Origin of the sequence: Curtobacterium sp. MCBD17_034 (assembly GCF_003234515.1) — a bacterium.
GTDB lineage: Bacteria > Actinomycetota > Actinomycetes > Actinomycetales > Microbacteriaceae > Curtobacterium.
Genome location: NZ_QKTN01000001.1, coordinates 344686 through 399974 on the forward strand (window position 1 = coordinate 344686; position 55289 = coordinate 399974).

Sequence of the window (55289 nt, forward strand, 5' to 3'; positions counted from 1 at the left end):
GTCGAGGTCTACAACCCGATGACGTGCTGGAACTACCAGTCGGTCTACTACCAGGGCTACGGCAACTACGTCACGTGCCGCAACGTCCAGCTCGTCCGATCCGCTGGCGCCAACCTGACGATCGACGCGGCCATCGCCAGCAACAACGGCACGTTCTACGTGCAGAACTACGACCAGGGGAGCGCGCTCGGCACCCTGACGGTGAAGGGCTCGATCGCCCAGAAGTACCGCGGCACGGTCGCGACCTCGAACAGCGGCAACGGCAAGGTGAGCACCGGCTTCACGAAGAACTACATCTACGACAACCGGCTGCTCACGACCGCGCCGCCGAAGTTCCTGCAGCCCGTGTCGACGTCCTACGGCGTTACCACGCAGGTCGAGGTCCAGCCGGCCTACAACCCGGACGGCTCGTGCGCGACGACTGGGGGGAAGTGCCGATGACGACCGCGCTCGACCTCGGCCCGCTCGTCGCGACCCTCGGCGGGGTGTTCGGGCTGCTCATCGGCTCGTTCCTCAACGTCGTCGTGTACCGGGTGCCGGCGCACGTGTCGATCGTGTCGCCGCCGAGCGCGTGCCCGCGGTGCGACCATCCGATCCGCGGGTACGACAACGTCCCGGTGCTCTCGTGGCTCGTGTTGCGCGGCAGGTGTCGCGACTGCGGCGCGCCCATCTCGTCGCGGTACCCACTCGTCGAGCTCGCCACGGGCCTCCTGTTCGTCGTGGTGGCGCTCCGGTTCTGGCCGGCGACCACCGCGGGGGACCGGGTGCTCGCCGCGCACGTCGTCCTGCTGCTGGCGTTCCTCTACCTCATGGCGATCAGCGTGGCCCTGGCTCTGATCGACGTCGACACGCACACGTTGCCGAACGCCATCACCTACCCGTCGTCCGTCGTGCTCGCGGTGCTCCTGGCCGGTGCATCGGCACTGTCGGGCGACTGGGCAGCGTTCGTGCGGGGCGTCATCGGTGCCGCTGCGCTCGGGGTCCTGTACCTCGTGCTCGCCATCGCGGTGCCCGGCGGCATGGGGCTCGGCGACGTCAAACTCGCCGGGATCCTGGGCCTCGCGCTCGCGTACCTCGGATGGGGACCCCTCGCAGTGGGTGCTTTCGGCGCCTTCCTCGTCGGGGGTATCTTCGCGCTCGTCCTCGTCGCCGCGCGCCGAGCGAAGTGGCGCGGAGGGATCCCCTTCGGCCCGTCCATGCTCACCGGAGCCTGGATCGGCGTCCTCGTCGGCGCGCCCGCGTCGCACGCCTACCTGCACCTCATCGGTCTGGCCTGAGCGCCGCCCCCTACGGAGAACACACCCATGGCGAAGAGCATCGTCGGCCTGGACATCGCGGCCGCCTCGATCCGCGCGGTCGAGGTCGCCTCGGCCGACCGCGGCCGTCCGACCGTCGTCCGGTTCGCCGAGGTCCCCACGCCGGAAGGATCGGTGAGCCGGGGTGAGGTCCTCGAGGCGAACACGGTGGCCGGCGCGTTGAAGCAGTTGTGGTCCCTCGGCAAGTTCCGCTCCCGGGACGTCGTGCTCGGCATGGGGAACCAGCGTGTGCTGTCGCGTGACCTGACCGTGCCGCTCGCGCCCATCGAGCAGATCCGCGAGTCGTTGCCGTTCCAGGTCCAGGACATGCTTCCCGTGCCGGTCATCGACGCGATCCTCGACTTCTACCCGACGTCCGAGGGGATGGGGGAGAACGGACCGGTCGTCCGGGGTCTGCTCATCGCCGCGATCAAGGACGCCGTGCTGGCGAACGTCAAAGCGGTGCAACTCGCGGGCCTGAACCCGGCGGGCGTCGACCTGATCCCGTTCGCCTTGACCCGCGCACTCGTCTCACGACCGGGTCTGGTCGGGACGGTGGCGCTCATCGAGATCGGGGCCGACACGACGAGCGTCGTCATCGCGACGGACGGCGTGCCGCAGTTCGTGCGCATCATCCCAGCGGGCGGTGCCGACGTCACACGCGCCCTCAGCGGACAGCTCGACATCGCGGCGGACGATGCCGAGGCCGTCAAGCGCCATCTCGGGATCGCGGCCGTCGCCCAGACCGCGGACGACCGTCGCGCGATCGCGGTCACGCACGAGACGATCACCGAGGTCCTCGCGAGCCTCCGCAACACGATCAACTACTTCGTCAACACCCACCCGGACCAACCCGTCGGCCACATCCTCATCGCAGGCGGAGGCGCGCGGATGCGCGGCTTCCGGGAGGCACTCGCCGACTACACCCGGATCCCCGTGTCGTACGGGCAGGCGTTCGGCGGAGTGGCGCTCGCCGGATCGATCTCGGAGCAGGACGTCGCAGAGCGCGGCGACGCGATCACGGTGGCCTTCGGGCTCGCCGTCGGAAGCAGGGCAGCATGAGCAAGGTCGAGGCGGACATCCGCAAGGAGCAGAAGCAGCGCACCTCGGTGATCGGCGGCGCCAAGGCGCCGCGCACCGGCAAGCAGTCCCGGGTCAAGGGCGGTACCGCGACGACGGGAGGCTCGGCGGCGCCGGCGACGCGGGCGGCGGTCGCGTCCTCCCTCGTCGGCCGAGAGCCCCGTGTCGACCTCCTGCCCACCGAGGTGCACCTCGACCGACGCGAGCGCGCGGTCGCGCGACGCGCGTGGCTCGGTGTCGTCGTGCTCGCCGTCGTGGTGCTGCTCGTCGCGGGCGGAGCGACGGTCGATGCCATCCGGTCGCGAACCGATCTCGCGACCGCTCAGAACGAGACGACCTCACTCCTCCTCGAGCAGCAGAAGTACGCCGAGGTCCGCACGCTCGAGGGGCAGATCGCACTGCTCGAAGCGGGTCAGACCGTCGGCGGATCGACCGAGATCGACTGGTCCTCGATGCTCGGGAACCTCGCGTCGTACCTCCCGAGCGGCGTCACGATCACGAGCATGACGATCACGTCGGCCAACGCGACGGTGCCGTTCGCACAGAGCACGTCGCCGCTCGACGCGTCGCGGGTCGCGGCCATCCAGGTCTCGGTGTCGAGCACGTCCGTGCCGTCGGTACCGGACTGGACCGACCGACTCTCGAAGCTCAAGGGCTACGTCGACTCGTCGATCGCGTCCATCGACCGCGCGTCCGACGGCGACGCGTACACGGCGTCCATCTCGGTCGACCTGGACGAGAAGGCCTACGACGGCAAGTACACGGGGAGCAACCGATGAACAAGCACAAGCTCTCACTCGTCCTCGCGGGCGTCGCCGCGCTCGTGATCATCGTCGGTGGCTGGTTCCTCGGGGTGCAGCCGCAGCTCGCGACCGCGTCCGCGAACGACCTCCAGCGCGAGAGCATCGACGAGACGAACGCCTCGAACCGTGCGGAGCTGACGCGCCTCGAGGAGCAGTACCAGAAGCTCGGCACGATGAAGACGACGTTCGCCGATCTCCAGGAATCGGTCCCTGCGAAGGCCGACACCACGGGCTTCACGCGTGAGATCAACACCGCCGCGACCACGAGCGGCGTCGGGATCTCCTCGGTGCAGTTCGACACCCCGGTCGCGTACGCGCCATCGGCCGCCGCCGGGGCCGGTGCCACCACGACGGGCACGAGCACCGGTTCGCCGACGGCCAGCGCGTCGGCCACCCCGTCACCGAGCGCGACGGCGACGGCGGCCCCCGCGGCCGCACCAGCGGCGACGCCCGCCCCTGGCGGCCCCACGACCGACTCGTCGATCACGAGTGCGGACTTCACGGTCGTCCCCGTGACGGTCGCGGTGACGGGTTCGTACCAGCAGGCGCTCGCTTTCACCAAGGCCCTGCAGAACGGGTCCCGCCTGTTCCTCGTCGACACCGTCTCACAGTCCCTCTCGGACTCCTCGAGCGGCGGGTCCGGCGGGCAGAACTGGTCGCTCGGTGGAGAGATCTACGTCCTCAAGGCGTCGTCCGCGTCCTCGTCGTCGACCGATGCCACCTCGACACAGGCGGCTGGGTGAACCGAGCGGCGGCCTGACCTCCCCTCGCCCCCGGCACTACGCTCGTCCCATGTCCCGGTGGCTCCTCGCGACGATGACGACGGTGCTGTTCTTCGCGCTCGTCATCGCGGTCACGGGGTTCGAGAGCCTGTTCTCCGGCCTCGAGGTCATCCGCCAACCCGACGCCACCCCGTACCTCGGCCCGGCGATGGTGACGGGCGTCGCGATCGTGGTGTTCGCAGGCACGGCGGTGGGCGCGCGGAGCGGCAGTCCGGCGATGTCCGGGCTGGTGTGTGCGGCCACGGCGTACCTCGTCATGCTCGGCGTCGGGTCGGTCGGCTACGCGTTGGTCCACGGTGACGCCGCGCAGCTCGTGGTGTTCCCCGCCGGCTACGCGCTCGGCCCCTTCGTCGTGGGCACGGTCGTCATCGCGCTCGTGGTCGTGATCGCGGCGGTGCTCCTGGCCCGCCACGAGGACCGCCGCCGGCAGGAGGGCGGGCCCGGCCTCGGTACCGGGCGGTCGTGACGACCGAGGAGGCCGACGACGCCGCCCACACCGTCCCTCCCGTCCCGGTTCCCGGTGCCATGACGGCCGCTCCGGTCGGCCTCGCCCGGGAGCGCTCGTTCTCGGCAACGTTCGCGAGTCCGGCCGGACCGGGCATCGCGAGTGCGTGTCCGGTCGCGTTCCCCGCGGACGGTGTCGTCACGGGCTGCACGAACGCGGGAGCGGTGTGCCGACCGACGGTGACGAACGGCACCGACGCGGGCACGGCCTCCTGAGCGGGATTGACCGCCTCTGTCACGCCGAGTAATCTTGTTCCGGTGTGCGCCGACAGCGGCGTGCCCGGAAGTCCGAACGCTCACGGAGCGGTACAGGACATGTCCGTCCCAGGCGGTACCGCGAGAGCGGTCGCCCGCCGTGGTCCGACGTTGGAATCGTCGGCCCGGTGTCGGGGTTGTACGGGAAGCGACACGGATCACCGTGTCGGGCGCCGTCCGGCCGCGGGACGAGGAAGCCGACGGATCACGTCGGCCAGGGAATCGAGCAGGAACCAGGAGCAGCAGTTGCCTACGATTCAGCAGCTGGTTCGCAAGGGCCGCGCGCCGAAGGTCGTCAAGACCAAGGCGCCCGCCCTCAAGGCGAACCCCCAGCAGCGTGGTGTGTGCACCCGCGTCTACACCACCACCCCGAAGAAGCCGAACTCGGCACTGCGCAAGGTCGCTCGTGTCAAGCTCTCGAACGGCACCGAGGTCACCGCGTACATCCCCGGTGAGGGCCACAACCTCCAGGAGCACTCGATGGTGCTCGTCCGTGGTGGTCGTGTGAAGGACCTCCCCGGTGTCCGCTACAAGATCGTCCGTGGTGCGCTCGACACCCAGGCCGTCAAGAACCGTAAGCAGGCCCGCAGCCGCTACGGCGCGAAGAAGGGTTGAGATAGATGCCTCGTAAGGGACCCGCCCCCAAGCGCCCCGTCGTCGCCGATCCGGTCTACGGCGCTCCGGTCGTCAGCCAGCTCGTCAACAAGATCCTGCTCGACGGCAAGAAGGGCCTCGCCGAGCGCATCGTCTACGGTGCACTCGAAGGCGTGGCCGCCAAGAACCAGCAGGACGCCGTCGCGACGCTCAAGAAGGCCCTCGACAACGTCCGCCCGACCCTCGAGGTCCGCAGCCGCCGCGTCGGTGGTTCCACCTACCAGGTGCCGGTCGAGGTCAAGCCGCACCGTGCGAACACGCTCGCGCTCCGCTGGCTCACCTCGTACGCCAAGGCCCGTCGCGAGAAGACGATGACCGAGCGTCTCATGAACGAGATCCTCGACGCGTCGAACGGTCTGGGTGCCGCGGTCAAGCGCCGCGAGGACACCCACAAGATGGCCGAGTCGAACAAGGCCTTCGCGCACTACCGCTGGTAACACTCCCGGCCCCATCGGGGGTGCCGGCGACATGATCCCGGCGCCCCCATGGGCGCTGTCGACTCCCACAACTACTCGGAGGAACCCTGTGGCACAGGACGTGCTCACCGACCTGAACAAGGTCCGCAACATCGGCATCATGGCGCACATCGATGCCGGCAAGACCACCACCACCGAGCGCATCCTGTTCTACACGGGCATCACCCACAAGATCGGGGAGGTCCACGACGGGGCCGCCACGATGGACTGGATGGCGCAGGAGCAGGAGCGCGGCATCACGATCACGTCGGCCGCGACGACGTGCTTCTGGAACAAGAACCAGATCAACATCATCGACACGCCTGGTCACGTCGACTTCACCGTCGAGGTGGAGCGTTCGCTCCGCGTCCTCGACGGCGCCGTCGCCGTGTTCGACGGCAAGGAGGGCGTCGAGCCCCAGTCGGAGACCGTCTGGCGTCAGGCCGACAAGTACGACGTGCCCCGCATCTGCTTCGTCAACAAGATGGACAAGCTCGGCGCGGACTTCTACTTCACGGTGGACACGATCATCAACCGCCTCGGCGCGGAGCCGCTCGTGATCCAGCTCCCGATCGGTGCCGAGAGCACCTTCGAGGGTGTCGTGGACCTCGTTGAGATGCGGGCGCTCACCTGGCGCGGTGACGCCAAGGGTGACGTCCAGATGGGCGCGCACTACGAGATCGAGGAGATCCCGGCCGACCTCAAGGACAAGGCCGACGAGTACCGCGCGAAGCTCATCGAGCGCGTCGCCGAGACCGACGACGCCCTGCTCGAGAAGTACTTCGGTGGCGAGGACCTCTCCGTCGACGAGATCAAGGGCGCCATCCGCAAGCTCACGGTCAACAGCGAGGTCTACCCGGTCCTCTGTGGTTCGGCGTTCAAGAACCGCGGTGTGCAGCCGATGCTCGACGCGGTCATCGACTACCTGCCGAGCCCGCTCGACGTCCCGGCGGTCGAGGGCCACGACGTGAAGAACGAGGAGACCATCCTCACCCGTCACGCCGACTCGACCGAGCCCTTCTCCGCCCTCGCGTTCAAGGTCGCGGTGCACCCGTTCTTCGGTCGCCTCACCTACGTCCGCGTGTACTCGGGCTCCATCGAGTCCGGGTCGCAGGTCATCAACTCGACCAAGGGCAAGAAGGAGCGCATCGGCAAGATCTTCCAGATGCACTCCAACAAGGAGAACCCGGTCGACAGCGTGACCGCGGGCCACATCTACGCGGTGATCGGCCTCAAGGACACGACGACCGGTGACACCCTGTGCGACCCGGACAACCAGATCGTCCTCGAGTCGATGACGTTCCCGGAGCCGGTCATCGAGGTCGCGATCGAGCCGAAGACCAAGCAGGACCAGGAGAAGCTCTCCACCGCCATCCAGAAGCTGGCGGAGGAGGACCCGACGTTCCGGGTCGAGCTCAACGCGGAGACCGGTCAGACGGTCATCAAGGGCATGGGCGAGCTCCACCTCGACATCCTCGTCGACCGCATGAAGCGCGAGTTCAAGGTCGAGGCGAACGTCGGCAAGCCGCAGGTCGCGTACCGCGAGACCTTGCGCAAGCCGGTCGAGCGGTACGACTACACCCACAAGAAGCAGACCGGTGGTTCCGGCCAGTTCGCGAAGGTGCAGATCGCGCTCGAGCCGATGGAGGTCACGGCCGAGAAGATCTACGAGTTCGAGAACAAGGTCACGGGTGGCCGCGTTCCGCGCGAGTACATCCCCTCGGTCGACGCCGGCATCCAGGACGCCATGCAGGTCGGTATCCTCGCGGGCTTCCCGACGGTCGGCGTCAAGGCGACCCTCCTCGACGGTGCGGCGCACGACGTCGACTCGTCCGAGATGGCGTTCAAGATCGCCGGTTCGATGGCCTACAAGGAGGCTGCGCGCAAGGCGAACCCCGTCCTGCTCGAGCCGCTCATGGCCGTCGAGGTCCGCACCCCCGAGGAGTACATGGGCGACGTCATCGGCGACCTGAACTCCCGTCGTGGGCAGATCTCGTCGATGGAGGACGCTTCGGGCGTCAAGGTGGTCCGCGCGAGCGTGCCGCTGTCCGAGATGTTCGGCTACGTCGGCGACCTCCGGTCGAAGACGTCGGGCCGCGCCGTCTACTCGATGGTGTTCGACTCCTACGCCGAGGTCCCCCGGGCCGTGGCGGACGAGATCGTGCAGAAGAGCAAGGGGGAGTGACGCCCTCGGCGTGACTCCCCAGGCGAGGGGGTCGGCAGCGGCCCCCTCGCCACCAAGTACAGTAGTTCCACACCAACACGCAGCGCCGCCGGACGTGAACCGGGGGTCCTGCATCCGAGTCCTGAGGAGGACCCACAGTGGCTAAGGCCAAGTTCGAGCGGACCAAGCCGCACGTCAACATCGGAACCATCGGGCACGTCGACCACGGCAAGACGACGCTCACCGCGGCGATCACCAAGGTCCTGCACGACAAGTACCCGGAGCTGAACACGGCCTCGGCGTTCGACCAGATCGACAACGCGCCTGAGGAGAAGCAGCGCGGTATCACGATCAACATCTCGCACGTCGAGTACCAGACCGAGAAGCGCCACTACGCGCACGTCGACGCCCCGGGCCACGCGGACTACGTGAAGAACATGATCACGGGTGCGGCGCAGATGGATGGCGCGATCCTCGTGGTCGCCGCCACCGACGGCCCGATGCCGCAGACGCGTGAGCACGTGCTGCTCGCCCGTCAGGTCGGTGTCCCCTACATCGTCGTGGCCCTCAACAAGGCCGACATGGTGGACGACGAGGAGATCCTGGAGCTCGTCGAGCTCGAGGTCCGCGAGCTCCTCTCGAGCCAGGAGTTCGACGGCGACAACGCCCCGATCGTCCGCGTCTCGGCGCTCCAGGCGCTCGAGGGTGACGAGAAGTGGGCCGCGACGGTCGCCGACCTCATGGACGCCGTCGACGAGAACGTGCCGGACCCGGTGCGCGCCACCGACCAGCCGTTCCTGATGCCGATCGAGGACGTCTTCACGATCACCGGTCGTGGCACCGTCGTCACCGGTCGTGTCGAGCGTGGCACGCTCAAGGTGAACGAGGAGGTCGAGATCGTCGGCATCCGCGCGACGCAGAAGACCACCGTCACGGGCATCGAGATGTTCCGCAAGCTGCTGGACTCCGCCGAGGCCGGTGACAACACGGGTCTGCTCCTCCGCGGCACCAAGCGCGAGGACGTCGAGCGCGGCCAGGTCGTCGTGAAGCCGGGTTCGGTCACGCCGCACACCGAGTTCTCCGCGAACGTCTACATCCTGTCGAAGGACGAGGGTGGTCGTCACAACCCGTTCTACGGGAACTACCGCCCGCAGTTCTACTTCCGCACCACGGACGTCACCGGCGTCATCACGCTGCCCGAGGGCACCGAGATGGTCATGCCCGGCGACACCACCTCCATCACGGTCGAGCTGATCCAGCCGATCGCCATGGAGGAGGGCCTCCGCTTCGCCATCCGTGAGGGTGGTCGTACGGTCGGCGCCGGTACGGTCGAGAAGATCATCAAGTAACTCCGGTTGCTGCGACAAGGGGTCGGACCTTCGGGTCCGGCCCCTTTCGTCGTTCCCGGACGGGACGTGGCGTCCCTGGGCGGGACCCGGCGTCCCTGGGCATGACGTGGCGTCCCTGGGCGGGACCCGGCGTCCCTGGGCATGACGTGGCGTCCCCGGGCGTGACGTGGCGTCCCTGGGCATGACGGGGCGGGACGAGGCAGAGCGCGACGTGCGCGAGCCCACCGCGAGCCGGGAGGACTGTGGGCACCTCGGTGGGTCATCGGCGGGGATGCCGGTGTTGACTGGTCGCATGACACGTCTGCGCCGTTCGAGGACGACGGGACGCGGATTCCACCGGGTCCGATCCGGCAAGGGGTTCTCCTACCGCGATCCCGACGGCGGTACCGTCCACGACGCCGACCTCCGCCATCGGTTCGACGAGCTGGTGATCCCGCCCGCGTGGAACGACGTGTGGATCTCGCCGTACGAGAACGGACACATCCTCGCGACGGGCATCGACGGCGCCGGTCGGCGCCAGTACATGTACCACCCGGGTTGGCGCGAGCGGATGGACAAGATCAAGTACGACCGGGCGCTCGCCCTCGCCGAGTCGCTCCCGTCCGCTCGACGGATGGTGACCATGGACCTCCGCCGACCGGACCCGGACCTCCGACGTGCGCAGGCCGCGGCCTTCCGGATGCTCGACCAGGGGTCGCTCCGGGTCGGCTCGGAGCGGTACGCGCTCGAGCACGGGAGCCACGGCCTGTCGACGCTGCTGTGTTCCCACGCGCACATCTCGGGCGACGACATCGAGCTCGGGTTCCCGGGCAAGAGCGGGCAGGAGTGGTCGTCCACCATCCACGACCACGACCTCGCGCGGGTGCTCGTGGGCATGAAGCGTCGGGGCGGGAACGCGCGACTGCTCTCGTTCCGCGACGAGCCCGGTGCCGAGTGGCGTCCGCTGTCGGCCGAGCTCATCAACGAGTACGTCAAGGAGCGCGCTGGCGACGACTTCACGGCGAAGGACTTCCGGACGCTGCACGGTACGGTCGCCGCGGCCGTGGACCTGGCGAAGACGGGCCCCCAGTCGTCCGACGCCAAGCGCAAGAAGGCGATCTCGCATGCGGTGAAGGCCGCGTCCGACGTGCTCGGCAACACCCCGACCGTGGCGCGGCAGAGCTACATCGACCCGCGCGTGATCGACGCGTACAACCACGGCGAGACGATCGATCCCGCCCGGTTGGCCTCTGCGGAGTCCGAGGTCCGCGCGCTGCTCTACCGCGACTGAATGACGTACCGTTGATGCACGTGCCGACCGTTCGGGCGTCGGCACGGAGAGGCCAGCGTGACCGACGAGTGCATCCACGGTTTCCCCGTCGAGCTCTGTGACATCTGCACCCCACGGCAGCGGGCGGAACCGGTCGTCGCACCGACCCGCGCTCCGCGGCGTGCCCGTCCGGTCTCGCTCCGGTCGGACGGTCCGTCGGACGCGCCCCGGGCCTCCCGGAGTGCGACCCGGACCGCGGTCCCGGTGGCGGTGGAGCCCCAGGTCCGCCCGTTCGCGTCGATGCGCGCGCACCACTGGACCCATCGCGACAACCTCGCGGCCATCGTCGCCGAGGGTGCGCTGCTGGCCGCGTCGTCGGTGGTCCCCGAGTTCGACGTCAGCGCGGCGGAGGTCCGCGCGGCCCGAGCGGCCGCGGCCACCCCGGACGGCGGGTCCGTCGCGGACCACGTCCCCTTCGTGCTCACCCCGGAGGCCCTGACCTGGCAGTCGCTGCGCACCGGCGCGGAGGACGACCGGTGGTCCGACGCGGCACGTCGCAGTCGTCCGGTCGACTACGTCATGCTGGTCGTGCCGACCGTCGCGTTCGGGGCGTCGGTCATCGTGACGGATCTCGACGCGGAGGACCCCGCGGCGCGCTCGGCCGTCGGCCCGGAGGCCGCGGGCACCCTGCTCCGACGCGCTTCGCTCCAGGACCCCGAGTTGCAGCGCGTTGAGCTGCTGGCGGGTCCGCGTGTGCCGTTCTCGGCCGTCGCGGTCGTCGGCGTGCCGAACGACCGCGTCCGCGACGACGTCCGCTCGGTCCTGGCGGAGGCCGGCGGTCACGCCCCGCGCGTCGCGGTGTTCCCGCCCTGGTTCCGTCCGGCCGTCTGACGTCCGGCGGGCGGTCGCCGGACTCCCGACGGGAGGCCCGTCACCAGGTCGCCCCGGACCGCCCGTCCGCCGCTCCTCGAGCCCCGCAACGGCGTGGATCGCACGCGACACGCCCGGGTTGCACGAGTGCGGAGGACATGCGAGACTTGTCCGGTTCCAAATTCCGCGGACACACGTGTCCGCCGGGTCACTGCCCAGGCAGTGCACAGGCCCCGCCCTCCGGGTGGCTGCGCCTGGGCCGCAGGCAGCAAGAACACCACATCGACTCCACACCTGGAACGCACGGGGACACCCGTGTGCTCCGCGGAGGCGATACGGGTCCGACCGGAACGGTCGAAATCCCCCTCCTGCGGAGTGGGTTCTCGATCGGCCCGGGAGGGCAGTTGACAGGAGAACAGCGGTCATGGCCGGCGGGAGTGATCCCGACGGTGACGTGCCGGTGATCTAGGCAAACAGCCTGCCCGACGAGGCCGGCGGCGTCAGGCGGCCCACGCGGTGCGCGGCGCAGAGAGGAACGAGAGAGACATGGCGGGACAGAAGATCCGCATCCGGCTCAAGTCGTACGACCACGAGGTCATCGACACGTCGGCCCGGAAGATCGTCGACACGGTGACCCGTGCCGGTGCGACCGTGGTCGGCCCGGTGCCGCTCCCCACCGAGAAGAACGTGGTCGTCGTGATCCGTTCTCCCCACAAGTACAAGGACTCGCGCGAGCACTTCGAGAAGCGCACGCACAAGCGGGTCATCGACATCATCGACCCGACGCCGAAGGCCGTCGACTCGCTCATGCGTCTCGACCTGCCCGCCGACGTCAACATCGAGATCAAGCTGTAAGGGGGCGACAACGATGGCCATCGCAACCAAGACCGTCAAGGGCCTGCTCGGCAAGAAGCTCGGCATGACCCAGGTGTGGGACGAGAACAACAAGCTCATCCCCGTCACCGTCGTCGAGATCACCCCGAACGTCGTGACCCAGATCCGCACCGCCGAGAAGGACGGCTACCAGGCCGTCCAGATCGCCGCCGGCGCGATCGACCCCCGCAAGGTCAACAAGCCCTCCGCCGGGCACTTCGAGGCCGCCGGTGTCACGCCGCGCCGCCACCTCACCGAGATCCGCACCGCTGACGCCGGCGAGTACGCGCTCGGCCAGGAGCTCGCCGTCGACATGTTCGAGGCCGGCCAGAAGGTCGACGTCGTCGGCACCAGCAAGGGCAAGGGCTTCGCCGGTGTCATGAAGCGCCACAACTTCAAGGGTGTCTCCGCCTCGCACGGTGCGCACCGCAACCACCGCAAGCCCGGTTCAATCGGTGCTTCGTCGACCCCGTCGCGCGTCTTCAAGGGCATGCGCATGGCCGGTCGCATGGGTGGGGAGCGCGTCACCGTCCTCAACCTCACGGTGCACGCCGTGGACGCCGAGAAGAACCTGCTGCTCGTCAAGGGCGCGGTCCCCGGTGCTCGCGGTCGCATCGTCTTCGTCCGCACCGCCGTGAAGGGTAAGTGAGCATGGCCACCACGACTGCAACCACGATCGACGTGCTCGACGCGTCGGGCGCCCAGGCCGGCACGGTCGAGCTCCCCGCCGAGATCTTCGACGTCGAGACCAACGTCCCGCTGATCCACCAGGTCGTCGTCGCGCAGCTCGCCGCCGCGCGTCAGGGCACCCACAAGACCAAGCGCCGCGGCGAGGTCTCCGGTGCCGGCCGCAAGCCCTTCAAGCAGAAGGGCACCGGCCGCGCGCGTCAGGGCTCGATCCGCGCCCCGCAGATGACCGGCGGTGGCATCGTCCACGGACCCGTGCCGCGCGACTACGCGCAGCGCACCCCCAAGAAGATGATCGCCAAGGCGCTGCTCGGTTCGCTCTCGGACCGCGCTCGCGGTGGGCGGATCCACGCGGTCGAGGCCTTCCTCGACGCCGAGGTCCCCTCGACCAAGAGCGTCCGCACGCTCCTCGAGAAGATCGCCCCGTCGAAGCACGTCCTCGTCGTGCTCGAGTCGACGGACGAGGTCGCGCTCAAGAGCGTCCGGAACCTGCCCAACGTCCACGCGCTCACGTACGGCCAGCTGAACGCCTACGACGTCCTCGTGAGCGACGACGTGGTCTTCAGCAAGAGCGCCCTCGACGCCTTCGTCGCGTCGAAGACCGCGAAGGAGAACAACGCATGAGCGGCTTCAACAAGGACCCGCGCGACATCATCATCGCGCCGGTCGTGTCGGAGAAGAGCTACGGCCTCATCGACCAGGGCAAGTACACGTTCCTCGTGGACCCGCGCGCGAACAAGACCGAGATCAAGCTCGCCATCGAGAAGATCTTCGACGTCAAGGTCGCGGGCATCAACACCCTGAACCGTCCGGGCAAGACCCGTCGTACGCGGTTCGGCATCGGCAAGCGCAAGGACACCAAGCGCGCCATCGTCACGCTCAAGTCCGGTTCGATCGACATCTTCACGGCTGTCGGCTGAGGACCGGAAGGGATACATCATGGCTATTCGTAACTACAAGCCCACGACCCCGGGTCGTCGCGGCTCCTCCGTCGCCGACTTCGCCGAGATCACGCGTTCGACCCCGGAGAAGTCGCTCCTGCGTCCGCTCCCGAAGACCGGTGGCCGCAACAGCTCCGGCCGGATCACGACGCGTCACATCGGTGGTGGCCACAAGCGCCAGTACCGGGTCATCGACTTCCGTCGGAACGACAAGGACGGCGTCGACGCCAAGGTCGCGCACATCGAGTACGACCCGAACCGCACCGCGCGCATCGCGCTGCTGCACTTCGTGGACGGCACCAAGCGCTACATCCTCGCGCCGAACCGCCTGAAGCAGGGCGACGTCGTCGAGTCGGGTGCCGGCGCCGACATCAAGCCGGGCAACAACCTGCCGCTCCGCAACATCCCCGTCGGTACGGTCGTGCACGCGATCGAGCTCCGTCCGGGTGGCGGCGCCAAGCTCGCCCGTTCCGCGGGTGCCTCGGTGCGCCTCGTGGCGAAGGACGGCCCCTACGCGCAGCTCCGCCTGCCGTCGGGCGAGGTCCGCAACGTCGACGCGCGCTGCCGCGCGACGATCGGCGAGGTCGGCAACGCCGAGCAGTCGAACATCAACTGGGGCAAGGCCGGCCGCATGCGCTGGAAGGGCGTCCGCCCGACCGTGCGTGGTGTCGCGATGAACCCGATCGACCACCCGCACGGTGGTGGTGAGGGCAAGACCTCCGGTGGTCGCCACCCGGTCAGCCCGTGGGGCCAGCCGGAGGGCCGGACGCGCAAGCCGAACAAGCCGAGCGACCAGCTCATCGTCCGTCGCCGCACCGCCGGTAAGAAGCGCAAGTAGGAGTTGTAGAAGATGCCACGCAGTCTGAAGAAGGGCCCCTTCGTCGACGAGCACCTGCTTCGCAAGGTGGTCGTCCAGAACGAGGCCAACACGAAGAACGTGATCCGCACGTGGTCGCGTCGCTCGATGATCGTTCCGAACATGCTCGGGCACACGATCGCCGTGCACGACGGCCGCAAGCACATCCCGGTGTTCGTCACCGAGTCGATGGTCGGTCACAAGCTCGGCGAGTTCGCGCCGACCCGCACCTTCCGTGGTCACGTGAAGGACGACAAGAAGGGCCGTCGCCGCTAACGCGGGGACGCTGAAGGAGGAACGAAATGGTGGAGTCGATCGCACGCGTGCGACACATCCGCGTCACGCCTCAGAAGGCCCGTCGCGTCATCGAGCTGATCCGCGGCAAGCAGGCCCACGAGGCCCTCGCCATCCTGAAGTTCGCCCCGCAGGGTGCTTCCGAGCCGGTCTACAAGCTGGTCGCCTCGGCGATCGCGAACGCCCGGGTCAAGGCGGACCAGACGAACAGCTTCCTCGACGAGCGCGACCTCTACGTGAGCCGCGTCTTCGTCGACGAGGGCACGACCCTGAAGCGGTTCCAGCCGCGTGCCCAGGGGCGAGCCTTCCGCATCAACAAGCGCACCAGCCACATCACGGTCGTCCTCGCGACGCCGGACGAGGTCGAGGCGGCCGCTACCAGCAAGAAGGCGAGCAAGTAATGGGCCAGAAGGTCAACCCGTACGGCTTCCGTCTCGGGATCACGACGGACCACGTGTCGCACTGGTTCTCGGACAGCACCAAGAAGGGCCAGCGGTACAGCGACTACGTCGCCGAGGACGTCCGCATCCGTCAGATGCTGACCAAGTCCCTCGACCGCGCCGGCGTCGCCCGCATCGAGCTCGAGCGCACCCGTGACCGCGTCCGCGTGGACATCCACACGGCCCGTCCTGGCATCGTCATCGGCCGCCGTGGCGCCGAGGCCGAGCGCATCCGCGGCGACCTCGAGAAGCTCACGGGCAAGCAGATCCAGCTGAACATCCTCGAGGTCAAGAACCCCGAGACCGAGGCGCAGCTCGTCGCCCAGGGCATCGCGGAGCAGCTCAGCGCTCGTGTCGCGTTCCGTCGCGCCATGCGCAAGGGCCTCCAGGGCGCCCAGCGCGCTGGCGCCAAGGGCGTCCGGATCCAGGTGTCGGGTCGTCTCGGCGGCGCCGAGATGAGCCGTTCGGAGTTCTACCGCGAGGGCCGCGTGCCCCTGCACACGCTCCGCGCCAACATCGACTACGGCTTCTACGAGGCCCGCACGACCTTCGGTCGGATCGGTGTGAAGGTCTGGATCTACAAGGGCGACATCACCAACAAGGAGCTCGCTCGCGAGCAGGCGAACCAGCGTTCGTCGCGCCCCGAGCGTCGTGACGGCGGCCGTGGCGGTCGTGGCGGCCGTGACGGCGCCCCCCGCGGCGACCGTCGCGAGCAGCAGGCTCCGCAGGAGGCGCCGGCCGGCGCAGGAGTTGAGGCGTAACCATGCTTATCCCCCGTCGAGTCAAGCACCGCAAGCAGCACCACCCCACGCGTCGCGGCCAGGCGACCGGCGGCACCAAGGTGTCGTTCGGTGACTTCGGTATCCAGGCCCTGACCCCCGCCTACGTGACGAACCGCCAGATCGAGTCCGCTCGTATCGCCATGACGCGTCACATCAAGCGTGGCGGCAAGGTGTGGATCAACATCTACCCGGACCGTCCGCTCACGAAGAAGCCCGCCGAGACCCGCATGGGTTCCGGTAAGGGTTCGCCCGAGTGGTGGGTCGCGAACGTCAAGCCGGGACGCGTGCTCTTCGAGCTCTCCGGCGTGAGCGAGGACATCGCCCGCGAGGCGATGACCCGTGCAATCCACAAGCTGCCCCTCAAGGCACGCATCATCAAGCGCGAGGAGGGCGACGCATAATGGCGATCGGTTCCAAGGAGCTCCGTCCGTCGGAGCTCGACACCTTCGAGGACGAGCGTCTCGCTGACGAGCTGAAGAAGGCCAAGGAAGAGCTGTTCAACCTGCGCTTCCAGTCGGCCACCGGCCAGCTCGAGAGCCACGGCCGCCTCCGTGCCGTCAAGCGCGACATCGCCCGCATCTACACGGTGCTGCGCGAGCGCGAGCTCGGCATCCGTGCCACCCCGACCCCGGTCGAGGCGAGCACCACCACGACCAAGAAGTCGTCCCGCAAGAAGGCCGACGCGGCCGAGGCCACGACGACCGACACCGCTGCATCGACCAGCACCGAGGAGAAGTGATGGCCACCGAGAAGCAGGCCACCGAGGTCGACGCCGCGACCACCGCGCGCGGCTACCGCAAGACGCGTCGTGGCTACGTCACGAGCGACAAGATGGACAAGACGATCGTCGTCGAGGTCGAGGACCGCGTGAAGCACCCCCTCTACGGCAAGGTCATCCGTCGCACCTCCAAGGTGAAGGCCCACGACGAGCAGGGCACCGCCGGCATCGGCGACCTGGTCCTCATCAGCGAGACCCGTCCCCTCAGCGCCACCAAGCGCTGGCGCCTGGTCGAGATCCTCGAGAAGGCCAAGTAAGCCCCCGGGCCTACTTGCGGAATAGGAGACAGCAGTGATTCAGCAGGAATCCCGCCTGAAGGTCGCCGACAACACCGGAGCCAAGGAGATCCTGGCCATCCGCGTGCTCGGTGGCTCGGGTCGTCGCTATGCCGGCCTCGGTGACGTGATCGTCGCGACCGTGAAGGACGCGATCCCGGGCGGCAACGTCAAGAAGGGTGACGTCGTCAAGGCCGTCATCGTTCGCACCAAGAAGGAGACCCGTCGTCAGGACGGCTCCTACATCAAGTTCGACGAGAACGCCGCGGTGATCCTCAAGGCGGACGGCGACCCCCGGGGCACCCGCATCTTCGGGCCGGTCGGTCGCGAGCTCCGCGACAAGAAGTTCATGAAGATCATCTCGCTGGCACCGGAGGTCATCTAGTCATGGCGAACATCAAGAAGGGCGACCTGGTCCAGGTGATTTCGGGCCCGTCGCAGGCGCGCGGTGGCGACCGCGGCAAGCAGGGCAAGGTCATCGAGGTGCTCCCCGACGAGCAGCGTGTCGTCGTCGAGGGCGTGAACTTCGTCAAGAAGCACGTCCGCGTCGGTCAGACCCAGCGCGGCTCGAAGACCGGTGGCATCGAGATCCACGAGGCCCCGATCCACGTGTCCAACGTGGCCGTGGTCGACCCGAAGACCAAGAAGCCGACCCGTGTCGGTCACCGCACCGAGACGGTCGAGAAGGACGGCGTCACCAAGACCGTCCGCGTCCGTTACGCCAAGAAGTCGGGGGAGGACCTCTGATGAGCGACACCACTACGGCGCCGGCCGAGTCCGCGTCCAGCGAGAAGGTCCAGCCGCGGCTGAAGCAGAAGTACAAGAACGAGATCGCCGCGGCGCTCACCGAGCAGTTCGGCTACACGAACGTCCACCAGGTCCCCGGCCTGGTCAAGGTCGTCGTGAACACCGGTGTCGGCGAGGCCGCTCGTGACTCGAAGGTCATCGACGGTGCGGTGCGCGACCTCACGGCCATCACCGGCCAGAAGCCGCAGGTCACGAAGGCCCGCAAGTCCATCGCGCAGTTCAAGCTGCGCGAGGGCCAGCCCATCGGCGCGCACGTCACCCTCCGCGGTGACCGCGCGTGGGAGTTCCTCGACCGCCTGCTGTCGCTGGCACTGCCCCGCATCCGCGACTTCCGCGGTCTGAGCGACCGCCAGTTCGACGGAAACGGCAACTACACCTTCGGTCTCACGGAGCAGAGCGTGTTCCACGAGATCGACCAGGACCGCATCGACCGCGTCCGTGGCTTCGACATCACCGTAGTCACCACGGCCAAGACGGACGACGAGGGCCGCGCGCTGCTCCGCCAGCTCGGCTTCCCGTTCCGTTCCAGCGAGCAAACGGTCTAAGATCGTTCGGACGGCCGGGCCGGAGGGGCGCTCCCTCCGGCCCGCCGCACGAGCACCGAGACGTCGGGGAATCGCCCTGACGTCGCCCGATCACACAGGTCGGCATCCGTGGAACGGGTGTCGAAACCGGGTGAGAACAGGATGAATCAACCATGACGATGACCGATCCGGTCGCAGACATGCTGACGAGATTGCGCAACGCGAACTCGGCGCACCACGACGCCGTCTCGCTGCCCAGCTCGAAGCTGAAGACCCACATCGCCGAGATCCTCAAGCGCGAGGGTTACATCAGCGAGTGGCGTGTGGAGGATGCCCGCGTGGGGCAGACCCTCACCATCGACCTCAAGTACGGCCCCGAGCGCGAGCGCTCCATCGCCGGCATCAAGCGCGTCTCCAAGCCCGGTCTCCGGGTCTACGCCAAGTCGACGGAGATCCCCCAGGTCCTCGGTGGCCTCGGCGTGGCGATCCTGTCGACTTCCTCGGGTCTCCTCACGGACCGCGAGGCCGAGCAGAAGGGCGTGGGTGGGGAAGTCCTCGCCTACGTGTGGTGATCGACCATGTCTCGTATCGGACGTCTTCCCATCGACATCCCCGCTGGCGTCACCGTGACGGTCGACGGCGCGAACGTCGCCGTCAAGGGGCCGAAGGGTGAGCTCGCGCTCACCGTCGCCAGCCCCATCGCGGTCGCGATCGAGGACAACCAGATCCTCGTCACCCGCCCGGACGACGAGCGCACCTCGCGCTCGCTGCACGGCCTGACCCGGACGCTGATCGCCAACCAGATCACCGGCGTGACCCAGGGCTACTCCAAGGGTCTCGAGGTCGTCGGGACCGGCTACCGCGTCCAGGCACGCGGCACGAGCGTCGAGTTCGCGCTCGGCTACTCGCACCCCATCACGGTCGAGCCGCCCGCGGGCATCAGCTTCACCGTCGAGGGCAACAACCGACTCACCGTGAACGGCATCGACAAGCAGGCCGTCGGTGAGGTCGCCGCAAACATCCGCAAGCTTCGCAAGCCCGAGCCGTACAAGGGCAAGGGCGTTCGCTACGCCGGCGAGGTCGTCCGCCGCAAGGCCGGAAAGTCAGGTAAGTGATCATGGCTCTCGGAACTCGAGGAGCGAGCAAGTCGGCCGCCAAGGCGCGCCGTCACACCCGCCTCCGCAAGAAGATCACCGGCACCGAGACGCGTCCGCGTCTGGTCGTCACCCGCTCGTCGCGTCACGTGTTCGTGCAGGTCATCGACGACACCAAGGGCCACACCGTCGCCAGCGCGTCGACCATGGAGGCGGACCTCCGCAGCCTGGACGGCGACAAGACCGCGAAGTCGCGTCGCGTCGGCGAGCTCGTCGCCGAGCGCGCGAAGGCCGCGGGTGTCGAGGCGGTCGTGTTCGACCGCGGTGGCAGCAAGTACGCCGGTCGCGTCGCCGCGATCGCCGAAGGCGCCCGTGAAGGAGGGCTGAACCTGTGAGCGACACCGCGAGCAGCACCAATCAGGAAGCACCGGTCGAGAAGCCGGTCGAGACCGCAGCCGGCTCCGCGTCGGCGAACCGCGAGAACACGGGCCCCGAGCGCGGACGCCGTGGTGGGGGTCGTGACCGCCAGCAGGGTGGTCGCGGCGACCGCAACAACCGCGCTGCCGAGAGCCAGTTCCTCGAGCGCGTCGTGACGATCAACCGTGTGTCGAAGGTCGTCAAGGGCGGTCGTCGCTTCAGCTTCACCGCGCTCGTCGTGGTGGGTGACGGCAACGGACTCGTCGGCGTCGGCTACGGCAAGGCCCGCGAGGTCCCGACCGCGATCTCCAAGGGCGTCGAGGAGGCGAAGAAGAACTTCTTCCGCGTCCCGCGCGTCGGCAACACGATCCCGCACCCCGTGCAGGGTGAGGCCGCCGCTGGCGTCGTGCTCCTCCGCCCGGCCGCTGCCGGTACCGGCGTCATCGCCGGTGGTCCGGTGCGCGCCGTCCTGGAGTGCGCCGGCATCCACGACGTCCTGAGCAAGTCGCTCGGGTCGTCCAACACCATCAACATCGTGCACGCCACCGTCACGGCGCTGCAGCAGCTCGAGGAGCCCCGTGCGGTCGCCAGCCGCCGTGGCCTCGACGTCGACCGGGTCGTCCCGGGTCGTCTGCTGCGTGCCGAGGCCGCGGCCCGCACGGCTGCGACCGAGAAGGCAGGTGCCTGATGGCCGGCAAGATCAAGGTCACCCAGATCAAGTCCGTTATCAGCGAGAAGCAGTACCAGCGCGAGACCCTGCGCAGCCTGGGCCTCAAGCGCATCGGCCAGTCGGTCGAGCGTGAGGACAACGCCCAGAACCGCGGGTACGTCGCGACGGTCGCGCACCTCGTGAAGGTCGAGGAGATCAACGCATGAGCGACGAAACCCCCAAGGCCGGACAGGCCGGCAACACCGAGGGCCGCGTGCAGGTCCTCAAGGTCCACCACCTCCGTCCCGCTGCTGGCTCGAAGAAGGACCGGACCCGCGTCGGACGCGGTGAGGGCTCGAAGGGCAAGACGGCCGGACGTGGCACCAAGGGCACGAAGGCCCGCTACTCGGTCAAGGCCGGGTTCGAGGGTGGGCAGATGCCGCTGCACATGCGCACCCCGAAGCTCCGCGGGTTCAAGAACCCGTTCCGCGTGGAGTACCAGGTCGTGAACCTCGACAAGCTCGGCGAGCTCTACCCGCAGGGCGGTGACGTCACCGTGAGTGACCTCGTCGCCAAGGGTGCGGTCCGTAAGAACGAGAAGGTCAAGGTCCTCGGCCAGGGCGACATCAGCGTGGCGCTCAACATCACGGTCGACAAGGTCTCCGGCTCCGCCGAGGAGAAGATCGTGGCGGCGGGCGGCACCGTCTCCAAGTAGTACCTGACCGGCGGTCCGAGCACAGCTCGGGCCGCCGGTTCGGCATCGCTTGACGCGATCCGAGATGCTCGGGTCGCACTGAACGAAGTACGGAGAACTCGTGTTCAGAGCGGTCGCGCGGATCTTGCGCACCCCCGACCTTCGCAAGAAGATCGGCTTCACCCTCGCGATCATCGCGCTGTTCCGCCTGGGGTCCTACATCCCCGCGCCGTTCGTCGACTACGCCAGCGTGCAGTCGTGCCTCGCGAGCGCTTCATCCCAGGGGAGCCTGTACGGGCTCGTGAACCTGTTCTCCGGCGGCGCGCTGCTGAAGCTCTCGGTCTTCGCGCTCGGCATCATGCCGTACATCACGTCGTCGATCATCGTGCAGCTGCTGCGCGTCGTGATCCCGCACTTCGACGCCCTCTACAAGGAGGGCCAGGCGGGTCAGGCCAAGCTGACGCAGTACACGCGGTACCTCACGATCGCGCTCGGGGTCCTGCAGTCGACGACGCTCATCACGGTCGCGCGCTCGGGTGCGCTCTTCGGCACCTCGGCGTCGACCTCCTGCACGTCGATCATCTCGAACGACAGCTGGTACGCGATCCTCCTCATGGTGGTCACGCTGACGGCTGGCACCGGACTCATCATGTGGATGGGCGAGCTCGTCACCGAGCGCGGCGTCGGCAACGGTATGTCGCTCCTCATCTTCACGTCCATCGCGGCCCAGTTCCCGACCGCGCTCTGGGCCATCGAGCAGTCGCAGTCCTTCGAGCTCTTCCTCTTCGTGATCCTCGTCGGACTCGTGATCATGATGGCGGTCGTGTTCGTCGAGCAGTCGCAGCGCCGGATCCCGGTGCAGTACGCCAAGCGCATGGTCGGGCGTCGCACCTACGGTGGCAACAACACGTACATCCCGATCAAGGTGAACATGGCCGGTGTCGTGCCCGTCATCTTCGCGTCGTCGCTGCTCTACCTGCCGGCGCTGGTCGCACAGTTCAACCAGAAGTCCGACGGGACCGAGCCCGCGGCATGGGTCACCTGGATCCAGAACAACCTGACCTCGGGCGACAACGCCTTCTACATGGTCCTCTACTTCCTCCTCATCGTCGGGTTCACGTACTTCTACGTCGCGATCACGTTCAACCCGGAAGAAGTCGCCGACAACATGAAGAAGTACGGCGGGTTCATCCCGGGGATCCGTGCCGGACGTCCGACGGCGGAGTACCTCGACTACGTGCTCACACGGGTCACGCTCCCCGGCGCTCTCTACCTCGGCATCATCGCGCTCATCCCGCTCGCCGCACTCGCTTGGTTCGGCGCCAACCAGAACTTCCCGTTCGGTGGTGCCAGCCTGCTGATCATCGTCGGTGTGGGCCTCGAGACCGTGAAGCAGATCGACTCGCAGCTGCAGCAGCGCCACTACGAGGGACTCCTCCGATGAGCGCGCGGCTGATCATCGTGGGCCCGCCTGGTGCGGGCAAGGGCACCCAGGCAGGGCGGATCGCCGAGACCTTCGGGATCCCGGCGATCTCGACGGGCGACATCTTCCGGCAGAACGTCCGTGACGAGACGCCGCTGGGCATCCGGGTCAAGGCGATCCTGGACGCCGGCGACTACGTGCCCGACAGCCTCACGAACGAGCTCATCGCCGATCGGCTCCGTCAGCCGGACGCCGAGCCGGGGTTCCTGCTCGATGGCTACCCCCGGACGACGGCGCAGGTGGAGTTCCTCGACGGGTTCCTCGCCGAGCAGGGGCAGGCCCTGGACGCGGTGGTGCAGCTCGTCGCCGACCGGGACGCCTTGGTCGACCGGCTCCGCAGGCGTGCGCTCGAGCAGGGTCGCAGCGACGACACCGAGGACGCCATCCGGCACCGGCAGGACGTCTACCTCGAGCAGACGGAGCCCATCGTGGCGGTGTACGCACAGCGGGGGCTCGTCATCGACGTCGACGGTCTGGGCGGTGTCGACGAGGTCGGTGACCGCATCGCCGACGCGCTCGCGACCCGCGGCCTCGGCCGCGCCGTCGCCTGACCGTGGCGCGGTTCCGCCGCCCGTCGCTCTACAAGTCGTCGGAGGAACTCCGGGCGATGGTCCGGCCGGGGCTCCTGACCGCCCAGGCACTGGACGCCGTCCGGTCGGCGCTGCGCGTCGGCATCACCACCGGTGAACTCGACGCGATCGCGGAGCGTGTCATCCTCGAGGGCGGTGGCGTCCCGAACTTCCAGCTGGTCCCCGGTTACCAGCACACCCTGTGCGTCTCCGTCAATGACGAGATCGTGCACGGCATCCCCGGCGAACGGGTGATCGAAGCCGGCGACATCGTGTCCATCGATGCGGGCGCCGAGGTTGACGGCTGGAACGGCGACAGCGCCGTGACGGTCGTCGTGCCCGGGGGAGACCCGGAGCGGGCCGCGGCACGGACGATGCTCGCCGACGTCACCGAGCGGTCGATGTGGCGGGGGATCGCGGCTCTCGCGACGGCACGGAACCTCAACGAGATCGGCGCGAGCATCGAGGACGCGATCGACGAGACCGGCGCCTGGGGCATCGTGGAGGACTTCACGGGTCACGGCATCGGTCGTTCGATGCACGAAGATCCGCCGGTGTTCAACTACCGGGTGCGGGGCGGGGGTCCCGCGGTCCGTCCGGGGCTCGCGGTGGCCATCGAGCCGATGGTGACCGCCGGCACGATCGACAGCAGCACCGATGCGGACGGCTGGACCGTCCGCACGCTCGACGGCTCGGACGCCGCGCACTGGGAGCACAGCGTGGCGGTGCACGAAAACGGCATCTGGGTGCTCACCGCAGCGGACGGCGGCGCCGCCGCCCTGGCACCGCTCGGCGTGCAGCCGCAGCCCATCGCGTGATCCAGCGCAGCGCGTGAACCAGCGGAGCGCGTGAACCAGCCGCAGTGCGGGAACCAGCGGCGCGGGTGAACCAGCCGCAGTGCGGGAACCAGCGGCGCGGGTGAACCAGCCGCAGTGCAGGAACCAGCGGGCGACGCGACGTCACAGGCCACTCGACGCCCCGGTTCGTCTCATCCGAGGCGGGAGCACGTCACGCCTCCCGAGCCGGGCGGGCGGGCTGCGCCGCGCCTCCCGATCGTGGGGAAGTCAGCGGCGGACCGGCGGGCGGCCCGCCCGGCCTGCGACCGCTGTCAGTTGCCGACCGAGCAGGTCTGCTCGGCGGCCGACTGTCCGGTGATCGTCGAGGGCAGCGGCGTCGCCGTCGCGCTCGGCGTGCTCGATGCCGAACTGCTCGCCGAGGACCCGGAGGAGGGTGCACTCGACGTCCCGCTGCTCGACGTCCCGCTGCTCGACGACCCGGAGCTGCCGGTGCCGGAGGAAGACGCGCTGCCGGTCCCGCCCTCGGCCTCGGAGGCACGGCCGGTGCTCGAGTCGGTGAGGCTCGTCTTCGTGTCGTTCTGCAGCGCGACGTTGAGCGTGTGTGCGTCGCTCTGGGAGACGATCACGCGGTTCGCGTCGTAGGGATCGTCGGTCACCGGGTACTGGACGAACAGCATGTCCGCCGTGCTCATGCTCTTGAGGGTCGTGGCGAGTGACACGAGCGTCTGGGCCGAGGCGAGACCGTCGGACAAGGTCATGTTCGAGATCGCGGCGCGCGCGAGCTTGTACAGGGTCAGGGGGTTCGACAGCGTGCCGTTCGAGGTCACCTTGCGGAGCAGGGCGGACAGGAACACCTGCTGGGAGCTGATGCGCGCGAGGTCGCTGCCGTCGCCGACGCCGTGGCGGGTCCGGAGGAACTGGAGGGCCTGCGTGCCCTGGAGCGTGTGCGTCCCGGCCGACAGATGGAGGCCCGTGTAGCTGTCGTTGATCGAGTTCGCGACGCAGACCGAGACACCGCCGACCGCGTTCGACATCTCGATGACGCCGTCGAAGGTGATGAGACCGGCGTACGGGATGGACAGGCCGGTCAGGTTCTCGACGGTGTCCACGACGCACGAGACACCGCCGTTGCCGAGCGCCGTGTTGATCTGCGCAGCGGAGGACGCCGGGTAGGACGTCCCCGTGTCCGGGTTCGTGCAGGCGGGGAGGGGCACGACGAGATCGCGGGGGAAGCTCACGGCGGTGAGCTGCGTGTGGTCGGCGGAGATGTGGATGAGGATCGTGACGTCGTTCCGCGCACCCTCGGTGTCGAGCGACTCCGCCTTCTGCCCCACGCGGGTGTCGCTGCCGATGAGCAGGATGTTCGCCCCGCCCTTCATCGCCGTGATGGAGGTCTTGTTGGCGCTCGCCTGGTCGTCGTCGCTGAGCTTGACCGTCGAGACGGATCCCGTGAGCGTCACCGCGGCGAAGGCCGTGACGGCGACGCTGCTGACGAGGGCGACACTGAGCACGGACGCGATGACGGTGAGCAGGGTCCGCCAGGAGCTCGGACGACGGAGCCGTCCGTGCCGGGCGATGCCGGGGCGACCGCGACGGCGGCGCAGCGGGGCGTCGGACACGAGGTGGACTCCGTTCGGTGGGCGCATCAGCGCGGGGCGTGGGCGGCATCGCGGGTGGCGGAGCGTCGCCGGGCGGAGGTGCGCGGCGGCACTCCCGTGGAGAACCGTACGATGGCGCTCCTGTCGCACTCCTGGAAATCGCCGGAGAACCCCTGAAGAGGGGTCGCTGACGGCGCGATCGCGGGTCGCGAACAGGACGCGCCGAGACCGGGCCGGACTTGGCAATCGTCCCGCTACCACATAAGATCGATCTTTGGTGTGTCATGCCGTTCGGCGTGGCGCAGGTGACCGCTCCGGTGGTCACCGGTTCGGTCTGCACATCCTGCCAGACCGGACGCCGAACCCGCAGACCGGTTCGGATCACTCCCAGCGACAGCAACCCAAGCGACAGTGAGGCTATGGCCAAGAAAGACGGCGTCATCGAGATCGAGGGCTCGGTGCTCGAGGCTCTGCCCAACGCGATGTTCCGCGTTGAGCTGACCAACGGACACAAGGTCCTCGCGCACATCTCGGGGAAGATGCGTCAGCACTACATCCGCATCCTCCCGGAGGACCGCGTGATCGTGGAGCTCAGCCCGTACGACCTCACTCGCGGCCGGATCGTCTACCGCTACAAGTGATCCTCGCCGGAAAGGAACGGCCCGACGGCCCCGTCGGGTACGAAGCCAGCGAGATCGAGGAATCGACATGAAGGTCAACCCCAGCGTCAAGCCCATCTGTGAGCACTGCAAGGTGATCCGCCGGAAGGGCCGCGTCATGGTGATCTGCAAGAGCAACCCGCGCCACAAGCAGCGCCAGGGCTAGTCCCTCCGCCGCGGCCGGGTGCCGTGCGGGGTCGCCAGGCCCCGCACCGGCTCGACAGCGAACAGCTGAGCAGCACGCACAACTGAACATCGACAACGCAGTGCCAGAACCGATCGGCGACGAACCGACCGGGGACACCTCGGGGCGGAGGCCCGAGCACCGGTACTGCGCCACACCTCCACCGAAAACAGGAGCAGCCAGACATGGCACGTCTAGCAGGCGTCGACATCCCGCGCGAGAAGCGCGTGGAGATCGCACTCACGTACATCTACGGCGTCGGCCGTACCCGTTCCCTCCAGGCGCTCGCCGAGACCGGTATCTCGGGCGACATCCGCGTCAAGGACCTCACCGACGACCAGCTCGTCGCCCTCCGCGACTTCATCGAGGGCAACTTCAAGGTCGAGGGTGACCTCCGCCGTGAGGTGGCCGCCGACATCCGCCGCAAGGTCGAGATCGGCAGCTACGAGGGCCTCCGCCACCGTCGTGGTCTCCCGGTGCGTGGACAGCGCACCAAGACCAACGCGCGGACCCGCAAGGGCCCGAAGCGCACCGTGGCAGGCAAGAAGAAGGCCCGATAGGAGATCACCATGGCTACCCCCAAGACTGCTGCCCGCAAGCCGCGGCGCAAGGAGAAGAAGAACATCGCCGTGGGCCAGGCCCACATCAAGTCGACGTTCAACAACACGATCGTCAGCATCACCGACCCGTCGGGCGCCGTCCTGAGCTGGGCCTCGTCCGGTGCTGTCGGCTTCAAGGGCTCGCGCAAGTCCACGCCGTTCGCGGCGCAGCTCGCCGCCGAGTCGGCCGCCCGCCAGGCGCAGGAGCACGGCGTCAAGAAGGTCGACGTCTTCGTCAAGGGTCCGGGCTCGGGCCGCGAGACCGCGATCCGCTCGCTCCAGGCCGCCGGCCTCGAGGTGGGCTCGATCAACGACGTCACCCCGCAGGCGCACAACGGGTGCCGCCCGCCGAAGCGTCGTCGCGTCTGAGCTAGGAGCTCTCGGCCGCGACCGGACGCCCGCTCATCGAGCGGGGTCGACCGGTCGCGGCCATTCCTGGTCGTTCGATCGCGCACGTCGGTGCGCGTGATCACAACTCAACAGACCCGGCGAGGCCTCGGGCCCCGTCGTACCGCCAAGTGTCATATAGCGGACACTTCGCCGAAAGGAATCCACAGTGCTCATTGCACAGCGCCCCACCCTGACCGAGGAGCCGATCTCCGAGTTCCGCTCGCGGTTCATCATCGAGCCGCTCGAGCCGGGCTTCGGCTACACCCTCGGCAACTCGCTGCGCCGCACGCTCCTGTCCTCGATCCCCGGTGCCGCCGTCACCAGCATCCGCATCGACGGTGTGCTGCACGAGTTCAGCACCGTGCCGGGTGTCAAGGAGGACGTCACCGAGATCATCCTCAACATCAAGAACCTGGTCGTCTCGAGCGAGCACGACGAGCCCATCACGGCGTACCTCCGCAAGCAGGGCGCGGGCCAGGTCACGGCGGCGGACATCTCGGCTCCGGCCGGTGTCGAGATCCACAACTCGGACCTCGTCATCGCCACGCTGAACGACACCGCCCGGTTCGAGCTGGAGCTCACGATCGAGCGCGGTCGTGGGTACGTCTCGGCGACCCAGAACCGCTCCGAGTTCAGCGAGGCCGGTCAGATCCCGATCGACTCGATCTACTCGCCGGTCCTCAAGGTCACCTACCGGGTCGAGGCGACCCGTGCCGGTGAGCGCACGGACTTCGACCGTCTGGTCGTCGACGTCGAGTCGAAGCCGGCGATCACGCCTCGCGACGCCATCGCCTCCGCCGGCCGCACGCTGGTCGAGCTGTTCGGGCTCGCCCGCGAGCTCAACACGGCGGCCGAGGGCATCGAGATCGGCCCCGCGCCGGTCGACGCGGTGCTCTCGAACGAGCTGCAGACCCCGATCGAGGACCTCGACCTGTCGGTCCGCAGCTACAACTGCCTCAAGCGCGAGGGCATCAACACGGTCAGCGAGCTCGTCGCCCTCTCGGAGACGCAGCTCATGAACATCCGCAACTTCGGTCAGAAGTCGGTGGACGAGGTCAAGGACAAGCTCACCGAGCTCGGCCTGTCCCTCAAGGACACCGTTCCCGGATTCGACGGCGCCCACTTCTACAGCGGGTACGACGAGGACGAGTCCAACTGATCCCGTGCCGCTCCTGACGGAGCGCAGCACACCCACCCCCTTCCCACCACTGGAGAACTGACATGCCCAAGCCCACCAAGGGCCCCCGCCTCGGAGGCGGTCCCGCGCACGAGCGCCTGCTCCTGAGCAACCTCGCGAACGCGCTGTTCACGCACGGCCGCATCACCACGACCGAGACGAAGGCCAAGCGCCTCCGTCCCGTCGCGGAGCGTCTCGTGACGTTCGCGAAGCGTGGCGACCTGCACGCCCGCCGCAAGGTGATCAGCATCATCCGGGACAAGTCCGTCGTGCACATGCTCTTCACGGAGATCGCGCCGCAGATGGCCGACCGCCAGGGCGGTTACACCCGGATCACCAAGCTCGGCTTCCGCAAGGGCGACAACGCGCCCCTCGCGTCGATCGAGCTCGTGCTCGAGCCCGTCTCGGGCACGCCCGCTCCGGTGAACCGTCGCTCGAACCGTGCGTCCGGTTCGGCCGCAGCCGGGGCCGTGTCGACGACCGCCGCCGAGGAGGCCGCCACCGAGGAGACCACCGACGACGCCGCCGTCGCCGCGGAGACGACCGAGGCGACCGCGACCGACGCGACCGCGACCGACGCCGCTGAGGCCGAGAGCACGGACGCCGTCGCGGAGTCCGAGCCCGTCGCCGCCGAGGAGACGACCGACGCGGCCGCCGAGGTCGAGGCGGACGCCGCCAGCAAGGCCGACGAGACCGAGTAGGACCTCGCCAGCACGCCACACGGAGGGCCTCCGCAGCGATCGCTGCGGAGGCCCTCCGTCGTCGGTGGGGCCCCCGGTCCCTAGACTCGACGCGTGACCGGTCAGCCACGCGTCGCCGTCCTCGGCCCGGTGCTCGTCGAGTCCCCGGCAGGGGACCTCGATCCGCTGCCCGGCGCGCTCGCCCGGACGTTCATCGCGGTCCTCGTGCTCGCCCGGGGCAACACCGCCACGACCGAGACGCTCATCGACGAGCTCTGGGGCGACACCCCGCCGAAGGGGGCGCGCGCCGCGCTGCAGACCCTGGTGTCGCGGGTACGGCGGTCGACCGTCGAGGGCGTCGTCGCGTCGACGGGCACCGGCTACCGGTTGGCCCTGGACCCGTCGGCGCTCGACCTGGGACGGGCCGAGCAGGTCGCCGGGCGGATCTCCGACGAACTCCGGACCGATCCAGCTGGCGCGGCCCGCCGGGCATCGGCCGTGCTGGCCACGTGGCGCGGTGAGCCGGGTGCGGACCTCGAGGGACCGGTCGCCGAGGAGCTCGCGGACCGGGCGGCGACCGTGCAGCGGACCCTGCGGCGCGCCCTGGCCCAGGCGCTCTCGGCGTGCGACGACCCCGACGGCGCGGCGCGGCTGTGGGAGCAGGAGGTCGTGGCCCACCCGTTCGACGAGGCTGCGGTCGCGGGGCACATGCGGGCACTCGTCGCGGCAGGACGGGGCGCCGAGGCCCTCACGGTGTTCGCAGGACACCGCGATCGCCTGGCCGAGGAGCTCGGCGCGGACCCGTCGGCGGACCTGGTGCGGCTCAACATCGAGATCCTCCGAGCGACGTCGACGTCGGCCCGGTCCGTGCGTCGCCTCGGCCTGCGCCGATCCCCGACCACGCTCATCGGCCGGGACGCCGAGGTGGAGGCCGTCGAGCGGCTCGTCGAGGAGGAGCGGCTGGTCACGGTCCTCGGTGCCGGAGGCCTCGGCAAGACCCGGCTCGCGCAGGAGGTCGCGGGGCGCACCGCGCCCGACGTCGCCGTCGTCGTCCTCGAGCTCGCCTCGCTCACGGACGGCGCGGACATCGTCCCCGCGCTCGGCGCGGTGCTCGGGATCGCGGAACTCCGCGCCGGACGGTCACTCCGGGACGTCGTGCTCGCGGACCTCCGGTCACGGGTCCTCCGGGCTCTCGGGGAAGCGCCGACCTTGCTCGTGCTCGACAACTGCGAACACGTCGTCGGGGAGGTCGCTGCACTCGTCGTCGACCTGCTCGGCGAGGTCCCGAGCCTCCGCGTGCTCACGACGTCACGTGCCCCGCTCGCGGTGCCGGGCGAGGTGGTCGCACCACTCCCGCCCCTGCCGGTCGAGGCCGACGGCGCCGCCGTCCGGCTGTTCACCGAGCGTGCCCGGGCCGCCCGGCCCGGCGCCGTGTTGCCGGTCGATGCGGTCCGTCGGATCTGCGCCCGGCTCGACGGCTCGCCGCTCGCGATCGAGCTGGCGGCGGCACGCGTCCGCGGCATGAGTGTCGACGAGATCGAGCGACGGCTCGACGACCGATTCGCCCTGCTCCGCGGAGGCGATCGGACCGCGCCCGAACGGCATCGGACGCTGCTCGCCGTGATCGAGTGGAGCTGGCGGCTCCTCGACGACGGCGCCCAGGACCTGTTGACCCGCTTGGCGCTGTTCCCGGACGGCGTCGCGGTGGAGGCGGTCGAGGCCGTCGTGCGCCCGGACCGGGTCGACACGGCGCTCGACGACCTCGCGGAACTCGTCGAGCAGTCGCTCGTCCAGTTGACGGAGCGCGAGGGCGAGCCCGCACGCTACCGGTTGCTCGAGACGGTCCGGGAGTTCGGTGCCGCGCGGCTCACCGAGCGGGGTACGACCGAGGACGTGCGCACGGTGATGATCCGGTGGGGCGCGGCCCACGCCCTCGATCGGAACGTGCTCCTCGCCGGTCCCGGGCAGCGTCGCGTGTTCCGCGAGGTCGAACGCGAGGTCGACAACCTCGTCGCGCTCCTGCGGTGGTCGCTCGGCCGGGGCGACCACAGGGCGATCGCGCCGATCGCCGCAGCGCTCGGGACCTACTGGTCACTCCGGGGCGTGCACGGGGAGGTCGTGGCGATCGCGCCCGACGTCGTCGCGGCGCTGGCGGGCGGCGCGCCCGACCCCGACCTGCTCCTGCCCACCGTCGTGGCCCTCACCGTCATGGGGGCGTCGTCGGCGTTCACCGACCTCCGGACGGCCGCCGTCGCCGTGTCCGCCTTGCGCCGACTGCGTCGGCAGCACGGTCCGACCGGAGTCCGCCTGGCGGATGCGCAAGCGGAGCTCTTCACCGCGATCGGACGCGCCGACCTCGCGATGGCGGCCCTCGCCCGCCTCCGCGACGACGACGACCCCGAGGTCGCGTGCTTCGCCCTGACGATCAGTGCGCCCCTGGCCGAGAACGCGGGCGACGTGGCGGACGCGCTCCGCTACGCCCGCCGGGCGGAGGCGCTCGCGAGCGCCCACGGCGACCTCTGGACGGCGGGAACGGCCGACGTGTCCCGCGTGCAGCTCCTCACCCAGACCGGGCACCCCGAGGAGGCACTGGTCGCCGCGGATCGCGCACGGGAGCGACTGCAGTGGTTCGGCGCGGACGACGACCTCGCCGAGATCAGCTGGTCGATGGGCCTGGCTGCGGCTGCTGCCGGTCAGCCGGACCGGGCGCGCGCCGTCGCGGTCGACCTCGACCTGCCCCGACCGGGCGCCCGACTCGACGACGACGGACTCCAGTTCCGGACGCTCGCGTTCGCCGTCCGGGCGGAGGCCGCCCGCGCGGAGGGCGACGTGCAGACCGCGCTGGAGGAGTACGACCGCGGCTTCGCGTACGTCCGTGACCACATGAAGCAGGCACCGCAGTGGACGCTCATGGTCGCCGCGGCGCGCATCGCGATCGACCTGGAGGCCCGCGAGCGGGACGGGGGTGCACCGCGCCTCCCGGACGACGGCAGGGCGACGGAGGCGGCCCGGGTGGCCAAGGTCGGCGCGCTCGTCGCGATCCGCATCGGCGCGTGGTGGCTCGACCTGCCGGTGATCGGCGACGCGCTCATCGCGGTTGCCCTGTGGGGGGCCACCACGCAGCGCGTCGAACCGGGTCTCGTCGCGGCGATCTGGGGGACCGCCGTGCGCGTGGGAGCGCGGCAGGACCTCGCCGTGCTCCGGTACGAGCGCGTCCGGGGCGTGCTCGCGCGGTGGACGGGACGGGCCGCCCTCGCGGACGCCGAAACGGCCTCGGCCGGTCTGGATCGGGCCGAGGCCGTCGCGCGGGCCCGAGCGCTGCTCGAGCAGGTCCGCGTCCCGCGGCGGGCGGAGGCTCAGGCCTTCCGCATGTAGGCGCGGACGGTCAAGGGGGCGAAGACCGCGACGACGACCGCGGCGCCGACGAGCGAGAGCACGAGGTCGCTGCCCACCTGCCCGTGGTTGACGAGGTCGCGCACGGCGGTGATGAGGTGCGAGATCGGGTTCACCTCGCTGAACCACCGGAGCCAGGACGGCAGCGTGTCGGCGGGGACGAACGCGTTCGACAGGAACGTCAGCGGGAACAGGACCATGTTCGAGATGCCCGAGACGCTCGACGCGGTGCGCGCGACGACACCGAAGAACGCGAACACCCAGCTGATCGCCCAGGCGACCACGACGACGAGGAGTCCCGCGGCGACGACCGACCCCAAGCCGCCCTCGGGACGCAGGCCCATGCAGAACCCGACGACGAACGTGATGGTCGTCGCGATCGCGTAGCGGACCGTGTCGGCGAGCAGCGCTCCGGCGAGCGGGGCGATGCGGGCGATGGGCAGCGACTTGAACCGGTCGAACACGCCCTTGTCCATGTCCTCGCGGAGCTGGACGCCCGTGACGATCGACGAGGTGATGTTCGTCTGCACGAGGATGCCCGGGATGATGATCGGCAGGTAGGCCGTGACACCGCCCGCGATCGCCCCGCCGAAGATGTACGTGAACATCACGGTGAAGATGATCGGCATGAGCGTGACGTCGAAGAGCTGCTCCGGCGTGCGGCGGACCTTGATCAGTCCGCGGTAGGCCATCGTGAGCGACTGGCGCACCGTGGCCCCGAGTCCCGAACCGCCGACGCCGGGGCGCGGAGCGATGGTGCGGGGCGTGCTGGTGATGGTGGTCATGCGAGGGTCCCTTCGAGGACGCGGTCGGTGTCGCTGGTCGGGTCGTCCTGCGCGACGGGCCGACCGGTGATGGTGAGGAAGACCTCGTCGAGCGTCGGCTTCTGCACGCTCATCTCGGCGAGGGAGACGCCCGCGTCGCGGAACGCGACGAGCAGGTCGGTGACGCGGTCCGGGTCGGCCATCGGCGCGGTGATGCGGGCACCCTCGGGTGACACGGCCGCGCCGGCCCCGAGGACCCGCTCGACGATCGCCTGCGCCGCGTCGAGCCGGGCGGCCTCCACGAGCCGGAGCTGCAGGGAGGCCGTGCCCACCGACGCCTTGAGGTCGTCCGCCGTGCCCTCGGCGACGACACGGCCCCGGTCGATGACGGCGATCCGGTCGGCGAGCTGGTCGGCCTCGTCGAGGTACTGCGTGGTGAGGAGCACGGTGGAGCCGGTCGCGACGAGCTCGCGGATCGTGTCCCACATCTGCGCACGCGTCCGGGGGTCCAGCCCGGTGGTCGGCTCGTCGAGGAAGATGAGTGGCGGTTGCGCGATGAGGCTCGCGGCGAGGTCGAGCCGCCGTCGCATCCCGCCGGAGAACGCCTTGAGCGGGCGCTTCGCGGCCTCGGTCAGTCCGAAACGCTCGAGGAGGTCCGAGGCCTTCGCCCGCGACTCGGCCCGACCGAGGCCGAGCAGTCGGGAGAAGATGACGAGGTTCTCGGTCGCGCTCAGCGTCTCGTCGACGGAGGCGTACTGCCCGGTCACGCCGATGAGCCGTCGGACCGCCTGGGCCTCGTGCCGCACGTCGTGTCCGAAGATGCGTGCCTCGCCCGCGTCGGGCTTGAGCAGCGTGGCGAGCATGCTGATGGTGGTGGTCTTGCCCGCGCCGTTCGGCCCGAGCACGCCGTACACGGTGCCCGCCTCGACCCGCAGGTCGACGCCGTCCACCGCACGGTTCTGCCCGAACGTCTTGACGAGGCCGGTCGCCTCGACGGCGAGCGTCGCCTGGTCGTTCATGGGGTGTCCTTTCGTTCGACGGTGCCCATGCTCCGGGCGGGCGCTGACGTGGCACTGACGTGGTGCTGACGCCGGTACCCTCGTCCCGTGACAGACGAGGCCGGCACCGTGCGTCTCCGGCTCGACATCGCCTACGACGGCAGCGGTTTCGCGGGATGGGCTCGGCAGCCGACCCTCCGGACGGTGCAGGGCGAACTCGAGTCCGCGCTCGAGACCGTGTTCCGGCGCTCCGGCCCGGCGCCCCGCCTCACGGTGGCGGGCCGGACGGACGCGGGCGTGCACGCGACGGGGCAGGTCGCCCACTGTGACCTCACCCCCGAACAGTGGGGGAGCCTCGCTCGGCCGCACCGCGGTGCGGCCGGCCGACCCCAGCGGCTGCCGACGGACGCCCTCCTGCACCGCCTGAACGGCATCGCGGGGCTCGACAGTGACGTCGTGGTGACGGCCGTCGCGGTCGCGCCGCCGGGGTTCGACGCCCGGTTCTCCCCGGTCTGGCGACGGTACGCGTACCGCGTCGCGGACCTCGGGGCACCGCGGGACCCGCTCCGCCGCGGCCACACGCTGTGGTACCCCACGCGCCTCGACGAGGGCGCGATGGAGACGGGCGCCCTGACGCTGCTCGGCCTGCACGACTTCGCCACGTTCTGCAAGCCGCGGGAGGGCGCCACCACCATCCGAACGCTCCAGGAGTTCCGATGGCACCGTGAGCCGGACGGCGTGCTCGTGGCGTCCCTCCAGGCCGACGCGTTCTGCCACAGCATGGTGCGGGCGATGGTGGGTGCGTCGCTCGCGGTCGGCGAGGGGCGGCTCGCGCCGCACCGGCTGGCGGAGCTGCGCGAGGACGCGGTGCGCACGAGCGCGTTCACGGTCGCCCCGGCGAAGGGGCTCGTCCTCACCGAGGTCGGCTACCCGCCCGACGACGAGCTCGCGGCCCGCGCGGAGCAGACCCGGGCCCGCCGCGACCAGGACGGGCACCGGTCGGAGGCCGACCAGGCTCGACAGGTCGCCATCAGCACCGCCGCGCCCACCGCCGTCCCGGAAGGCCCCGCAGGGTCGGGCGCGGTCGCGGAGCGACGCGCGTGAGCCGGCGCAGGCCCCGGGCCGTCGTCGCGGTCGCACCGGGCGTGGTGTTCGTCGAGGGACCCGTGTCGAACTGGGTCGTGCTCGCCGAGGAGGACGGGGTCGCCCTCGTCGACGCCGGGTACCCCGCCGACGCCGGACTCGTGCTCGACACCATCCGGTACGCGGGACACGACCCGGCCGACCTGCGCCGGGTGTACGTCACGCACGGGCACGTCGACCACATCGGTGGCCTCCCCGCGATCCTGGAGGCCCACCCCGGCGTGACCGTGCTGGCCCACGCCGACGAGGTCGCGGCCGTGCGCGGGCCCGAGCGGGACCAGGCGACCCTCGGCGACATCGGTGGCCGGATCGCGGCGCCGCGGGTGCTCGGCTGGGCCGCCCGTGCCGTCCGCTCGGGTGGCCTCGACCCCGTGACCGTGCCCCCGGTCCGCGCGTTCACGGCCCGCGACTTCGACGAGCGGGCCATCGCACCCCTGTCGGCACCCGGGCACACGCTCGGGTCGACGGCGTACCTGTTGCCCGCCGCGGACGCGCTCGTCACCGGCGACGCGGTCGTCACGCACCACGACGTGCAGCCCCGGTCGTGGTCGCCGCGGCCGCGGATGATCCCGGCCCTGTTCACCGCGGACACGGCCACCGCTGTCGAGTCGGCCGCGGCGCTGCCCCTGCCGGGGATCGTGCTGCCGGGCCACGGACCCGCCGTGCACCGGGTCGGTGACCGCTGGGTCCCGATCGGGCACTGAGTCCGTCGAGGTTTGACGGTACCGCGACGCTCCGGTAGTGTCGTCGATTGGTCTGCGCCTCGTGCGTCGGACCCGAAGTTGAGCCCTCCACCGGAGCGTTCGCCGGGCGTCGCCCCGCGGAACACCCCACCGGAGTGGGATTCACGGACACCTCACCTCGACACGAAAGCAGCACACCTGTGACTCGCACGTTCTCACCGAAGCCCGCGGACGTCCAGCCGAAGTGGCTCGTCATCGACGCCACCGACGTCGTCCTCGGCCGTCTCGCCTCGCACGCCGCGGCGCTCCTGCGCGGCAAGCACAAGGCCACCTTCGCTCCGCACATGGACATGGGTGACTTCGTCATCATCATCAACGCCGAGAAGGTCGCCCTGACCGGCTCGAAGCTGGCGCAGAAGACGTACTACCGGCACTCCGGCTACCCGGGCGGCATCACCGCCACGACCTACCCGGAGATGCTCGAGAAGCACCCGACCCGCGCCGTCGAGAAGGCGATCCGCGGCATGCTCCCGAAGAACAGCCTCGGCCGCGCCCAGCTCAAGAAGCTCAAGGTCTACGCCGGTCCCGAGCACCCGCACGTCGCCCAGCAGCCGACGCCGTACACCCTCGACCAGGTCGCGCAGTAACGACGGCCACGCAGCAGAAGACACAGGACTCCACACTCATGGCTCAGATCGCAGACTCCATCGACCAGACCCCGTCGAGCTTCAGCACCGAGAGCGCCCCGGCGACCTCGGAGGCGGCTCCTCGTCAGATCCTCAACGTCTCCGGCGCGGCCGTCGGTCGCCGCAAGGAGGCCATCGCCCGCGTGCGCCTCGTCCCCGGCGCCGGCACGTTCTCGGTGAACGGCCGCTCGCTCGAGGACTACTTCCCGAACAAGCTCCACCAGCAGCTCATCAACGACCCGTTCAAGGTCCTCGAGCTCATCGGTTCGTACGACGTCACCGCCCGCATCACCGGTGGAGGCCCCTCGGGCCAGGCCGGCGCGCTGCGTCTGGCGATCGCCCGGGCGCTCAACGAGATCGACCGCGAGAACAACCGCGCCACGCTCAAGAAGGCGGGCTTCCTCACCCGTGACGCCCGCGTCATCGAGCGCAAGAAGGCCGGTCTCAAGAAGGCCCGTAAGGCGTCGCAGTTCTCGAAGCGCTGATCGCGCTTCGGACGGCATCACCGTGCCACGTCTGTTCGGAACGGACGGTGTTCGTGGTCTCGCCAACGGCGAGCTGACGGCCGCGCTCGCACTGGGCCTCGCCCAGGCGAGCGCGGCCGTGCTCACGCACGGACACCACGCGGACGCACGTCGTGCGTCCGGTCGGCCGCGTCCCATCGCGGTCCTGGCGCGCGATCCGCGCGTCTCCGGGGAGTTCCTGGGCGCGGCCGTCGCGGCCGGCCTGGCGAGCGCCGGCGTCGACGTCCTCGACGCCGGGGTCATCCCCACCCCCGCGGCGGCGTTCCTCGTCGCCGACATCGACGCGGACTTCGGCGTGATGGTCTCCGCGTCCCACAACCCGGCGCCCGACAACGGGATCAAGTTCTTCGCCGCCGGCGGCCGGAAGCTCCCCGACGAGGTCGAGGACCGCATCGAGGCAGCGATCGGGAGCGCCGAGGTCCCGGTGCCCACCGGCGCCGACGTCGGGCGGATCACCCGCTTCGCCGACGCCGAGGACCGCTACGTCGTCCACCTGCTGAGCACCCTGCCCGCACGGCTCGACGGCATCCACGTCGTCCTCGACTGTGCGAACGGGGCCGCGGCCGCCGTGTCGCCCGAGGTGTTCGTCAACGCCGGCGCGCGGATCACCCTCATCGGTGCGGACCCGGACGGCGTCAACATCAACGACGGCGTCGGGTCGACCCACATCGACAACCTCGCCCGCGCGGTGCTCGAAGCCGGTGCCGACGTCGGGATCGCCCACGACGGCGACGCCGACCGGTGCCTGGCGGTCGACGCCGAGGGCAACGCGATCGACGGCGACCAGATCATGGCGATCCTCGCGCTGTCCCTCAAGGAGCGCGGCCGGTTGCAGGACGACACGCTCGTGGCCACGGTCATGAGCAACCTCGGTCTCCGCCGGGCGATGGCCGAGAACGGCATCGCGGTGCTCGAGACCGCCGTGGGCGACCGGTACGTGCTCGAGAAGATGGTCGAGGGCGGGTACTCGCTCGGCGGCGAGCAGTCGGGCCACATCATCTTCAACGAGTTCGCCACGACCGGCGACGGCATCCTGACCGGGCTCCACCTGGTCGCCGAGATGGCCCGAACGGGCAAGACCCTGGCCGAACTGGCCGCCTGCATGACCGTGTTCCCGCAGGTGCTCGTCAACGTGCGCGGTGTCGACCGGCACGGCCTCGACGACGACGGTGTCCAGCGCGCCATCGCGGGCGCGGAGGCAGCGCTCGGTGACACCGGGCGGGTCCTGCTCCGGCCGTCGGGCACCGAACCCGTGGTCCGGGTGATGGTCGAGGCGGCGGACCAGGCGACCGCGGAGCGCGTCGCCAACGAACTCGCCGCGGTCGTGCACGACCGGCTCGGACTCGACGCGGCCTGATCACGGGCGGGAGGCGCGGTGCGGATCGGACCCGCACCGCGCCTCCCGGTCGTGTCCGGGTGGTGCGTCAGATCTTGCGGAGCAGCACGCTCGAGACGGAGTGGTCCGCACCCTTCTTGAGCACGAGCGTCGCGCGGGATCGCGTCGGCAGGACGTTCTCGAGGAGGTTCGGCTCGTTGATGCTCCGCCAGACGTCCGTCGCGGTGCGGACGGCGTCCTCGTGGGAGAGCGTCGCGAAGCGGTGGAAGAACGAGTTCGGGTCCGCGAAGGCCGCCTGCTGCAGGGCGAGGAAGCGGTCGACGTACCAGGACTCGATGTCGCGGGTCTTCGCGTCGACGTAGATCGTGAAGTCGAAGAGGTCCGACAGTGCCAGGCCGCCGTTGACGGGTGGTGCGAGCACCGTGAGCCCCTCGACGATGAGCACGTCGGGCTGGCGGACGACGATCTCGGCGTCGGGCACGATGTCGTATTGCAGATGTGAGTAGAACGGCGCGCGGACCTCGGCCGCACCGCTCTTGACCTGGCTGACGAAGCGCAGCAGGGCGCGGCGGTCGTAGGACTCGGGGAACCCCTTGCGGTCCATGATCCCGCGGCGCTCGAGCTCCGCGTTCGGGTAGAGGAAGCCGTCCGTCGTCACGAGTTCGACCCGCGGGGTGTCCTCCCACCGCTTCGTCAGCTCCCGGAGCAGCCGCGCGACGGTCGACTTGCCCACCGCGACGGACCCCGCGACGCCGATCACGAAGGGCGTGCGTGACGCTCGCTCGCCGAGGAACCCGCTCGTGGCGGCGTGGAGGCTCCGGGCGCCCGCCGCGTAGAGGTTGAGGAGCCGGGACAGCGGGAGGTAGACCTGCTGCACCTCGTCCATGTCGAGCCGGTCCCCGAGCCCGCGGAGCTGGACGATCTCGGTCTCGGTGAGCGCGAGGTGCTGGGAGGGTGCGAGGGCGGACCACTCGGGGCGGTCGATCTCGACGAAGGGCGTCGGGTGGGCGACGGTCTCCGCGTGGGCGTTGGCCATGAGGACGAGGGTAGACGAGAGGATGGTGCAGTCTCCGAGCCGACGCGGTGTGGACGACGTGCTGTCCACAGCGGGTGGACCGGATCACAGCGCCGCGGGAGACCCTGAGCGCACAGCCGGCGCTCGCCGGCGTCGCGATCCTCGTGATGGCGGTCGTCATCCCCACCGCACTGGCCCTGGGCCTCCACGCGGAACTCCGTCTCGAGGCGCCACCCGTGCAGTGGTGGGGCGCGCCTCCCGCAACGAACCGGCCGGCCCCTGCGCAGGCTCCGCGCACTCCCTCCGCCGTCTACACCCCGCCCCAGGCCTCGTCGAAGTGACCGAGCGCGTCGTTCATCTGGGCGTACTGCTGTCTGTTGTCTGAGTAGGGTCGGCCGCATGGAATACCGTCATCTGGGCAACACGGGACTGCAGGTCTCCACCATCAGCCTCGGCACGATGGGGTTCGCCGGCACCGGCTGGGCGAGTCCGGTCGGCCACATCGACGTCGATGGGGCTCGCCGGCAGATCGACATCGCGCGCGACGCGGGCGTCAACCTCATCGACACGGCCGACGTCTACTCCGACGGCGCGTCCGAGGAGATCCTCGGCCAGGCGCTGGGCAGCGCGCGCGAGGACGTGCTCATCGCCACGAAGGTCCGCGGGGGCATGGGGCCCGGACCGAACGACGGCGGACTGTCCCGCCACCACATCGTCAAGGCCGCCGAGGACAGCCTCCGTCGGCTCGGCACCGATCACATCGACCTCTACCAGCTGCACGGCTGGGACGGATCGACGCCCCTCGAGGAGACGCTCGGCGCGCTGGACGACCTCGTCCGGTCGGGCAAGGTGCGCTACATCGGTGCGTCGAACTTCTCCGGGTGGCACCTCATGAAGGCGATGTGGGCCTCCGACAAGCACCACCTGGAGCACTTCGCGAGCCAGCAGATCTACTACTCGCTGCAGTCCCGTGACGCCGAGAACGAGCTCGTGCCGATCACGCTCGACCAGGGCATCGGCATCCTCGTCTGGAGTCCACTCGCTGGTGGTCTGCTCACCGGCAAGTACCGTCGGGGTCAGGACGTGCCCGAGGGTTCGCGGCGCTTCGAGGGCTGGACCGAGCCGCCCATCGACGACGAGGACCGCCTGTACGACACGATCGAGGTGCTCGTCGACATCGCCGAGCAGCGGGGCGTCACCGCGACGCAGGTCGGCCTGGCCTGGACGCTCGCGAAGCCGGGCGTCACGTCGGCGATCGTCGGCGCGCGGACCGAGGAGCAGCTCACCGACAGCCTCGGAGCGGCGGACGTCCAGCTCTCCGCGGACGAGATCGCCCGCCTCGACGATGCGAGCGCGACCCCGTTGCAGTATCCGTACTGGCACCAGGCGAACACGGCGGACGGTCGGTCGAGCGCGGCCGACCTCAGCCTCATCGGGCGCCACCTGCAGCAGGACTGACCGCCGATCGGTCCGAGGCCCCGCACGCCACCGAGCGTGCGGGGCCTCGCCGTCGTTCAGCACCCCGCACGCCGTTCGGCTCAGGAGCAGGCTCAGGCGGGGAGCGCGGCCTCGATCACGGCGACGATCGCCGGGTCGTCCGGCACGGTGGTGGGCCGGAACCGGTGGACGGCGCCGTCCGGCGTCACGACGAACTTCTCGAAGTTCCACGTCACCCGTCCGGCCTTGCCGTTCGCGTCCGGGGTCTGCTTGAGCTCCTGGTACAGCGGATGGGCGCCGCGGCCGTTCACCTTGACCTTCTCGGACATCGGGAACGTGACGCCCCAGGTGGTGCTGCAGTACTCCTCGATGGCCTCGGACGACCCGAGCTCCTGCAGGAACTGGTTGCTCGGGAACCCGAGGACGGTGAACCCACGGTCGCCGTACCGGCGCTGGAGTTCCTCGAGCTGCTCGTACTGCGGCGCGAGGCCGCATCGGGAGGCCACGTTCACCACGAGGACGACCTTGTCGGTGAACGCGCCGAAGGTGGTCTGCTCGCCCTGGAGCGTGGTGATCGGGATGTCGGTGAGGGTCACGGGCCGAAGCTAGACCCGGCAGCTGGGCGCCGTGCGTGTCCCGGGACCGGCGACCGGCAGGGCGATCGCGCGACGCCCGTGCGGCGGGCTCCCGGCCGCGCACCCCATAGGATCGAGCGCATGTGTGGCATCGTCGGGTACGTCGGCAACGGCAGCAGTCTGGAGGTCCTCCTCGGCGGACTGGGTCGGCTCGAGTACCGGGGGTACGACTCCGCGGGCGTCGCCGTGATCGACGCCGCGGGCGACCTCGAGTCGCGCAAGCGGGCCGGCAAGCTGCAGGTCCTCAAGGACGACCTGCAGGCCGACCCGATGACGGACGGCCGCACGGGCATCGGCCACACGCGATGGGCGACGCACGGCGGCCCGACCGATGGCAACGCCCACCCGCACCTGGCCGACGGTGGCAAGTTGGCGCTCATCCACAACGGCATCATCGAGAACTTCGCCCTGCTCAAGGACGAGCTCCTGGCCGAGGGTGTGACGTTCCACAGCGAGACGGACAGCGAGGTCGCGGCGCACCTGGTCGCGCGGGAGTTCCGTGCCGGCCACGACCTGACCGAGGCGATGCGGCGGACGGTCGCCCGACTCGACGGCGCCTTCACGCTGCTCGTCGTGCACGCGGACGAGCCGGACGTCGTGGTCGGCGCCCGCCGCAACTCGCCCCTGGTGGTCGGCCTGGGCGACGGCGAGAACTTCCTCGGCTCGGACGTCGCGGCCTTCGTGTCGCACACCAAGCGCGCGCTGGCGATCGGGCAGGACGAGATCGTCACGATCCGCCCCGACGCCGTGACGGTGATCGGGTTCGACGGCACGCCCGCGACCGCGAGCGAGTTCGAGGTGTCGTGGGACGCGTCCGCAGCCGAGAAGGGCGGCTGGTCGAGCTTCATGGCGAAGGAGATCAGCGAGGAGCCCGAGGCGGTCGCGAACACGCTGCTCGGCCGCGTGCACGACGGCGCCGTGACCCTGACGGACCTCGAGCCGATCGCGGACCGGCTCGCCCAGGTCGACCGCGTCATCGTGATCGCCTGTGGCACTGCGGCATACGCCGGAATCCTCGGCAAGTACGCGATCGAGCAGTGGGCGCGGGTCCCGGTCGAGGTCGAGCTCGCGCACGAGTTCCGGTACCGCGACCCGGTGCTCGACGAGCGGACCCTCGTCGTGTCGATCAGCCAGTCCGGCGAGACGATGGACACCCTGATGGCGGTCAAGTACGCCCGTGAGCAGGGTGCCCGCACGCTGTCCATCTGCAACACCCAGGGCGCGACGATCCCGCGCGAGTCCGATGCCGTGCTGTACACGCACGCGGGCCCCGAGGTCGCCGTGGCCTCGACGAAGGCGTTCCTGGCGCAGGGCGTCGCGCTGTACCTGCTCGGCCTGCACCTCGCGACGCTCCGGGGCACGCTCACGCCGGAGCAGGTCGCGGCGCAGGTCGCGGAGCTCGACGCGCTCCCGGCCAAGCTGCAGCAGACGATCGAGGACGCCGCCTCGGTGACCGAGCTCGCGCGCTGGATGGCGGACACCCGGAGCGTGTTGTTCCTCGGGCGCCACGTCGGCTACCCCATCGCCCTCGAGGGGGCGCTCAAGCTCAAGGAACTCGCGTACATCCACGCCGAGGGCTTCGCCGCAGGCGAGCTCAAGCACGGCCCGATCGCGCTCATCGAACCGGGGCAGATCGTGTTCGTCATCGTGCCGAGCCCCCGCGACGAGCGGTCGCTCCACCCGAAGGTCGTCTCGAACATCCAGGAGATCCGGGCCCGTGGCGCGCGGGTCATCGCGATCGCGGAAGAGGGCGACGCGGCCGTCCTGCCCTACGCCGACGAGGTCCTGCGCATCCCGCTGGCGACGCCGCTGTTCGAGCCGCTCCTGGCGGTCGCGCCGCTGCACATGTTCGGGATGGAACTGGCGGCGGCCAAGGGGCTCGACGTGGACCAGCCCCGCAACCTCGCCAAGTCGGTGACCGTCGAGTAGTCCCGTGATCATCGGCATCGGTGTCGACGTCGTGGACCTCGCTCGGTTCGCCGGGGTCCTCGAGCGCACGCCCGCGCTCCGGCGTCGCCTGTTCACGCCGGCGGAGCTGCTGCGGGACGGCGAGCCCCGCCCCACCGCCTCGCTCGCCGCCCGCTTCGCGGCCAAGGAGGCCCTGATCAAGGCGTTCGGCACGAGTGCGGGACTGAGCTGGCAGGAACTCGAGGTCGTCGCGGACGACCAGCGTGCACCGTCGCTGACCCTGCACGCGGGGGCCCAGGCGGTGGCCGACGCGCGTGGCGTGACGGCCGTCCATCTGTCACTGTCGCACGATGGACCGATCGCGACGGCGTTCGTCGTCATCGAAGGGAACTGAGGAGTTGACCGACCATACGTGGAGGCCGCGCGGGAGCGCGCGGCCGACCCAGCACGCCGGGGCCGAACCGTGCCTCCCATCCGTGGTGGTGACCCGGTGAGCGCGTTCACCGGCGTCACCGTCGACCGGGAGGCCCTGATCGCCAACTACGCGACGCTCGCCGAGCGGGTGGCACCGGCGGGCGTGATCGCGGTCGTCAAGGCCGACGGGTACGGGCACGGCGCCGTCGAGGCGGCACGCGCCTTCGTCGACGCGGGCGCGGAGTGGCTCGGCGTCGCGGACGTCGACGAGGCCCTCGCGCTCCGGCGTGCGGGCATCGACGTGCGGATCCTCGCGTGGCTGCACGCCCCGGACGAGGACTTCGTACGCGCCGCGTCCGAGGGCATCACGCCAGCCGTCTCGTCGGTCGAGCAGCTCGCCGCGGCGGCCGGCGCGGAGGTGCCCGCGGTCCACCTCGTCCTCGACACCGGCCTGAGCCGCAACGGCGCCGTCGAGTCCGAGTGGCCCGAGCTCTTCGCCGCTGCCGCGGCGCTGCCGCGGACACGGGTGGAGGGCGTCATGTCGCACCTGGCCAACGCGTCCCGCGAGGACGACCTCGCCCAGGACGCCGCCCTCGACCGGGCGCTCTCGGCGCTCGCCGCTCACGGGATCGTGCCCGAGGTCGTCCACCTCGCGGCGAGCGCGGCGTCGATCGCGGTGCCCGAGACGCGACGCGACCTGGCCCGGATCGGCCTGTCCCTGTACGGCCTGAGCCCGTTCGCGGACCGGACGTCCGCCGAGCTCGGACTCCGCCCGGCGATGACGGTCACGGCGTCGGTCCTCCGGACGATCCGGGTGCCGGCGGGGCACGGTGTCTCGTACGGCTACACCCACCGCACCGAGCGCGAGACGACGCTCGCGATCATCGGACTCGGCTACGCGGACGGCTTCGACCGTGGCTTCGGCAACCGGGTGTCGGTGTCGATCGGCGGCCGACGCTTTCCGGTGGTCGGCCGCGTGGCGATGAACGCGATGCACATCGACGTCGGCGACGCGGAGGTCGCGGCGGGCGACGAGGTCGTCCTCTGGGGCGACCCGGCCGCCGGGGTGCCGTCCGTCGAGGAGTGGGCGGCCGCCATCGGCACGATCAACTACGAGGTGGTCGCACGACTCGGCCCCCTCCTGGCGAGGAGGACGACGTGAGCGCGCCGCTCCGCGAGGCCGTCGTCGACCTCGATGCGTACCGGGCCAACATCGACCTCCTGCGGTCGTGGATGGACCCGGTCGAGGTCATGGTGGTCCTCAAGGCCGACGGGTACGGACACGGCATGGTGCCCCTCGCGCTCACCGCGGTCGACGCGGGCGTCCGCTGGCTCGGGGTGCTCACGGTCGAGGCGGCCCTGCGGCTCCGCTCGGTCGGCGTCGGCGAGGACGTCCGGTTGTTCGCGTGGCAGCACGACCCGGACCTCGACCCCCGGGACGCCGTGGACTCCGGTGTCGACCTCGGGGTGTCGAACGTGGCCGAGCTCGACCGGATCGTCGCGGCCGTGACCCAGCGGCCGGCGCGCGTGCACCTCGGCGTCGACACGGGCCTCCACCGCGACGGCGCGACGCCGGACCGGTGGCCTGCGCTCGTCGAACGTGCCCGCGACGCCCAGCGCGCCGGTGCGATCGAGGTCGTCGCCGCGTACACGCACCTCGCGGAGGCGTCCGACGACGACGACGCCGCGGCGGTCGCCGTGTTCACCGAGGCGGTCGACGCCGCTGCGGGACTCGGGCTCGAGCTGCCGATCCGGCACGTCGCCGCCAGCCTCGCCGGCCTCGAGCGGCCCGAGTTCCGGCACGACATGGTCCGCATGGGGGCGAACACGTACGGCGTCCCCGGCGCGGACGGCGTCACCGCGGCGGACCTCGGGCTCACCCCCGTGATGACGCTCACGGCGTCGGTCGCAAAGGTCAAGCGGGTCCCCGTCGGCACGGGTGTCTCGTACGACTACACGTACCGGACCGCCGCCGAGACCACGCTCGCCCTCGTGCCGGTCGGCTACGCGGACGGCGTGCCCCGGCGCGCCCAGGGACGGGTCGAGGTCACGATCGGCGGCGTCCGCTACCCGATCGCGGGCCGGGTGGCGATGGACCAGTTCCTCGTCGACGTCGGGGACGACGACGTCCGTGTGGGCGACACGGTCGTGTTGTTCGGCACGGGCGAGCGCGGCGAGTCGACGATCCTCGAGTGGGCCGCGGGGCTCGACACGATCGGCGAGGAGCTCGCCTGCCGGATCGGCGGACGCGTGCCACGGCGCTACTCCGGGCGGCACGCCGAGGAGTTCAGCCAGCGCGCCGCCGTCCTGAACCGCAGTGCGGGTGGCCGACCGTGACCGTGCTGCTCGACGTCGTGGTCGACGGCACCGGGGCCATGGAGGCGCTCGGAGCCCGGCTCGCAGCGGTGCTCCGTGCGGGGGACCTCGTCGTGCTGACGGGGCCCCTGGGCGCGGGCAAGACGACCCTGACCCGCGGCCTCGGCGCCGCCATGGGCGCACGGGGTCAGGTGTCGAGCCCGACCTTCGTGCTCGCCCGGACCCACCCGACGGCCCGGGGCGTCGACCTCGTGCACGTCGACGCGTACCGGCTGTCCGACCCGGTCGAACTCGACGACCTCGACCTCGACTGGGACAGCTCGGTCGTCGTCGTCGAGTGGGGGCGGGGCATGGTGGACGGCATCAGCGCGGACGTGCTCGAGGTCGAGATCGAGCGGGCGAGTGGTGCTGCGCTGCCCGGCGACGGTGCGGGCGGGATCGGAGCGGACGACGTCGACCCGGACGACGTCCCCGACGAACCGCGGCACGTGGTGGTCCGCGCGACGGGCCCGCGGTGGGACGGCGTCACCGTCTGAGGGGGTGCCCTACCATGGCGCTCGGACCGCGGAGGGCGGTCGTGTCAGGGGGGAACCGCAGCAGTGCTCGTCACCATCACCACCACCGGCGACACCGACCCGGGCGGCGTCGACGCCCTCGACCTCGGGCACCTGCTCCACAAGCACCCGGGACGCGCGCAGACGTTCTCGCTGAGCGTCGGTGACGCCCACGTCTTCTACCCGGAGGCGACCTCCGAGCGCTGCACGGCGGCGCTCCTGCTCGAGGTCGATCCGGTGGGTCTCGCGCGGAGCCGGCGGTTCGGCGGGGACACGCTCGCACTCGCGCAGTACGTGAACGACCGGCCGTACGCCTCCTCGTCCATGGTCGCGGTCGCGATCGGGCAGGTGTTCCGCACCGCGATGGGCGGCCGGAGCACGTCGTTGCCCGAGCGTTCCGCGGCGCCGATGCCCCTCGAGGTGACGCTGACGTCGGTGCCGAGTGAACTCGACCAGGACGGCACCGGCCTGGCCACGCGTCTGTTCGCCCCGCTCGGGTGGGACGTCGAGGAGCATCGTCGGCTCCTGGACGAGACGCATCCGGCGTGGGGACCTGCTCCCACCGTCGGTCTCACCCTCCGCGGGACGGTCCGGCTCGGACACGCGCTCCGGCACCTGTACGTGCTCCTGCCGGTCCTCGACGACGCGAAGCACTACTGGGTGAACGACGACGAGGTCGGCAAGCTCCTCCGCGCAGGCGAGGGCTGGCTCGCCGACCACCCGCTCCGCGACCTCATCACGACGCGGTACCTCGCCCACCAGCGGGGCATGGTCGTCGACGCCACCGACCGGCTCCTCGGGGTCGAGGACGTGGTCGGCGAGACGGTCGGAGCGGCGACGGCCGACCGGGACGGAGCGGCCACGGCCGACCGGGAGGCCCGACACACGCCCGACGACCCGGCCGCCGGACCCGACCACGCACCGCTGTACCGACGACGGGCCGACGCGGTGATGGCCGCACTCCACGACGTCGGCGCCCACACGGTCGCCGACCTCGGATGTGGCGAGGGTGAACTGCTCATGCGGCTCAAGGCCGACCGGTCCTTCACCACCGTCATCGGCAGCGACGTGTCGCCGCGGGAGCTCGCGCGGGCCGAGCGTCGGCTCCACCTCGACGAGGCCAGCGATGCCGAACGTGCGCGGATCCGCCTGGTGCAGTCCTCCGTCACCTACCTCGACGACCGGATCGCCGGGCTCGACGCCGCGGTCCTCATGGAGGTCGTCGAACACGTCGACCCCGGGCGACTGCCGGCGCTCGAGGTCTCCGTGTTCGCCGTCGCGAGGCCGGGCGCGGTCATCGTGACGACACCGAACGCCGAGCACAACGTGCGGTTCCCGCACCTCGACGCGGGTCACGTCCGCCACGAGGACCACCGGTTCGAGTGGACTCGTGGTGCCTTCCGTGCGTGGAGCGAGCGTGTGGCGGCCGACAACGGCTACGTCGTCGAGTACCGCCCCGTGGGCGACGACGACGCAGAGGTCGGTCCGCCCACGCAGATGGCGGTGTTCCGTCGGTCCGACCTCGCCACGGCCGGGACGGTGGCGGCCGCATGAGCGAGCTCCACGTCCCGGACATGGCGCTCGTGCTGCTCGTCGGGCCGAGCGGGTCCGGCAAGTCCACCTTCGCCGCACGGCACTTCGGCCGCTTCGAGACCCTGTCGAGCGACTTCTTCCGTGGTCTCGTCGCGAACGACGAGAACGACCAGTCGGCGACCCCGGCGGCGTTCGACGCCCTCCGGTACGTCGTCGCGCAGCGGCTCCGCGCGGGGCTCCTGACGGTCGTCGACGCGACGAACGTGCAGTCCGAAGCGCGCCGCGACTGGGTCCGGTTGGCGCGCGAACACGACGTCCTGCCGGTCGCGATCGTGCTCGACGTGCCCGAGTCGGTGTGCGTCGAGCGGAACGCGGCCCGGACGGACCGGACCTTCGGTGCATCCGTCGTCAAGCGGCAGCACGACCAGCTCCGTCGATCCCTCCGGTCGCTGGGCAAGGAGGGCTTCCGGCGCGTCCACGTGCTCGACGGCGTCGACGCGATCGCCGACGCGACGATTATCCGCGATCGACTGCTCAACGACGCGCGGGACGAGCACGGCCCGTTCGACGTGATCGGCGACGTGCACGGATGTCGGTCGGAGCTCGAGACCCTCCTCGGCCAGCTCGGCTACGCGCTCGTCCGCGACGACCTCGGCCGCCCCGTCGACGCGGTCCACCCCGCCGGGCGGCGCGCGGTGTTCCTCGGCGACCTCGTCGACCGCGGGCCGGACACCCCGGGCGTGCTCCGACTCGTGATGGGCATGGTCGGTGCCGGACACGCGATCGCCGTCCCCGGGAACCACGAGGACAAGCTCGTCCGGGCACTCCGGGGGCGGAAGGTCCAGACCTCGCACGGGCTCGCCGAGACCCTGGCACAGCTCGCGGCCGAGCCCGCGTCGTTCCGCGCGGCCGTGCTGGCCTTCTGCGAGGGCCTGGTGGGGCACCTCGTCCTCGACGACGGACGCCTCGTCGTCGCTCACGCCGGCATGACCGAGGCCTACCAGGGCCGGGCCTCCGGTCGCGTTCGGGCGTTCGCGCTGTACGGCGAGACCACGGGCGAGACCGACGAGTACGGGCTCCCGGTGCGGCTCCCGTGGGCGGACTCCTACCGCGGGAGCGCCATGGTGCTGTACGGCCACACCCCGACCGTCGATGCCGAGTGGATCAACGGCACCATGTGCCTGGACACGGGGTGCGTGTTCGGCGGCGTGCTGTCCGCCCTCCGGTACCCGGAGCGCGAGCTCGTGCAGGTCCCCGCCGAGCGGGTCTGGTGCGCCGCGGCGAAGCCGCTCGAACCCCTCCGCGCCGACCGCGTCGCGTCGGCCGACGGCACCGGACCGGTGGACAGCGGCCCGGGAGGCCCATCGACGGTCGGTGTGGTGCCTCCCGGACGCGAGGTGACGACGACCCGCCCGCGCCCGGCGGGCATGCTCGCGATCGACGACGTGCTCGGCAGGCAGGTCGTCGAGACCCGGTTCCTCGGACGGATCGGCGTCCGCGGCGAGCACGCGGCGGGCGCGCTCGAGGTGATGAGCCGGTTCGCGGTCGACCCCGCGCACCTGCTCTACCTGCCGCCCACGATGAGTCCGACCTCGTCCTCCCGGGTCGACGGCCTCCTCGAACACCCGGCCGAGGCCTTCGCGACCTACCGGGACGCGGGGGTGGACCGCGTCGTCGGCGAGGAGAAGCACATGGGCTCGCGGGCCACGGTCCTCCTGACCCGCGATCCGCGGCGCTTCGGAGCACCGGACGGCTGGCGGGGCGTGGTCACCACCCGCACCGGGCGGGCGTTCTTCACGCCCGAGCTGACCGCCCGGTTCCTCGGACGGCTCGACGCGGCCGTGGAGCACGCCGGACTCTGGTCGGAGCTGGCGACGGACTGGCTGCTGCTCGACGGCGAGGTCCTGCCGTGGTCGATCAAGGCCGGCGGGATGATCCGCGGCCAGTACGCCGCGATCGGTGCCGCGGCCACGGGTGCGTTGCCCACCGCGGTGTCCGCGCTCGAGCAGGCCGCGGCCTCCGGGATCGACGTGACCGCGTTGCTCGAGCGGACGCGGGCACGGGCGGTGGACGCCGATGCGTACGTCGCGTCCTACCGGAGGTACGCCGCGGACGCGGACGGGCTCGACGGGGCGCGGTTCGCCCCGTTCCAGGTGCTCGCCGCGGAGGGACGGACGTACGCGACGACGGACCACGGCTGGCACCTCGGCGTCGCCGACCGCCTGGCGGCTGCCGCGCCGGACCTCGTGGAGCGGACGCGCTCGGTGGTGGTCGACCTCGCCGATCCGGCGAGTGTCGAGGCGGGGACCGCGTGGTGGACCGAGTTGACCGATGCGGGAGGCGAGGGGATGGTCGTGAAGCCGTTCGTCAACCTGCACCGCGGGGCGAAGGGGCTCACGCAGCCGGGCATCAAGGTGCGCGGGCGTGAGTACCTCCGCATCGTGTACGGGCCGGAGTACACCGAACCCCGCAATCTCGAACGCCTCCGCGACCGGGAGCTCGGGCACAAGCGTTCCCTCGCACTGCGGGAGTACGCGCTCGGACTCGAGGCGCTCGAGCGGTTCGTGGCCGGTGAGCCGTTGTGGCGGGTGCACCAGCCGGTGTTCGCCGTGCTCGCGATGGAGTCGGAGCCGGTCGATCCGCGGCTCTGACCGGGGTCGTCGCGTCGTCCTGAGGAGCGCCGTCGGGTCCCAGGCGAGGGCGATTCCGTCCCCCGAGCGCACAGGTCACGATCCGGTCACGCCGCTACCGTCACCGCCATGAAGATGCTCCCGAAAGCAATCCTCGTGTCCATCCTCGGTGTGGCCGCGTCATCCGGCCTCGTCGGACAGACCGCGTTCGCAGAGGCGGCCGACTCGACGGCGCCCTCCGCGGCGAACCCGACGCGACCGCACATCGTGACGATCGGCGACTCGATCATGGCCGGCTACGGCCTCGCCAGCCCGGACCAGGCGTGGCCCGCCCTGGAGGCGGCGGACGAGCACGTCGACGTGACGAACCTCGCGTGCAGCGGTGCCGGGTTCGTCCGCGTCGGCGACTGTGGGACGGACTTCAACGGGCTCGTCGGGCAGGCCGTCGCGGCGCACCCCGACCTCGTCGTCATCCAGGCGTCCGACAACGACCAGGGCCAGAGCGCCGCTGCGATCGCCAGGGGAGCCTGGAGGACCGTGGCGCGCATCCACGGCGCACTGCCGGATGCCCGCATCGTCGGGCTGAGCACCCTCTGGAACCAGCCCGGGCCCGCGGACCCGGTGGTCGCGGAGAGCTCGGACGCCCTGCAGGCCGCGGTGACCGCCGCCGGCGGGACGTTCGTCGACGTCGGGCAGCCGCTCGCCGGACAGCCGCAACTCCTCCAGGGGGACAGCGAGCACCCGACCGTCGAGGGCCAGCGGGTCCTCGGGGACGCGATCGCGGACGACCTCGCCGCGGCCGGCATCAGCAACTGAGCAACCCGCCGGCCGGTGCCGTGCACCGGCCGGCGACGGTGCGCCCGCGCTCGTCCAGCTCGTCGGACAGCTCGATCCCGTCCCCGCGTGCGCCGGGGAGGCGCGGGTGGCCACCCTGCGTCCCCGCCACGACCGTACGATGGTCCGGTGCTCCTGACCATCGACACGTCCGCCGGCACGGCCGTCGCCCTCGTCGACCCGGCCGCCCGGACCGTGCTCGCCGAGCGGAGCACCGAGGACACCCGGCGGCACGCCGAGGTCGTCGGGCCCTTCCTGGCCGACGTCCTGTCGATCGCCGGCGTCACCCCTGCGGCGGTCACGGGCGTGGTCGCGGGCATGGGTCCCGGGCCGTTCACGGGCCTCCGTGTCGGGATCGCCGCGGCGCGGACGTTCGCCGTCGCGCGATCGGTGCCGTTCCTCCCGGTCGTGAGCCACGACGCCGTCGCCGCGGCCGAGGCCGACGGCGGGCCGCTCGTCGTCCTGACCGACGCGCGCCGACGCGAGGTCTACTGGAGCGTCTACGCGGGCGGCAGCGAGGCGGTGGCGACCGGCCGGTCGGACCGGCACCGTGCCTCCCGACCGCTCCCGGTGCGGACCGCCGGGCCCGGGCTCGCGCGCCCGGACGACCTCGACGCCGTGCTCGGTGACGCCGCCGACCTGCGTCGCGTCACCGCGGTGACGATCCCGGCCGGGCGCCTCGGACTGCTCGCCGCCGAACGTCTGGCGGTCGGCGCACCGTTCGCCGACGACGAGCCGCTGTACCTCCGGGACCCGGACGTGACCATGCCGGGTGCGCCGAAGCGGGTGCGCTCGTGAGCTGGCGGATCCGGCCCGCCCGGCCCGACGACCTCGACGCGGTCATGCGGCTCGAGCGGACCTCCTTCCCGACCGACGCGTGGTCGACCGCGCAGATGAGGGAGGAGTTCCGCTCGCCCTACGGCCACTACGTCGTGGCCGAGACGACCGACGAGGCACCGGAGCCGGTCCTGGTCGGGTACGCCGGGTTCTCGTCGTTGCCCGGAGGACACGACGGTGACGTCCAGACGATCGCCGTGGCCGCCGACCACCGCGGGCAGGGCCTCGGGCGAGCGCTGTTCCGCGAGCTGCTCGACGAGGCCGCCCGCCGCGACGTGCGCGAGGTGTTCCTCGAGGTCCGTGCTGACAATCCCGTCGCGCAGGCCATGTACCGCTCGTTCGGCTTCGAGGCCATCGGCACGCGGCCGCGGTACTACCAACCCGACGACGTCGACGCGCTGGTCATGCGGGGCTCGGTCCGGGACCGAACGACGGGAGGCACGGCATGAGCACGACGACGGACGGCCCGCTGGTCCTCGGGATCGAGACGAGCTGCGACGAGACCGGCGTCGGCATCGTGCGGGGCCGCACCCTGCTCGCGAACGTCATCGCGTCGAGCATGGAGGAACACGCCCGCTACGGCGGGGTCGTGCCCGAGGTCGCGGCGCGCGCCCACCTCGAGGCCATGACCCCGACGCTCGAGCAGGCACTCGACACCGCGGGCGTGCGGCTCGACGAGCTCGACGCCGTCGCCGTGACCGCGGGACCCGGGTTGGCCGGTGCCCTCATGGTGGGGGTCGGCGCGGCGAAGGCGCTCGCGGTCGCGACCGGCAAGCCGCTCTACGGCGTGAACCACCTGGTCGGCCACGTCGGGGCGGACGTCCTGCGTGCCGACGGCACCGAGATCGAACTGCCGACCGTCGCACTGCTGGTGTCGGGCGGCCACACGTCGCTCCTGCTCGTGCGGGACCTCGTCGACGACGTCGAGCTCCTCGGCGAGACGATCGACGACGCTGCCGGTGAGGCGTTCGACAAGGTCGCACGGCTGCTCGGGCTGCCGTACCCGGGCGGGCCCGAGATCGACCGAGCCGCCGCCGATGGCGAGCCCTCCGCGATCCGGTTCCCCCGCGGCCTCACCCTGCCGAAGGACATGGCGGCCCACCGGTACGACTTCTCGTTCTCCGGCCTCAAGACCGCGGTCGCCCGCTGGGTCGAGCGCTGCCGCGACGACGGGCGCGACGTCCCCGTCGCCGACGTCGCCGCGAGCTTCCGCGAGGCCGTCGTCGACGTGCTCCTGACGAAGGCGCTCGCCGTGTGCCGGGACACCGGCGTCGACCGGCTCCTGCTCGGCGGGGGTGTCGTCGCGAACCGGCGGCTCCGGGCCGTGGCCGAGGAACGGTGCGCGGCCGCCGGCGTCACGCTCCGGATCCCGCCGCTCGACCTCTGCACCGACAACGGCGCCATGATCGCCGCGATCGGCGCGCAGCTCGTGGCGTCCGGGCACGCCCCGAGCGACCTGGGGATCGCGGCGGACTCGACGTTGCCCGTGACGACCGTGCAGGTCTGACGACGGTGCAGGCCTGACGGGGGTGCAGGTCTGACGACGGTGCAGGCCTGACGACGGTGCAAACCTGACGACCGCGGCGGCGCGGCACCGCGCGTCCGCCGGCCGTGCCTCCCCCGCTCCGGGGGTGCTGGCGGCCGGTCGTGCGCACGCGCCCTGTGGGAGGATCGGCGGGACGCCCGCACCGTGGGCGACGAGGAGGGGAACACGTGTCCGACCAGAACGACCAGCCGCAGTACGGACAAACGCCGTCCGGCCAGGCGCCGTCCGGACAGACACCGTCGGGACACCACGGGTACGGACAGCCGCAGTTCGGACAGCCGCAGCACGGGCAGCAGTCGCCGTACGGACAGCAGGGTCAGCACGGTCAGCAGCCGTACGGGCAGGCGCAGTACGGCCAGCAGCCCTACGGACAGCAGCCGTACGGCCAGCCGCAGT

Annotated in this window: 67 protein-coding genes (2 of these 67 only partly in view); 62 read left to right on the forward strand and 5 right to left on the reverse strand. The window is 70.6% G+C overall.

Annotated features, from left to right (window positions below; translation table 11 throughout):
* The 36 genes from DEI92_RS01660 to map all read left to right on the forward strand — a co-directional run.
* Positions 1 to 441: the 3' portion of a hypothetical protein gene (locus tag DEI92_RS01660; RefSeq protein ID WP_111012120.1), read on the forward strand. The gene continues 1419 nt to the left of window position 1, outside the view; the window shows 441 of its 1860 coding nt (coding positions 1420–1860); its start codon lies off the left edge, out of view; the stop codon is at positions 439 to 441.
* Positions 438 to 1277 (forward strand): A24 family peptidase, encoded by an 840-nt coding sequence (locus DEI92_RS01665; RefSeq protein WP_111012396.1) that lies wholly within the window; start codon positions 438 to 440, stop codon positions 1275 to 1277. Before DEI92_RS01660 ends, DEI92_RS01665 begins: the two co-directional genes overlap by 4 nt.
* Positions 1278 to 1304: 27 nt before the next feature.
* Entirely contained in the window at positions 1305 to 2357 is a 1053-nt protein-coding gene (gene pilM, locus DEI92_RS01670) for a type IV pilus assembly protein PilM (RefSeq protein ID WP_111009871.1), read from the forward strand.
* Positions 2354 to 3154: a hypothetical protein gene (locus tag DEI92_RS01675; protein ID WP_111012121.1), complete on the forward strand. Its 801-nt coding sequence runs from the start codon at positions 2354 to 2356 to the stop codon at positions 3152 to 3154. Before pilM ends, DEI92_RS01675 begins: the two co-directional genes overlap by 4 nt.
* On the forward strand, positions 3151 to 3921 hold the full coding sequence (locus DEI92_RS01680) for a hypothetical protein (protein WP_111012122.1): 771 nt from the start codon (positions 3151 to 3153) through the stop codon (positions 3919 to 3921). The genes DEI92_RS01675 and DEI92_RS01680 overlap by 4 nt, the downstream gene beginning before the upstream one ends.
* 49 nt (positions 3922 to 3970) lie before the next feature.
* Complete coding sequence (locus tag DEI92_RS01685; RefSeq protein ID WP_111012123.1) at positions 3971 to 4426, forward strand: DUF6121 family protein; 456 nt, start codon at positions 3971 to 3973, stop codon at positions 4424 to 4426.
* A complete protein-coding gene (locus DEI92_RS01690) occupies positions 4423 to 4680 on the forward strand; it encodes a hypothetical protein (protein ID WP_111012124.1) in 258 nt (85 codons plus the stop codon). The genes DEI92_RS01685 and DEI92_RS01690 overlap by 4 nt, the downstream gene beginning before the upstream one ends.
* 285 nt (positions 4681 to 4965) lie before the next feature.
* Positions 4966 to 5334 carry a 30S ribosomal protein S12 gene (rpsL, locus tag DEI92_RS01695; protein WP_111009864.1) on the forward strand — a complete coding sequence of 123 codons (369 nt, stop codon included), beginning with the start codon at positions 4966 to 4968 and terminating at the stop codon, positions 5332 to 5334.
* 5 nt (positions 5335 to 5339) lie between these two features.
* On the forward strand, positions 5340 to 5810 hold the full coding sequence (rpsG, locus tag DEI92_RS01700; RefSeq protein WP_111009862.1) for a 30S ribosomal protein S7: 471 nt from the start codon (positions 5340 to 5342) through the stop codon (positions 5808 to 5810).
* Between the two features lie 88 nt (positions 5811 to 5898).
* Positions 5899 to 8013, forward strand: a complete 2115-nt coding sequence (gene fusA / locus DEI92_RS01705) for an elongation factor G (protein WP_111012125.1) — start codon at positions 5899 to 5901, stop codon at positions 8011 to 8013.
* Between the two features lie 137 nt (positions 8014 to 8150).
* Positions 8151 to 9341: an elongation factor Tu gene (gene tuf, locus DEI92_RS01710; RefSeq protein WP_111009858.1), complete on the forward strand. Its 1191-nt coding sequence runs from the start codon at positions 8151 to 8153 to the stop codon at positions 9339 to 9341.
* A 292-nt stretch (positions 9342 to 9633) separates the two neighbouring features.
* Positions 9634 to 10611: a DNA topoisomerase IB gene (locus tag DEI92_RS01715; protein WP_111009909.1), complete on the forward strand. Its 978-nt coding sequence runs from the start codon at positions 9634 to 9636 to the stop codon at positions 10609 to 10611.
* A gap of 57 nt (positions 10612 to 10668) precedes the next feature.
* Positions 10669 to 11481, forward strand: a complete 813-nt coding sequence (locus DEI92_RS01720) for a DarT ssDNA thymidine ADP-ribosyltransferase family protein (protein WP_111012126.1) — start codon at positions 10669 to 10671, stop codon at positions 11479 to 11481.
* Positions 11482 to 12006: 525 nt separating this feature from the next.
* A complete protein-coding gene (gene rpsJ, locus DEI92_RS01725) occupies positions 12007 to 12315 on the forward strand; it encodes a 30S ribosomal protein S10 (protein ID WP_111009854.1) in 309 nt (102 codons plus the stop codon).
* Positions 12316 to 12328: 13 nt separating this feature from the next.
* Positions 12329 to 12982 (forward strand): 50S ribosomal protein L3, encoded by a 654-nt coding sequence (gene rplC / locus DEI92_RS01730; protein WP_111009852.1) that lies wholly within the window; start codon positions 12329 to 12331, stop codon positions 12980 to 12982.
* Between the two features lie 2 nt (positions 12983 to 12984).
* Positions 12985 to 13644, forward strand: coding sequence for a 50S ribosomal protein L4 (gene rplD / locus DEI92_RS01735; RefSeq protein ID WP_111012127.1), 660 nt, complete (start codon positions 12985 to 12987; stop codon positions 13642 to 13644).
* Positions 13641 to 13940, forward strand: a complete 300-nt coding sequence (rplW, locus tag DEI92_RS01740; protein ID WP_111009849.1) for a 50S ribosomal protein L23 — start codon at positions 13641 to 13643, stop codon at positions 13938 to 13940. The genes rplD and rplW overlap by 4 nt, the downstream gene beginning before the upstream one ends.
* A gap of 19 nt (positions 13941 to 13959) precedes the next feature.
* Positions 13960 to 14799 (forward strand): 50S ribosomal protein L2, encoded by an 840-nt coding sequence (rplB, locus tag DEI92_RS01745; RefSeq protein WP_111009847.1) that lies wholly within the window; start codon positions 13960 to 13962, stop codon positions 14797 to 14799.
* Between the two features lie 12 nt (positions 14800 to 14811).
* Positions 14812 to 15093, forward strand: a complete 282-nt coding sequence (gene rpsS, locus DEI92_RS01750) for a 30S ribosomal protein S19 (RefSeq protein WP_111009845.1) — start codon at positions 14812 to 14814, stop codon at positions 15091 to 15093.
* A 26-nt stretch (positions 15094 to 15119) separates the two neighbouring features.
* On the forward strand, positions 15120 to 15512 hold the full coding sequence (gene rplV / locus DEI92_RS01755; RefSeq protein WP_111009843.1) for a 50S ribosomal protein L22: 393 nt from the start codon (positions 15120 to 15122) through the stop codon (positions 15510 to 15512).
* Positions 15512 to 16312 (forward strand): 30S ribosomal protein S3, encoded by an 801-nt coding sequence (gene rpsC / locus DEI92_RS01760; protein ID WP_111009841.1) that lies wholly within the window; start codon positions 15512 to 15514, stop codon positions 16310 to 16312. Before rplV ends, rpsC begins: the two co-directional genes overlap by 1 nt.
* Positions 16313 to 16314: 2 nt before the next feature.
* Positions 16315 to 16734 (forward strand): 50S ribosomal protein L16, encoded by a 420-nt coding sequence (gene rplP, locus DEI92_RS01765; RefSeq protein WP_111009840.1) that lies wholly within the window; start codon positions 16315 to 16317, stop codon positions 16732 to 16734.
* Positions 16734 to 17072 (forward strand): 50S ribosomal protein L29, encoded by a 339-nt coding sequence (gene rpmC / locus DEI92_RS16945; protein ID WP_111009839.1) that lies wholly within the window; start codon positions 16734 to 16736, stop codon positions 17070 to 17072. Before rplP ends, rpmC begins: the two co-directional genes overlap by 1 nt.
* Positions 17072 to 17368, forward strand: coding sequence for a 30S ribosomal protein S17 (gene rpsQ, locus DEI92_RS01775; RefSeq protein WP_111012128.1), 297 nt, complete (start codon positions 17072 to 17074; stop codon positions 17366 to 17368). Before rpmC ends, rpsQ begins: the two co-directional genes overlap by 1 nt.
* A gap of 34 nt (positions 17369 to 17402) precedes the next feature.
* Positions 17403 to 17771 (forward strand): 50S ribosomal protein L14, encoded by a 369-nt coding sequence (rplN, locus tag DEI92_RS01780; RefSeq protein ID WP_066517778.1) that lies wholly within the window; start codon positions 17403 to 17405, stop codon positions 17769 to 17771.
* Positions 17772 to 17773: 2 nt separating this feature from the next.
* Positions 17774 to 18133 (forward strand): 50S ribosomal protein L24, encoded by a 360-nt coding sequence (gene rplX / locus DEI92_RS01785; protein WP_111012129.1) that lies wholly within the window; start codon positions 17774 to 17776, stop codon positions 18131 to 18133.
* Positions 18133 to 18738 (forward strand): 50S ribosomal protein L5, encoded by a 606-nt coding sequence (rplE, locus tag DEI92_RS01790; protein WP_111012130.1) that lies wholly within the window; start codon positions 18133 to 18135, stop codon positions 18736 to 18738. The genes rplX and rplE overlap by 1 nt, the downstream gene beginning before the upstream one ends.
* A gap of 152 nt (positions 18739 to 18890) precedes the next feature.
* Positions 18891 to 19289, forward strand: a complete 399-nt coding sequence (gene rpsH, locus DEI92_RS01795; protein WP_111009835.1) for a 30S ribosomal protein S8 — start codon at positions 18891 to 18893, stop codon at positions 19287 to 19289.
* A 6-nt stretch (positions 19290 to 19295) separates the two neighbouring features.
* Complete coding sequence (rplF, locus tag DEI92_RS01800) at positions 19296 to 19832, forward strand: 50S ribosomal protein L6 (RefSeq protein WP_111009834.1); 537 nt, start codon at positions 19296 to 19298, stop codon at positions 19830 to 19832.
* 2 nt (positions 19833 to 19834) lie between these two features.
* Entirely contained in the window at positions 19835 to 20206 is a 372-nt protein-coding gene (rplR, locus tag DEI92_RS01805) for a 50S ribosomal protein L18 (protein WP_111012131.1), read from the forward strand.
* Positions 20203 to 20916 (forward strand): 30S ribosomal protein S5, encoded by a 714-nt coding sequence (rpsE, locus tag DEI92_RS01810; protein ID WP_111009832.1) that lies wholly within the window; start codon positions 20203 to 20205, stop codon positions 20914 to 20916. Before rplR ends, rpsE begins: the two co-directional genes overlap by 4 nt.
* Positions 20916 to 21104 (forward strand): 50S ribosomal protein L30, encoded by a 189-nt coding sequence (rpmD, locus tag DEI92_RS01815; RefSeq protein WP_111009831.1) that lies wholly within the window; start codon positions 20916 to 20918, stop codon positions 21102 to 21104. Before rpsE ends, rpmD begins: the two co-directional genes overlap by 1 nt.
* Positions 21101 to 21592 carry a 50S ribosomal protein L15 gene (gene rplO / locus DEI92_RS01820; RefSeq protein WP_111009830.1) on the forward strand — a complete coding sequence of 164 codons (492 nt, stop codon included), beginning with the start codon at positions 21101 to 21103 and terminating at the stop codon, positions 21590 to 21592. The genes rpmD and rplO overlap by 4 nt, the downstream gene beginning before the upstream one ends.
* Positions 21593 to 21692: 100 nt before the next feature.
* On the forward strand, positions 21693 to 23015 hold the full coding sequence (gene secY / locus DEI92_RS01825) for a preprotein translocase subunit SecY (RefSeq protein WP_111012132.1): 1323 nt from the start codon (positions 21693 to 21695) through the stop codon (positions 23013 to 23015).
* Complete coding sequence (locus tag DEI92_RS01830) at positions 23012 to 23605, forward strand: adenylate kinase (protein ID WP_181434590.1); 594 nt, start codon at positions 23012 to 23014, stop codon at positions 23603 to 23605. Before secY ends, DEI92_RS01830 begins: the two co-directional genes overlap by 4 nt.
* A 2-nt stretch (positions 23606 to 23607) precedes the next feature.
* Positions 23608 to 24441, forward strand: coding sequence for a type I methionyl aminopeptidase (map, locus tag DEI92_RS01835; RefSeq protein WP_111009828.1), 834 nt, complete (start codon positions 23608 to 23610; stop codon positions 24439 to 24441).
* A gap of 290 nt (positions 24442 to 24731) precedes the next feature.
* On the opposite strand, the gene DEI92_RS01840 is transcribed toward map, so the two are convergent.
* On the reverse strand, positions 24732 to 26039 hold the full coding sequence (locus DEI92_RS01840) for an LCP family protein (RefSeq protein ID WP_258369894.1): 1308 nt from the start codon (positions 26037 to 26039) through the stop codon (positions 24732 to 24734).
* 398 nt (positions 26040 to 26437) lie between these two features.
* On the opposite strand from DEI92_RS01840, the gene infA reads away from it, so the two are divergent.
* The 7 genes from infA to DEI92_RS01875 all read left to right on the forward strand — a co-directional run bounded on the left by infA (position 26438) and on the right by DEI92_RS01875 (position 33082).
* Positions 26438 to 26659, forward strand: a complete 222-nt coding sequence (infA, locus tag DEI92_RS01845) for a translation initiation factor IF-1 (RefSeq protein ID WP_017885509.1) — start codon at positions 26438 to 26440, stop codon at positions 26657 to 26659.
* A 67-nt stretch (positions 26660 to 26726) separates the two neighbouring features.
* Complete coding sequence (rpmJ, locus tag DEI92_RS01850; RefSeq protein WP_066517823.1) at positions 26727 to 26843, forward strand: 50S ribosomal protein L36; 117 nt, start codon at positions 26727 to 26729, stop codon at positions 26841 to 26843.
* 203 nt (positions 26844 to 27046) lie between these two features.
* Positions 27047 to 27421: a 30S ribosomal protein S13 gene (rpsM, locus tag DEI92_RS01855; RefSeq protein ID WP_111009826.1), complete on the forward strand. Its 375-nt coding sequence runs from the start codon at positions 27047 to 27049 to the stop codon at positions 27419 to 27421.
* Positions 27422 to 27430: 9 nt separating this feature from the next.
* Positions 27431 to 27829 (forward strand): 30S ribosomal protein S11, encoded by a 399-nt coding sequence (gene rpsK, locus DEI92_RS01860; RefSeq protein ID WP_055950867.1) that lies wholly within the window; start codon positions 27431 to 27433, stop codon positions 27827 to 27829.
* A gap of 187 nt (positions 27830 to 28016) precedes the next feature.
* A complete protein-coding gene (locus DEI92_RS01865) occupies positions 28017 to 29009 on the forward strand; it encodes a DNA-directed RNA polymerase subunit alpha (RefSeq protein ID WP_111009825.1) in 993 nt (330 codons plus the stop codon).
* Between the two features lie 62 nt (positions 29010 to 29071).
* Positions 29072 to 29728: a 50S ribosomal protein L17 gene (gene rplQ / locus DEI92_RS01870; protein ID WP_111012134.1), complete on the forward strand. Its 657-nt coding sequence runs from the start codon at positions 29072 to 29074 to the stop codon at positions 29726 to 29728.
* 93 nt (positions 29729 to 29821) lie between these two features.
* Positions 29822 to 33082: a BTAD domain-containing putative transcriptional regulator gene (locus DEI92_RS01875; RefSeq protein WP_111012135.1), complete on the forward strand. Its 3261-nt coding sequence runs from the start codon at positions 29822 to 29824 to the stop codon at positions 33080 to 33082.
* On the opposite strand, the gene DEI92_RS01880 is transcribed toward DEI92_RS01875, so the two are convergent.
* Positions 33064 to 33885: an ABC transporter permease gene (locus DEI92_RS01880; protein WP_111012136.1), complete on the reverse strand. Its 822-nt coding sequence runs from the start codon at positions 33883 to 33885 to the stop codon at positions 33064 to 33066. The two genes, DEI92_RS01875 and DEI92_RS01880, sit on opposite strands and share 19 nt — an antisense overlap.
* Positions 33882 to 34883: an ATP-binding cassette domain-containing protein gene (locus DEI92_RS01885; RefSeq protein ID WP_111012137.1), complete on the reverse strand. Its 1002-nt coding sequence runs from the start codon at positions 34881 to 34883 to the stop codon at positions 33882 to 33884. Before DEI92_RS01885 ends, DEI92_RS01880 begins: the two co-directional genes overlap by 4 nt.
* A gap of 87 nt (positions 34884 to 34970) precedes the next feature.
* Here DEI92_RS01885 and truA point away from each other — a divergent pair, with 87 nt between their 5' ends.
* The 5 genes from truA to glmM all read left to right on the forward strand — a co-directional run bounded on the left by truA (position 34971) and on the right by glmM (position 39255).
* Positions 34971 to 35966, forward strand: coding sequence for a tRNA pseudouridine(38-40) synthase TruA (gene truA, locus DEI92_RS01890; protein ID WP_258369898.1), 996 nt, complete (start codon positions 34971 to 34973; stop codon positions 35964 to 35966).
* A complete protein-coding gene (locus tag DEI92_RS01895; RefSeq protein WP_111012138.1) occupies positions 35963 to 36709 on the forward strand; it encodes an MBL fold metallo-hydrolase in 747 nt (248 codons plus the stop codon). The genes truA and DEI92_RS01895 overlap by 4 nt, the downstream gene beginning before the upstream one ends.
* 179 nt (positions 36710 to 36888) lie before the next feature.
* Complete coding sequence (rplM, locus tag DEI92_RS01900) at positions 36889 to 37335, forward strand: 50S ribosomal protein L13 (RefSeq protein ID WP_111012139.1); 447 nt, start codon at positions 36889 to 36891, stop codon at positions 37333 to 37335.
* Positions 37336 to 37373: 38 nt separating this feature from the next.
* Positions 37374 to 37859 (forward strand): 30S ribosomal protein S9, encoded by a 486-nt coding sequence (gene rpsI / locus DEI92_RS01905; RefSeq protein ID WP_111009817.1) that lies wholly within the window; start codon positions 37374 to 37376, stop codon positions 37857 to 37859.
* 22 nt (positions 37860 to 37881) lie between these two features.
* Positions 37882 to 39255, forward strand: coding sequence for a phosphoglucosamine mutase (gene glmM, locus DEI92_RS01910; protein WP_111012140.1), 1374 nt, complete (start codon positions 37882 to 37884; stop codon positions 39253 to 39255).
* A 67-nt stretch (positions 39256 to 39322) separates the two neighbouring features.
* On the opposite strand, the gene coaA is transcribed toward glmM, so the two are convergent.
* Complete coding sequence (gene coaA / locus DEI92_RS01915; protein ID WP_111009815.1) at positions 39323 to 40270, reverse strand: type I pantothenate kinase; 948 nt, start codon at positions 40268 to 40270, stop codon at positions 39323 to 39325.
* A 74-nt stretch (positions 40271 to 40344) separates the two neighbouring features.
* Between coaA and DEI92_RS01920 the strand changes: the two genes are divergently transcribed.
* Positions 40345 to 40590, forward strand: coding sequence for a hypothetical protein (locus tag DEI92_RS01920; RefSeq protein ID WP_111012141.1), 246 nt, complete (start codon positions 40345 to 40347; stop codon positions 40588 to 40590).
* A gap of 58 nt (positions 40591 to 40648) precedes the next feature.
* Positions 40649 to 41707 carry an aldo/keto reductase gene (locus DEI92_RS01925; RefSeq protein ID WP_111012142.1) on the forward strand — a complete coding sequence of 353 codons (1059 nt, stop codon included), beginning with the start codon at positions 40649 to 40651 and terminating at the stop codon, positions 41705 to 41707.
* Positions 41708 to 41799: 92 nt separating this feature from the next.
* Here the strand turns inward: DEI92_RS01925 and DEI92_RS01930 are convergent, their stop codons facing one another.
* Positions 41800 to 42282: a glutathione peroxidase gene (locus tag DEI92_RS01930; protein ID WP_111009812.1), complete on the reverse strand. Its 483-nt coding sequence runs from the start codon at positions 42280 to 42282 to the stop codon at positions 41800 to 41802.
* 120 nt (positions 42283 to 42402) lie between these two features.
* Between DEI92_RS01930 and glmS the strand changes: the two genes are divergently transcribed.
* The 12 genes from glmS to DEI92_RS01990 form a co-directional block, all read left to right on the forward strand.
* The gene (gene glmS, locus DEI92_RS01935; protein WP_111009811.1) at positions 42403 to 44250 is read left to right on the forward strand and encodes a glutamine--fructose-6-phosphate transaminase (isomerizing); all 1848 of its coding nucleotides are present in this window, start codon (positions 42403 to 42405) and stop codon (positions 44248 to 44250) included.
* Positions 44251 to 44254: 4 nt separating this feature from the next.
* Positions 44255 to 44623 (forward strand): holo-ACP synthase, encoded by a 369-nt coding sequence (locus DEI92_RS01940; protein WP_111012143.1) that lies wholly within the window; start codon positions 44255 to 44257, stop codon positions 44621 to 44623.
* Between the two features lie 96 nt (positions 44624 to 44719).
* Entirely contained in the window at positions 44720 to 45805 is a 1086-nt protein-coding gene (gene alr, locus DEI92_RS01945; protein WP_111012144.1) for an alanine racemase, read from the forward strand.
* Positions 45802 to 46980: an alanine racemase gene (alr, locus tag DEI92_RS01950; protein WP_111012145.1), complete on the forward strand. Its 1179-nt coding sequence runs from the start codon at positions 45802 to 45804 to the stop codon at positions 46978 to 46980. The genes alr (DEI92_RS01945) and alr (DEI92_RS01950) overlap by 4 nt, the downstream gene beginning before the upstream one ends.
* A 38-nt stretch (positions 46981 to 47018) precedes the next feature.
* On the forward strand, positions 47019 to 47495 hold the full coding sequence (gene tsaE, locus DEI92_RS01955) for a tRNA (adenosine(37)-N6)-threonylcarbamoyltransferase complex ATPase subunit type 1 TsaE (RefSeq protein WP_111012399.1): 477 nt from the start codon (positions 47019 to 47021) through the stop codon (positions 47493 to 47495).
* 63 nt (positions 47496 to 47558) lie between these two features.
* A complete protein-coding gene (locus tag DEI92_RS01960) occupies positions 47559 to 49067 on the forward strand; it encodes a 3' terminal RNA ribose 2'-O-methyltransferase Hen1 (protein ID WP_111012146.1) in 1509 nt (502 codons plus the stop codon).
* The gene (locus DEI92_RS01965; protein ID WP_111012147.1) at positions 49064 to 51697 is read left to right on the forward strand and encodes a polynucleotide kinase-phosphatase; all 2634 of its coding nucleotides are present in this window, start codon (positions 49064 to 49066) and stop codon (positions 51695 to 51697) included. The genes DEI92_RS01960 and DEI92_RS01965 overlap by 4 nt, the downstream gene beginning before the upstream one ends.
* 108 nt (positions 51698 to 51805) lie before the next feature.
* Entirely contained in the window at positions 51806 to 52492 is a 687-nt protein-coding gene (locus DEI92_RS01970) for an SGNH/GDSL hydrolase family protein (protein WP_111012148.1), read from the forward strand.
* 147 nt (positions 52493 to 52639) lie between these two features.
* Positions 52640 to 53308 (forward strand): tRNA (adenosine(37)-N6)-threonylcarbamoyltransferase complex dimerization subunit type 1 TsaB, encoded by a 669-nt coding sequence (gene tsaB / locus DEI92_RS01975; protein ID WP_111012149.1) that lies wholly within the window; start codon positions 52640 to 52642, stop codon positions 53306 to 53308.
* Complete coding sequence (rimI, locus tag DEI92_RS01980) at positions 53305 to 53796, forward strand: ribosomal protein S18-alanine N-acetyltransferase (protein WP_258369899.1); 492 nt, start codon at positions 53305 to 53307, stop codon at positions 53794 to 53796. The genes tsaB and rimI overlap by 4 nt, the downstream gene beginning before the upstream one ends.
* Positions 53793 to 54854 (forward strand): tRNA (adenosine(37)-N6)-threonylcarbamoyltransferase complex transferase subunit TsaD, encoded by a 1062-nt coding sequence (gene tsaD, locus DEI92_RS01985; protein WP_111012150.1) that lies wholly within the window; start codon positions 53793 to 53795, stop codon positions 54852 to 54854. The genes rimI and tsaD overlap by 4 nt, the downstream gene beginning before the upstream one ends.
* A gap of 206 nt (positions 54855 to 55060) precedes the next feature.
* On the forward strand, positions 55061 to 55289 hold the start of the coding sequence (locus DEI92_RS01990; RefSeq protein WP_111012151.1) for a DUF4190 domain-containing protein. It continues 308 nt past the right edge of the window; the window shows 229 of its 537 coding nt (coding positions 1–229); it begins with the start codon at positions 55061 to 55063; its stop codon lies off the right edge, out of view.

Bases quoted from the DNA above. Each gene is read 5' to 3' on its own strand.
- DEI92_RS01665 (WP_111012396.1), top strand. From the start codon at position 438: ATGACGACCGCGCTCGACCTCGGCCCGCTCGTCGCGACCCTCGGCGGG.
- pilM (WP_111009871.1), top strand. From the start codon at position 1,305: ATGGCGAAGAGCATCGTCGGCCTGGACATCGCGGCCGCCTCGATCCGC.
- DEI92_RS01675 (WP_111012121.1), top strand. From the start codon at position 2,354: ATGAGCAAGGTCGAGGCGGACATCCGCAAGGAGCAGAAGCAGCGCACC.
- DEI92_RS01680 (WP_111012122.1), top strand. From the start codon at position 3,151: ATGAACAAGCACAAGCTCTCACTCGTCCTCGCGGGCGTCGCCGCGCTC.
- DEI92_RS01685 (WP_111012123.1), top strand. From the start codon at position 3,971: ATGTCCCGGTGGCTCCTCGCGACGATGACGACGGTGCTGTTCTTCGCG.
- rpsG (WP_111009862.1), top strand. From the start codon at position 5,340: ATGCCTCGTAAGGGACCCGCCCCCAAGCGCCCCGTCGTCGCCGATCCG.
- DEI92_RS01715 (WP_111009909.1), top strand. From the start codon at position 9,634: ATGACACGTCTGCGCCGTTCGAGGACGACGGGACGCGGATTCCACCGG.
- rpsJ (WP_111009854.1), top strand. From the start codon at position 12,007: ATGGCGGGACAGAAGATCCGCATCCGGCTCAAGTCGTACGACCACGAG.
- rplC (WP_111009852.1), top strand. From the start codon at position 12,329: ATGGCCATCGCAACCAAGACCGTCAAGGGCCTGCTCGGCAAGAAGCTC.
- rplD (WP_111012127.1), top strand. From the start codon at position 12,985: ATGGCCACCACGACTGCAACCACGATCGACGTGCTCGACGCGTCGGGC.
- rplW (WP_111009849.1), top strand. From the start codon at position 13,641: ATGAGCGGCTTCAACAAGGACCCGCGCGACATCATCATCGCGCCGGTC.
- rplB (WP_111009847.1), top strand. From the start codon at position 13,960: ATGGCTATTCGTAACTACAAGCCCACGACCCCGGGTCGTCGCGGCTCC.
- rpsS (WP_111009845.1), top strand. From the start codon at position 14,812: ATGCCACGCAGTCTGAAGAAGGGCCCCTTCGTCGACGAGCACCTGCTT.
- rplV (WP_111009843.1), top strand. From the start codon at position 15,120: ATGGTGGAGTCGATCGCACGCGTGCGACACATCCGCGTCACGCCTCAG.
- rpsC (WP_111009841.1), top strand. From the start codon at position 15,512: ATGGGCCAGAAGGTCAACCCGTACGGCTTCCGTCTCGGGATCACGACG.
- rplP (WP_111009840.1), top strand. From the start codon at position 16,315: ATGCTTATCCCCCGTCGAGTCAAGCACCGCAAGCAGCACCACCCCACG.
- rpmC (WP_111009839.1), top strand. From the start codon at position 16,734: ATGGCGATCGGTTCCAAGGAGCTCCGTCCGTCGGAGCTCGACACCTTC.
- rpsQ (WP_111012128.1), top strand. From the start codon at position 17,072: ATGGCCACCGAGAAGCAGGCCACCGAGGTCGACGCCGCGACCACCGCG.
- rplX (WP_111012129.1), top strand. From the start codon at position 17,774: ATGGCGAACATCAAGAAGGGCGACCTGGTCCAGGTGATTTCGGGCCCG.
- rplE (WP_111012130.1), top strand. From the start codon at position 18,133: ATGAGCGACACCACTACGGCGCCGGCCGAGTCCGCGTCCAGCGAGAAG.
- rpsH (WP_111009835.1), top strand. From the start codon at position 18,891: ATGACGATGACCGATCCGGTCGCAGACATGCTGACGAGATTGCGCAAC.
- rplF (WP_111009834.1), top strand. From the start codon at position 19,296: ATGTCTCGTATCGGACGTCTTCCCATCGACATCCCCGCTGGCGTCACC.
- rplR (WP_111012131.1), top strand. From the start codon at position 19,835: ATGGCTCTCGGAACTCGAGGAGCGAGCAAGTCGGCCGCCAAGGCGCGC.
- rpmD (WP_111009831.1), top strand. From the start codon at position 20,916: ATGGCCGGCAAGATCAAGGTCACCCAGATCAAGTCCGTTATCAGCGAG.
- rplO (WP_111009830.1), top strand. From the start codon at position 21,101: ATGAGCGACGAAACCCCCAAGGCCGGACAGGCCGGCAACACCGAGGGC.
- DEI92_RS01830 (WP_181434590.1), top strand. From the start codon at position 23,012: ATGAGCGCGCGGCTGATCATCGTGGGCCCGCCTGGTGCGGGCAAGGGC.
- infA (WP_017885509.1), top strand. From the start codon at position 26,438: ATGGCCAAGAAAGACGGCGTCATCGAGATCGAGGGCTCGGTGCTCGAG.
- rpmJ (WP_066517823.1), top strand. From the start codon at position 26,727: ATGAAGGTCAACCCCAGCGTCAAGCCCATCTGTGAGCACTGCAAGGTG.
- rpsM (WP_111009826.1), top strand. From the start codon at position 27,047: ATGGCACGTCTAGCAGGCGTCGACATCCCGCGCGAGAAGCGCGTGGAG.
- rpsK (WP_055950867.1), top strand. From the start codon at position 27,431: ATGGCTACCCCCAAGACTGCTGCCCGCAAGCCGCGGCGCAAGGAGAAG.
- rplQ (WP_111012134.1), top strand. From the start codon at position 29,072: ATGCCCAAGCCCACCAAGGGCCCCCGCCTCGGAGGCGGTCCCGCGCAC.
- DEI92_RS01880 (WP_111012136.1), bottom strand. From the start codon at position 33,885: ATGACCACCATCACCAGCACGCCCCGCACCATCGCTCCGCGCCCCGGC.
- DEI92_RS01885 (WP_111012137.1), bottom strand. From the start codon at position 34,883: ATGAACGACCAGGCGACGCTCGCCGTCGAGGCGACCGGCCTCGTCAAG.
- rpsI (WP_111009817.1), top strand. From the start codon at position 37,374: ATGGCTCAGATCGCAGACTCCATCGACCAGACCCCGTCGAGCTTCAGC.
- coaA (WP_111009815.1), bottom strand. From the start codon at position 40,270: ATGGCCAACGCCCACGCGGAGACCGTCGCCCACCCGACGCCCTTCGTC.
- DEI92_RS01925 (WP_111012142.1), top strand. From the start codon at position 40,649: ATGGAATACCGTCATCTGGGCAACACGGGACTGCAGGTCTCCACCATC.
- glmS (WP_111009811.1), top strand. From the start codon at position 42,403: ATGTGTGGCATCGTCGGGTACGTCGGCAACGGCAGCAGTCTGGAGGTC.
- tsaE (WP_111012399.1), top strand. From the start codon at position 47,019: ATGGAGGCGCTCGGAGCCCGGCTCGCAGCGGTGCTCCGTGCGGGGGAC.
- DEI92_RS01965 (WP_111012147.1), top strand. From the start codon at position 49,064: ATGAGCGAGCTCCACGTCCCGGACATGGCGCTCGTGCTGCTCGTCGGG.
- DEI92_RS01970 (WP_111012148.1), top strand. From the start codon at position 51,806: ATGAAGATGCTCCCGAAAGCAATCCTCGTGTCCATCCTCGGTGTGGCC.
- tsaD (WP_111012150.1), top strand. From the start codon at position 53,793: ATGAGCACGACGACGGACGGCCCGCTGGTCCTCGGGATCGAGACGAGC.